Here is a 55,536-nt window from a genome sequence, read left to right on the forward strand (position 1 = left end):
GGCCAGCGTTTTGCCTCGGGCTTCCTCCGGACGTCCGGTCACCCGAAACGCCCTTGCCTCTGGCTAACCCTTCCCCTTGCCGGGTGGGTAGAGGAGTTGCACCTCCTAGCAGGTGCGCCCTGCCGGGCGCACCCAAAAAAAGCCCGGCTTTCGCCGGGCTTGTCGTTCGAACGCCAGGGCTGGCGCACGGCGGGACTTAGAAGTCCATGCCGCCCATGCCACCCATGCCGCCCGGACCACCGTGGCCGTGGCCATCGTCCTTCTTCGGCAGCTCGGTCACGGCCGCTTCGGTCGTGATGATCGAGCCCGCGACCGAGGCCGCGAACTGCAGCGCCGAACGGGTCACCTTGGTCGGGTCCAGGATACCGAAGGCGATCATGTCGCCGAACTCGCCGTTGGCGGCGTTGTAGCCGAAGTTGCCCTTGCCTTCCTTCACCTTGTTGAGGACGACCGACGGCTCTTCACCGGCGTTCGCCACGATGGCGCGCAACGGGGCTTCCAGGGCGCGACGGGTGATGGCGATACCGAGGTCCTGGTCCGGATTCTTGCCCTTCAGGCCGTCGAGGGCCGTGAGTGAACGGATCAGGGCGACGCCGCCGCCCGGGACCACGCCTTCCTCGACCGCCGCACGGGTGGCGTGCAGGGCGTCTTCGACGCGGGCCTTCTTTTCCTTCATCTCGACTTCCGTCGCGGCGCCGACCTTGATGACGGCCACGCCGCCGGCCAGCTTCGCCACGCGCTCCTGCAGCTTCTCGCGGTCATAGTCCGAGGAGGTCTCCTCGATCTGCGCCTTGATCTGGCCGATGCGCGACTGGATGCGCTCGGCTTCGCCGGCACCGTCGATGATCGTGGTGTTTTCCTTGGTGATCACGACACGCTTGGCACGGCCCAGGTCGGTGATCGTGGCCTTGTCGAGCTGCAGGCCCACTTCCTCGGAGATGACCACGCCGTTCGTGAGGATGGCGATGTCTTCCAGGATGGCCTTGCGGCGATCGCCGAAGCCCGGCGCCTTCACGGCGGCGACCTTCACGATGCCACGGATGGTGTTGACGACGAGGGTCGCCAGGGCTTCGCCCTCGACTTCCTCGGCGACGATCAGCAGCGGCTTGGCGGCCTTCGCGACGGCCTCGAGCACCGGCAGGAGCTCACGCACGTTCGAGATCTTCTTGTCGTGGATCAGGATGAACGGGTCATCCAGTTCGACCTGCTGCGACTGCTGGTTGTTGATGAAGTACGGCGACAGGTAGCCGCGGTCAAACTGCATGCCTTCGACCACGTCGAGTTCGTTCTCGAGGCCCGAGCCTTCCTCGACCGTGATGACGCCTTCCTTGCCCACCTTCTTCATCGCGTTGGCGATGATGTCGCCGATGTCGGCGTCGGAGTTGGCCGAGATGGTGCCGACCTGGGCGATCGCCTTGTCGTCAGCCGTCGGGTTGGACAGCTTCTTCAGCTCGCCCACGGCGGCGCTGACGGCCTGGTCGATACCGCGCTTGAGGTCCATCGGGTTGATGCCGGCGGCGACGGCCTTCAGGCCTTCCTGGATGAACGCCTGGGCGAGGACGGTCGCGGTGGTCGTACCGTCACCGGCGACGTCGGAGGTCTTCGAGGCGGCTTCCTTGACGATCTGCGCGCCGATGTTCTCGTACTTGTCGGAAAGCTCGATTTCCTTCGCGACCGAGACGCCGTCCTTGGTGACGGTCGGGACGCCGAAGCTCTTCTCGATCACGACGTTGCGGCCCTTCGGGCCCAGGGTGACCTTGACGGCGTTGGCGAGGGTGTTGACACCCTTCAGCATGCGCGCGCGAACGTCTTCGCCGAAGCGGACTTCTTTAGCTGCCATAAAATGTGTGCCTCAAAAATTTTGAATTAGGTAACGGATTCTTGATCTTGCGGCCCGCCAGGCGCGGCTATCGCGCCAAGGGCGAGCCTTTTGCAAGATCAGCCTTCGATGACAGCCACGATGTCGTCTTCCTTCAGGAAGACCAGCTCTTCGCCTTCGACCTTGATTTCCTGGCCGGCATACTTGCCGAACAGGACCACGTCGCCTTCCTTCACGCCCATGGCGCGGATGGTGCCGTTCGCCAGGGTGAGGCCGTTACCGGCTGCGATGACCTTGCCGCGGGTCGGCTTTTCGGTCGCGCTGTCGGGGATGACGATGCCACCGGCCGAAACACGCTCTTCTTCGAGGCGCTTGACGATGACGCGATCGTGCAGCGGGCGCAGTTTGCTCATGACTTCTCCAACCATGTGATTGACGGACAAAGGAATTGCTCCACCCTGTTAGCACTTGGCCAGGGTGAGTGCCAGAATTTTAGCCAAAGCCAACCCCTGATCGGAAGGCCCTGGGTCATCGACAGATGGCGCCGCGGCGTACCCGTTCAAGGGCCCCGGCCCAAAAAGCGTGATTTCAGGAGGCACAATGCTCCCCATGTCCGAGCCGATCGCCGGGATCGGTGCAAGCCAATCCGGAAACACCCGGTCATAATGATGGACGTTCATCGCGGTCCGTCGCCGCACCGATCCACGGAGTCGACATGAAGTCTGTTGTCCGCCACGCGCTGGCCCTTCTCGCCAGCCTTGGCCTGTTCGCCGCCACCCTTCCTGCCTTCGCCCAGGACGATGAGGAACTGCTGCCCGTCACCCAGGCCTTCCACCTGACGACGGACGCCAGCCAGCCCGGAACGGTGAAACTCCATTGGCACATCGCGCCGGACTATTACCTCTATCGCGGACGGATCAAGATCACGGCGGCCGACCCCTCGGCGGTGAAGCTGGGAGAGCCGAGCCTTCCCAACGGCCTGAAGGAGCACGACGAGTACCTGGGCGACGTGGAGATCTACCACGGCGACATCCAGGCAAGCGTGCCGTACACCCTGGCCGACGCGGCGACGAAGACACTGGCGCTGAACGTGCAGTACCAGGGCTGCCACGAGGTAGAGCCGAAGATCTGCTATCCGCCGAACACCGAGCACCTGAAGCTCACCATCGGTGGTCCGTCCACGATCCCTGCCGCGCAACCGGCCATGCCGGCCACCAACGCCGCGGCCCTTCTCGGCGCGCCGGCCACGGCCAGGCAAGGTACCGACGCCCAGCCCCTGCCCGCGGAACAGGCCTTCCGTTTCGAGGCGCTGGTCAAGGACCGCGGCAACCTGCTGCTGCGCTGGACGATGCCAAAGGACTATTACCTCTACCGGGACAAGACGCAGGTCACCGTGGCCTCGCCGGCCGGCGTCAGCGTGGGTGAGCCGGAATGGCCCAGCGGCACTGCCCACCACGACGAGCACTTCGGCGACACCATCGTCTACTTCGACCAGGTGGAACTGCCCGTGCCGCTGGAAGGCGCAGCGAACACGACGTCCGTGGCGCTCGAGGTGGCCTACCAGGGGTGCCTGGAGAACGGCATCTGCTACCCGGTGATGAAGCGCCGTGTCAGCATCGACCTCGCCGCGGGCACCGCTTCCGTCGGTGCTGCCGCAGAAGAATCGCAGCAAGCAGCTGCCCCCGCCGACGTGGCCCCCACACCGCCGCCCCCGGGCATGAAGCCGGGTGGCGACGCCCCGGTCGGTTTCATCGCGGCCATCGGCCTGGCCTTGCTCGGCGGCCTGGTCCTGAACCTCATGCCTTGCGTGCTCCCGGTGCTGTCGCTAAAAGCGATCACCGTGCTCGAGAGTGGCGAGAGCCAGGCGGCCGCACGCCGTCACGCGCTCTGGTACACGGCCGGCGTGATCGTCGCCTTCGCCGTGCTCGGCCTCGTCATCGTGGGTATTCGCGCGGCAGGGCACGGCATCCAGTGGGGCGCTCAGTTCCAGCAGCCACTGGCGATCGGCCTGCTCGTGTACGTCATGCTTGCCGTCGGCCTGTCCATGTCCGGCGTCTTCGAGATCGGCGGTTCGCTGGGCAATGTCGGTAGTGGACTCGCTGCGCGCTCGGGTCCGTCCGGCGACTTCTTCACCGGCGTGCTCGCCGTGGTCGTCGCCAGCCCCTGCACGGCACCCTTCATGGGCTCGGCCATCGCCTTCGCCTTCGCCGCGCCGCTCGTCGTCGCCTTCCTGATCTTCCTCGCGCTTGGTCTCGGCCTCGCCCTGCCTTTCCTCGTGATCGGCTTCGTGCCGGCGGTCGCCCGGATGCTGCCCCGTCCCGGCCGCTGGATGGAAACGCTGAAGCAGGCGCTCGCCTTCCCGATGTACCTCACGGCCGTCTGGCTGCTCTGGGTGCTGACGAAGCAGCGCGGCGCGGATGCCACGGCCCTTGTGCTGGCCGGCGGCGTGCTGCTGACGATGGCGCTGTGGTGGTACGGTCGCAGCCGCGGTGGCCGTGCGCTGTCCTGGGCATTCACCGTCGTGCTGGCCATGGGGGCCGCCGCGGCACTGTGGACGGTGCACGGCCTGCCCGCGCCGCAGACCGTGAGTGTGGCCGCCGACGACTCAGTGCCTTATTCGCCCGCGAAGCTTGCTGAACTGCGCGGTGCGGGCACGCCGGTATTGGTCGACATGACGGCCGACTGGTGCATCACGTGCAAGGCGAATGAACGCGCCGTGCTCGACACGGCGGCGTTCCGCGCGCTGCTCAAGCGCACCGGCACCGTCTACATGAAGGGCGACTGGACCGACGTGAACGCGACCATCGCCACCTTCCTGGAGCAGTACCACTCCGTGGGCGTGCCGCTTTACGTGGTGTACCCGAAGGGCGGCGGCGAAGGCACGAAGCTCTCCACCGTGCTCACCTACGACCGCGTCGAGAAGGCGCTTGAGGCCGCTGCGCACCCATGATCCGCGGCCCGACGTTCTGGATCGTCACGCTTGCGATCGCCGCCGCGGCGACGGGGTTCTACCTGGAGCACCGTCGCCTCCATCCGCCGCCACCGCAAGGCATCACCGTGGCCGATGTGGGCGATCTACCGCCCGAAGCAACCTTCCTCACCGTCGACGGCAAGCCGCGCCAGCTCTCCGACTGGCGCGGCAAGCGGCTGCTCATCAACTTCTGGGCCACGTGGTGCGGGCCCTGCCGCCGCGAGATGCCCCTGCTCAGCGAGAATGCGGCACGCTACCGCGCTCGCAACGTGGCCATCGTCGGCGTGGCAGAGGACACGGCGAACGCGGTACGCACTTACCTCGCCGAGCGCCCGGTGGAGTACCCGGTGCTGCTCGCGGACACCAACGCACCCGGCGGTTCGCTTTCCTTCGGCAATACGCGCCGCGTGCTGCCCTACAGCGTCCTGATCGGCGAGGACGGGCGTATCCTGCGGCAAAAGCCCGGCACGTTCAGCCAGGCCGACCTCGACGAATGGCTCGCCCCCGAACGATGAACGACGTGCCCATGGATGCCCTGCCTTCGTCCGGCGAAGCGATCGAAGCCACCCGCCTCTGGCTCGAGCGCGCCGTCATCGGCCTTAATCTGTGTCCCTTCGCCAAGGCAGTGCAACGCAAGGGACAGGTTCGTTATGTGGTCAGCGAGGCGACCCAGCCGCTACCCTTGCACGCCGACCTCGTCCGCGAACTGGAACTGTTGCGCGATACCGATCCGGACGCGGTCGACACCACGCTGCTGATCCATCCCGGCGTGCTCGGCGATTTCATGGATTTCAACGAATTCCTCGAAGTGGCGGACGCGGCGGTCGCCGACCTCCACCTGGAAGGCGATATCCAGGTGGCCAGCTTCCACCCTGATTTCCAGTTCGAAGGCACGGCCGTCGACGACATCACCAATTACACCAACCGCTCGCCCTATCCCACCCTGCATCTGCTGCGCGAGGCCAGCATCGACCGGGCCGTGGCGGCCTTTCCCGATGCCTCGGCGATTTTCGCGACCAATATGGAGACGTTGGAGAAGCTGGGGCATGCGGGGTGGCGGAAGCTTTTCGAAGCATCCGGCCCGTAGGAGCGCGCCCTGCGCGCGACAGCTCTTCGCGAAATGCAACAGGTCCTGCTGCTCAACGCGAAAAACTGGCGCGCGCAGGGCGCGCTCCTGCAACCATACGGCACCGTCTGGAAAGTCACGATCTCCAGCGAACTGCGTCGAACTCCACCGAACTGGACAACTCCGGGCGACAGGCGCACACTGCGCGGCGTGCCGGGGGTGCCGGACCCAGTAATCAGGTGAACAGTGGCCAGGATACTTGTCCTGCACGGACCCAACCTCAATCTTCTCGGTGTGCGCGAACCCTCCGTCTACGGCCATGAAACCCTGGCCGATATCAATGCGTCGCTCCATGCCCGGGCCCAGGCGGCCGGTCACGAACTGGGTTGGTTCCAGTCGAACGCCGAGCACGAGCTGATCGGCCGGATCCATCAGGCGCGCGACGAAGGCACGGCCTGGATACTGATCAATCCCGCGGCCTTTACGCACACCTCGATCGCATTGCGCGACGCGCTCGCCGGCGTGGCTATCCCGTTCATCGAGATCCACCTGTCGAATCCGCACGCCCGCGAGCCGTTCCGCCACCACTCCTACGTATCGGACATCGCGACCGGCACGATCTGCGGTTTCGGCGGCGACAGCTACCGCCTGGCACTGGAAGCCGCGCTGCTCCGCCTTTTCGTACCGGCGGCCTGATTCCCTTCGCGGCGCGCCTGGCGCGCCCGCTCAACCACCAGAAGGTTTGTCCCATGGACCTGCGCAAGATCAAGAAGCTCATCGACCTGCTAGAGGAATCGAACCTCGCCGAGCTGGAAATCAAGGAAGGCGAAGAAGTGGTCCGTCTTTCACGCGTGCCGAAGGGCAGCGCCGTCGCCGCGCAGCAGATGATTGCCGCCCCCATGGCCACCGCGCCCGTCGCCGCACCTGTGGCGGTAGCGGCCGCGCCCGCCGCCGAGCCGGGCCTGCCGCCCGGCCACGTCGTGAAGGCGCCGATGGTCGGCACGTTCTATGCCGCCTCGACCCCGGGCGCGCCGGCTTTCGCCGCTATCGGCCAGCAGGTCAAGGCTGGCGAGACGCTGGGCATCATCGAGGCCATGAAGATGTTCAACCAGATCGAGGCCGACGTTGCCGGCACTGTGGTCGCCGTCCTGGTCGAAAACGGCCAGCCGGTGGAATTCGACGAACCGATGTTCGTCATCGCCTGAGGCCACGACATATGCTCGAGAAGGTCGTCATAGCCAATCGCGGCGAGATCGCGCTGCGGATACTGCGCGCGTGCCACGCGCTCGGCATCAAGACGGTCGCGGTGCACTCCACCGTCGATCGCAACCTCAAGCACGTCGGCCTGGCCGATGAATCGATTTGCATCGGTCCGGGGCCGTCGGCCCAAAGCTATCTCAACATTCCCGCGATCATCGCCGCCGCCGAAATCACCGACGCCGGCGCCATCCATCCGGGATACGGCTTCCTGTCGGAGAACGCCGACTTCGCCGAACAAGTGGAAAAGTCCGGCTTCGTCTTCATTGGACCCACCGCGGACGTGATCCGCCTGATGGGTGACAAGGTCGAGGCCATCCGCACCATGAAGGGCTCCGGTGTGCCGTGCGTGCCGGGCTCGGGCGGTCCGCTCGGCGACGATGTGGACGAGAACATCCGCGTCGCGCGCGAGATCGGCTACCCGGTCATCATCAAGGCTGCCGGCGGCGGCGGCGGTCGCGGCATGCGCGTCGTGCGCACCGAGGCGCACCTTGCCAATTCCATCGTGATGACCAAGCAGGAGGCCAAGGCGGCTTTCAGCAACGATCAGGTCTACATGGAGAAGTTCCTGGAGAATCCGCGCCACGTGGAGATCCAGGTACTCGCCGATGGCCAGGGCAACGCCATCCATCTGGGTGAACGCGACTGCTCCATGCAGCGCCGCCACCAGAAGGTCGTGGAGGAAGCACCGGCACCGGGTATCACTCCGGAATTGCGCGAACAGATCGGCAAGGTCTGCGTCGATGCGTGCATCCGCATCGGTTATCGCGGCGCGGGCACGTTCGAGTTCCTGTTCGAGAACGGCCGCTTCTACTTCATCGAGATGAACACCCGTATCCAGGTGGAGCATCCGGTGACCGAACTGGTGACCGGCATCGACCTCGTTCGCGAGCAGCTGCTGATCGCCAGCGGCCACAAGCTGTCGATCCGCCAGGAAGACATCGTGCTCAACGGTCACGCCATCGAGTGCCGCGTGAATGCCGAGGATCCGGACACCTTCATGCCGAGCCCTGGCACGGTGAAGCGTTTCGAAGCCCCGGGCGGTCCCGGCGTGCGCGTGGACACCCACCTGTACGACGGCTATCGCATCCCGCCGAACTACGACTCGATGATCGGCAAGATCATCGTGCACGGCCCGGATCGCGCCACGGCGATTGCGCGCATGCGCATGGCCTTGACCGAGACGGTGATCGAAGGCGTGAAGTGCAACATCGCGCTGCAGCAGCGGATCATGGCCGACGTGGGCTTCCAGCAGGGTGGGCAGAACATCCACTACCTGGAAAAGCGCATGGCCGAGCAGAAAGAAACGCCGCCGCCGGTCTGAACGAAGAATCCCGCCGAGAGGCGGGATTTTTTTAGTACCTCACGCATTTCCGGGGCTTCTGCGGCTCGGCTTCGCCATCGCATCGGCGCTCGTGCGTGGCGGGTGGGCCAGTGAGGCGTCGTGTAGAAAGAGCTTCGGCGCTGCCGCATGTGTGGGGGCCGCGTCAGCGGCGATAAACCTCGCAACAGAGCCGCTTCTTTGCTTGGTGGGAGCCGACCCTGTCGGCGACGCCGTTTGCGAGCACCCATCGCCGCTGAAGTGGCTCCCCGAAAGTGTGCGGACCAACTAGCTGGCGGCGAGCGCGCTGTGGCTGCATGCAACTGCTCCCTCACCATTGGCGTGTGCGCCGGCATGGCGCGAGCCCGCGACGCACGCCGCATGCAGGCGAAAACGCTCCTTCGGATCGTGCCGGTGGTCGCGAAAGGCGTCGCCGACAGGGTCGGCTCCTACCCAAAGCACGCAACGCATCGGCGTGCGACACGTCCAGGCTCATCCTGCACGACACCTCACCGTTGGAGGCCAGCAGCCGTCGCCCTCGCCGCGATGTCTGGAGTCGAGGGCGTTCGGGCGGACAAGGCCCGTCAGGGGGCCGGCCTGGACGGCCGGCCGTCTTCGTCGAGCCATGGATGGCGAGTCGAAGACCCCCGCCCGAATGTCCGGGTCCGCCGGGGCGCAAGCCATCAGACACTGCCGCGAAGCGGCCTCCTTTCCCAAGGAACGACGTAAGCCTTCGCGGCGAGGGCGACGGCTGCTGGCCCACCCGCCACGCACGAGCGCCGATACGATGGCGAAGCCGAGCCGCAGAAGCCCCCGGAAATGCGTGAAGAACTTTTTTAGGGCATTTTCGAAGGAGCCTCCGCAGGCTCGGCTTCCGCCCATCGCAGGGACTCGCAAAAACCTTTCAGCTCGACCTGCGATATCCGCTGATGCGCACCCAATCTTCCAGCGTGCGCACTTCCAAACCCTCGAACCACTCTGCGTAACGCACGAGCAGTTCCTCGTGCTGGCCAGAGAGGATGCCCGATAGCGCGAACGGTGCGCCGGGCTTGACCGCGGCGGCGAAGGTCGGCGCGAGTTCCGCGAGCGGGCCGGCAAGGATGTTCGCGACAAGCACGTCGGCGAGGGCCGCTGGCGCTTCGACCGGCAGATAGACGTCCAGATCGTCGTGCACGCCGTTGCGTTCCGCGTTGTCGCGCGAGGCGAGCAATGCCTGGGGATCGTTGTCGATGCCCACGGCGTTGGCTGCGCCCAGCTTCAGCGCCGCGATGGCGAGGATGCCCGAGCCGCAGCCGTAGTCGAGCACGTGCTTGCCCGCCAGTTGCTGGCCGTCGAGCCACTCGAGACACATGGCGGTGGTCGGATGGGTGCCGGTACCGAAAGCGAGGCCGGGATCGAGCCGGACCACGACGATGTCGCCATCCACCGGTGGCTCGATGTTCCACGGATACACCCATAGCCGGCGCCCGAACGGCATCGGCTTGAACTGATCCATCCACGCGCGCTCCCAGTCCTGGTCGTCCACCACACGCCATTCGATCTGCGCCGGCTCGATGAAAGGCAGGTCGTCGGCGATGGCCTCGGTGAGTCCGCGCTTGTCGGCATCGGCGTCGAACAGCGCGTTCAGCACGATCTGGTTCCACAGTGGAACCTCGCCCACCCCCGGCTCGAAGATGGCCTCCTCGTCTGGCGTCTCGGCATCGGCGTCCTGCAGGGTGATCGACAGGGCGCCAAGGTCCTCCAGGGCAGCTTCGACACGCGGCTGCTCGGCGGCGCGGATCGTGAGGGAAAGTTCGAGCCAGGGCATCGTGGGACCAGTGCGGGGACGGGTCCACGATTCTACCGGGCGCGCAGGGACGCGGCGCGGCCGTTATGATTCAACGATGTATACGCAGTGCCCCGGGTGCCTCACGGTCTACAAGCTGGAAGCGGAACTGCTGGTTCCCGCTTGCGGTTGCCTCCGCTGCGGCCACTGCGACGGCGTATTCAATGCCCTGGGCACCCTGGCGACACACCTGCCTCCGGAGCCCTTCACCCGGCTGGCGGGCCATGCGCTGGACCAGGAGCCGCCGCTGGCCGACGTGGCCGTATTCCGGCCGCGCCCGGTATTCGACGACCTGATGACGGAGCCCGCCGCCGAGCCTGCCGAGGAGTCCATCCACGGCCCCCTTGCCGCGGAGGAACCCAGCGAAGACTTCTCGCAGCTCACCTTCACCCCGCGCTTCGCCAAGCCACGGCGACGGTCATGGCGCACGGCGGCGTGGGCCACGGTGTGCACGGTGCTCGTGCTTGGCCTCGGTGCGCAGCTGGGCTGGGCGAAGCGAGATGTCCTCATCGCCGATCCGACGGTCGGGCCGCTGATCGAGACGGGCTGCGCGGCGATCGGTTGTCGTCTTCCATTGGTGTCCGCGCCTGCGCGCCTTCGCCTGCTCGCTCGCGATGTCGAGCAACATCCATCGGCCAGCGATGGCCTGCTCATCACCGCCAGCGTGCGCAACGATGCGGCATTCGCGCAGCCTTATCCGATCGTGACGATCGTGCTTTCCGATGCGAACGGCCAGCGCCTCGCGATGCGTCGCTTCCAGCCGGAAGATTACGTGGGCGATGCCGCCACGCGCACACGCGGTCTTGCCGGTGGCGCAACGACGGCGATGGTCTTCGAGGTGCAAGACCCGGGCCAGCGAGCGGTCGCCTTTGCATTCAGCTTCGACTGAACTGTTCGAAAAAATTTCTTTTTGCAAGCCTGCACTTCATCGCCCGGGGCGAGTACACTCGGTTCCCTTCGCGACTGTCGACCACCCCGGCGAGGTGTGTCCAGGCCGCAACCCAAGCGACGATACGACAAGAACCGACCGGGGCTTCGCGCGCCGGCCTGCAGAGGGGAATGCCTTGAACGCTGTGAGACTGACTGCCGAGGCCGCCGCCAACGAAACCTCCATGCAGAGCGCCCTCAGCGAATGCGTCAGCCGAACGGTACGTCGTTACCTGGCCGACATCGGTGACACGGAATGCGTCGAAGGCCTGCACGCCCTCGTCATCCGCGAGGTCGAAGGCCCCCTGCTCCGCGAAGTGCTCGCCTTCCACGAAGGCAACCAGAGCCGTGCCGCCGCCGCGCTCGGCATCAATCGCGCCACCCTGCGCAAGAAGCTGGCCGCCCACGGCATCTCCTGAGGCTCCGGCCAGCGGCCAGACGGCTATAATGGCGCGCTTTCGTACCCGGAAGTGCCCATGACCACGCCCGATCTCGTCCCCGTCCGCCGCGCGCTCGTCAGCGTTTCCGACAAGCAGGGCCTGACCGAACTCGCCCGGCGCCTCGTCGCCGCGAACGTCGATATCCTCTCCACCGGTGGCTCGGCCAAGGCGCTGCGTGACGCTGGCATTCCCGTGCGCGACGTGGGCGACCTCACCGGCTTCCCCGAGATCATGGACGGACGCGTGAAGACGCTGCACCCGCGCGTGCATGGTGGCCTCCTCGGTCGCCGCGGTACTGACGACGCAGTAATGGCCGAGCACGGTATCGTCCCGATCGACCTGCTCGTGCTGAACCTCTATCCGTTCGAGCGCACCGTGGCCGATCCGGCGTGCACGCTCGAAGACGCCATCGAGAACATCGACATCGGCGGCCCCGCGATGCTCCGCGCCGCGGCGAAGAACTGGAACGACGTGGGCGTGCTTACCGATCCAGCGCAGTACGACGACGCGCTCGCCGAGATCGAGACCAGGGGCGGCCTGTCGCGTGCGACGCGCTTTCGTCTCTCGGTCGCAGCGTTCAACCGCGTCTCGGATTACGACGGTGCCATCAGCGATTACCTCTCGGGCCTCAGCCTCGACGAGACGCATACGGCCGTGGCCGGGCGTGCGGAATTCCCGGCCCAGTCCAACGGCCGTTTCGTGAAGGTGATGGACCTGCGCTACGGCGAGAATCCGCACCAGGCCGGCGCGTTCTATCGCGACCTGTACCCAGCCGCCGGCACGCTCGCCACCTTCCGCCAGTTGCAGGGGAAGGAACTCTCGTTCAACAACATCGCCGACGCCGATGCGGCATGGGAATGCGTGCGCCAGTTCGATGCGCCGGCCTGCGTGATCGTGAAGCACGCCAACCCCTGCGGCGTGGCCGTGGCGACCGATCCCCTGGCCGCTTACGAACTCGCCTACGCCACCGACCCCACGTCGGCCTTCGGCGGCATCATCGCCTTCAACCGTCCGCTCGATGCGGAAACGGCGAAGACGATCCTGAAGCGCCAGTTCGTCGAGGTGCTGATCGCGCCGCAGGTCAACGCGGACGCTGTGGCGGAGGCCGCGAAGAAGGCCAACGTGCGCATCCTTGAAATACCCATGGGTGATGGCCGCAACACGCACGATGTGAAGCGCGTGGGTTCAGGCCTTCTCGTACAGACCGCCGACCACCGCCAGGTGCAGCGCGATGAACTCAAGGTCGTCAGCAAGCGCCAGCCGACGCCGGCCGAACTCGACGACCTGCTGTTCGCCTGGCGCGTGGCGAAGGTGGTCAAGTCCAACGCCATCGTCTATGCGAAGGACAACCGTACGATCGGCATCGGTGCCGGCCAGATGAGCCGCGTGGTCAGCGCGAAGATCGCCGGCCTCAAGGCCGAGGAAGCTGGCCTGGCCGTGCCCGGCAGCGCCATGGCCTCGGATGCCTTCTTCCCGTTCCGCGATGGCATCGACGCCGCCGCCGCGGCAGGCATCCGCGCGGTGATCCAGCCCGGCGGGTCGATGCGCGATGGCGAAGTGATCGCCGCGGCCGACGAGCACGACATGGCGATGGTGTTCACAGGCGTCCGCCACTTCCGCCATTAACATCCGCCCTTTCCAGCATTAAATGTAGGAGCGCGCCCTGCGCGCGACATGTGTTGAGGCCGTGACCCGGAGCTGGCGCGCCAGCCTGGGGACTGGCCCGAAAAGCTGTCGCGCGCAAGGCGCGCTCCTACCGTGCGCGCGCCCCGTACCGCCGCGCCAGCACCGCGCACACCATGAGCTGGATCTGGTGGAACAGCATGATCGGCAGCACGATCATGCCAAGCGGATGCCCCGCGAACAGCACCTTCGCCATGGGCACGCCCGAAGCGAGGCTTTTCTTCGAGCCGCAGAAGACGATGGTGATCTCGTCTTCCCGCGAAAAGCCGAGCGCACGCGAGCCATAGCGCGTGATCAGCAGCGCGCACGCGAGCAGGATCGCATTCACCGCGACGAGACCGGCGAGCACCGGAGGCGGCAAGCGGTGCCAGAGGCCTTGCAACACGGCGGCGCTGAAGGCGGTGTAGACCACCAGCAGGATGGACCCCCGATCGACGAAGCCGAGCAGCCTGGCATTCCGATGCACCCAGCGGCCGATCCAGCGCTGCGCTATCTGCCCGGCCGCGAAGGGAATGAACAACTGCACGACGATCGCACCGATCGAATGCCACGACAGCTCGCCATGGCCCGTTCCTGCGATCAGGATGCCCACCAGCAAGGGCGTGATGAAGATGCCCAGCAGACTGGACGCCGACGCCGCGACGACCGCCGCGGGTACGTTCCCGCGCGCGATGGACGTGAAGGCAATGGACGACTGTACCGTGGACGGCAAGGTACAGAGGAACAGGATGCCGAGGTATAGGCCAGGCGTGACCAGCGGCGCGAGCACCGGCCGCAGCAGCAGGCCGAGCAGCGGAAACAGCACGAAGGTGCTGGCCAGCACGGTCACATGCAGGCGCCAGTTCTTCGTACCCGCCACCACGGCCTCGCGCGGCAGCTTGGCACCGTGCAGGAAGAACAGCAGCGCGATGGCGAGGTCGGTGATCACCTCGAACACATCGGCGGCCATGCCGCGGCAAGGAAGCAGGCTTGCCAGCACGACGGTCAGTACGAGGGAAAGGGTGAAGCTGTCAGGCAGGAAACGGCGCATGCGACAAGGGACCACGGTACGGCGACTATTGCAACGCCCACGAAGCCGAACGATGTGTGACCCCCCGTCCCCGTCCAAGCGAGCGCACCTGTGGCCGAAGAGGCTTCTCACGGCGGGTTGATTGCCTCGATGGTACGGTTCCTGGCTTTACGGCAAGAAAAAGCGATGAGCTACCGGCTGTACTACTGGACCGGCATTCAGGGCCGCGGCGAATTCGTCCGGCTATGCGTCGAGGACGCCGGCGCCGTCTACACCGACGTGGCGCGCGTCGAGGGCGACGACGTCATGGATGCCTTCATCGCGGGCGAACATGCGGGCGCCCTTCCCTTCGCACCGCCGTTCCTCGCCTCGGGACGTCTCGTGATCGCGCAGGTGGCGAACATCCTGCACTACCTGGGTCCGCGCCACGCCCTCGTGCCCGAGAGCGAATCCGCGCGCCTTTACGCCCACCAGCTGGAACTGACGATCGCCGATCTCGTCGCCGAGGTGCACGACGTGCACCATCCGGTGGCGAGCGGCCTGTACTACGAGGATCAGCGCAACGAAGCGACGAAGCGCGCGAAGGACTTCCGCGAGGAGAGGACTCCCAAATTCCTCGGTTACTTCGAAAAAGCCGTCGAGCGCGGCGGCGGGAAGCATCCGCTACGCGCGCACTCCTATGTCGACCTTTCGCTGCTCCAGGTCATGGCAGGGCTGCACTACGCGTTTCCCAAGGCGATGGCGAAGCAGACGCTGCCCTTGCTGCGTGATCTGGCGCGGCGCGTGGCGGACCGGCCGAACGTCGCCGCCTACCTGGCCTCGGAGCGCCGGTTGCCGTTCAACACGAACGGCATCTTCAGGCATTACCCCGAACTCGATGAATAGGCCTGTAGGAGCGCGCCTTGCGCGCGACATGTTCTGAGGCTGTGACTTGGAGCTGGCGCGCGAACGGCCCGACAGGGGCGAAAATCTGTCGCGCGCAAGGCGCGCTCCTACAGGGCTCGGCTTATCAGTCCGAACCGGCGGGCTTCGGGGCCTTGCCCCATTCGTAGACCTTGTAGAAAACGGGACTGACCGGGCCGTTCTTCGGGTCATGAATGGGGTTGCCGGACTGATCGAGCATATAGGTCTGGGGCACGCCGTTTTTCGGTGTCACCACCACCATGTACGGCTTGCCGGCCATGGTGAACTCATCGACGTGGTTGCCTTCCTTGTCATACGACCTGCTCAGCTTCGCCGGCGGGTTGCCCTGCGCGTCGACACCACCGTCGTCCTGCATGGACGGAAGGGCGACGGGCGACTGGGAAGTCCGGTTAGCGTCCGATGTGGCCGGCGTGGTCTTGCCATCCTGGGCCTGGTCGTAGGGCACGGGCCGCTCGATCGGCTTCCGCCCCGAACGATCTGGCTCGCCTGCCTTCACGCCTGGATCGTTCAGGCCCGGCGGAGGCGGGGCCGGCTTGAACGACGACGCGTCCTGCGCGGCGACGGGTAAGGCCAGGGCCAGGGCGAGCGCGGCGACGAGGGCGTGCGAGCGGTTCATGGGGAGTCCTCCTTGCGGGACGACGAGGATAGCAACTCCCGTACCTCCGGCCACGTGAACGAACGATTCGCGCGCGACCATGAGAGAATCCGGGGATGCCTACGCTCACCCTCATCGACGGGTCCTCGTACCTGTACCGCGCCTTCCATGCGCTGCCTCCCCTGACCAACACCTTCGGCGAGCCCACCGGCGCGCTGTTCGGCATCGTCAACATGCTGCGCACGACAATGAAGGCCGGCTCGGACTACGTGGCCTTCGTCTGCGACGCCCCGGGGCGGACCTTCCGCGACGACCTCTATCCCGAGTACAAGGCGAACCGCCCGTCCATGCCCGACGACTTGCGCGCGCAGGTCGATCCGATGATGAAGATCGTCGGCGCACTGGGCTTCCCCACCCTCTGTGTACCGGGCGTGGAAGCCGACGACGTGATCGGCACCCTGGCCCGCCAGGCGGCGGACCAGGGCATCGACACCATCATCTCCACGGGCGACAAGGATTTCGCGCAGCTTGTCGGCGCCCACATCGTGCTCATCAACACGATGAGCAACACCACGATGGATATCGACGGCGTCATCGAAAAGTTTGGCGTGCGCCCGGAGCAGATCGTCGACTACCTCACCCTCATGGGCGACAGCATCGACAACGTGCCCGGCGTGGAGAAATGCGGGCCGAAGACGGCCGCGAAGTGGCTAGCCGAATACGGCAACATCGACAACCTGTTCGCCAACGCCGACAAGATCGGCGGCAAGATCGGCGAGAACCTGCGCGCCGCGATCCCGCGCCTGCCGTTGTCGCGCGAGCTGGTCACGATCCGTACCGACGTGCCGCTGGACCTCGGCCCCGCCGACCTGCACATGCGCGACCGAGACGTCGAGGCACTGCGCGAACTCTACACGCGCTACGACTTCAAGGCGGCGCTGAAGGACCTTGACGCGGGCGAGACGGCCGCGCCGGCGCCCTCTCCTGTAGCGACGGCCCCGGCGATATCCGTCGTGACGCCGGGCCTCGCCGGTGAGGGCGAGTACGAACTCGTCGTCACCGAAGACCGCTTCGCGGCCTGGCTGGAAAAACTCGAGACAGCGCCGTTGATCGCCTTCGACACCGAAACCACCAGCATCGACGCGATGCAGGCGGACATCGTGGGCCTGTCGCTTGCGGTAGAACCGGGCAAGGCCGCGTATGTGCCCCTCGCGCACGATTTCCCCGGCGCTCCGACACAGTTGTCGAGGGAACACGTGCTCGGCGCGCTCAAGCCGATCTTCGAAGACCCGTCCCGGCCAAAAGTGGGCCAGCACGGCAAGTACGACGTGAACATCCTGTCGCACTACGGCATCGCGCTGCGCGGCCTCGCGCACGACACCATGCTCGAATCCTACATATTGAATGCCACGGCGACTCGCCACGACATGGATTCGCTCGCATCGCGCTACCTCGGCTACACCACCGTGAAGTACGAGGAAGTCGCGGGCAAGGGCGCGAAGCAGATCCCGTTCTCGCAGGTCGATTGCGATGCCGCGTGCCGCTACGCCGCGGAGGATGCGGACATCACGCTGCGCCTGCACCACGCGTTATGGCCACAGCTCGAGGCAGAACCCTCGCTGCGCGCCGTCTATGCGGATATCGAGATCCCGCTCGTGCCGGTCCTGGCGAAGATGGAGCGCACGGGCGTGCTCATCGACGCCCACGAACTGCGCCTGCAAAGCCAGCAGCTGGGAAAGCGCATGGTGGAACTGCAGAAGCAGGCCTATGCCTCGGCCGGTCACGACTTCAACATGGACTCGCCGAAGCAGCTGCAGAGCGTGCTGTTCGACGAACTGGGCCTCGCCGCGAAGATCAAGACACCGAAGGGCCAGCCTTCGACCAACGAGGAAGCCCTGGAAGCCATCGCCGACATGCACGAGCTGCCGCGGCTGATCCTCCAATACCGTGGACTAGCGAAGCTACGCTCGACGTACACCGACAAGCTGGCGGGCATCGTGAATCCGCGCACCGGCCGCGTACATACCAGCTACCACCAGGGCGCCGTCGCCACGGGCCGCATCAGCTCATCGGACCCGAACCTGCAGAACATCCCGGTCCGGACTGAGGAAGGCCGCCGTATCCGCCAGGCGTTCATCGCCCCCGAGGGCTGGTGCATCCTCGCAGCCGACTATTCGCAGATCGAGCTGCGCATCATGGCCCACCTGTCGAAGGACGAGGGCCTGGTGCGCGCCTTCCAGGAAGGGGGCGACGTGCATCGGGCCACCGCGGCCGAGGTATTCGGCGTGCCGCCGGCCGAGGTCACCGCCAACCAGCGGCGCGCCGCCAAGGCGATCAACTTCGGCCTGATGTACGGCATGAGCTCCTTCGGCCTCGCCCGCCAGCTCGGCGTGGACCGGGGCGAAGCGTCCGATTACATGGGCCGCTATTTCTCGCGCTATCCCGGCGTGCGCGCTTTCATGGACGCCACGCGCGAGCAGGCCCACCGCGACGGCTACGTCCAGACCCTCTTCGGCCGGCGCCTGTACCTGGAAAACCTGAAGTCGCGGAACCAGGCGTTCCGGGCGGGCGCCGAGCGCGCGGCCATCAATGCCCCGATGCAGGGCACCGCGGCCGACATCATCAAACGGGCCATGATCGCCGTGGCGACCTGGATCGAGCCCCGGGACGACGTGCGCCTGTTGATGCAGGTGCACGACGAACTGGTGTTCGAAGTCCGCGCGGACGCCGTGGACGCCGTGCGAGCCGGCATCGAGGAGCGCATGTCCGGCGCGGCAACCCTCAGCGTGCCGCTCCAGGTGGACATCGGCGTCGGCGCCAACTGGGACGAAGCCCACTGATTGGACGTCCAAACGTAATTTTTCCGTTAGCCAAATCCAGTCGTGAACGAAAGCTGACTTTTTTTGTGCCAACTTTGCAACTTTCGGCACGGCTGGACGTCAATACAAGTGGACGCACGCAACGGCGTCCCATCGGTGGAATCCACCTCCCTGGAGTCACCCTGCGGATCGGCCGGATCTTCCCCTGGATCCGGCCTTCCACCGGGCCCCGAGAGCTCCCCTGGCTCTCGGGGCTTTTTTTTTGGTTGCTGGATCATGTCCACAAACCCTGCACATTCGTGACGCCATCCTCTCCGCCACATCGAACCGGGAGGAAATCCACATGCGTGCAGGTCTCATCGTCGTCGGCGTCATCCTGATCGGGCTTGGCCTCTGGGTGACCCTGGGCAACGGCAGTTACAGCAAGACCGATACGGTCGCCTCCATCGGCTCGGCAAAGATCGAGGCCACGCATGACAAGGCCATTCCGCAGTGGGTCGGCATTGCCGGCATCGTGATCGGCGGCATCGTGGCCGTGGCGGGAATCTCCCGAAAGAGTTGAGCCGTTACAATGGGCGGATGGATGTTTCCCACCTGCTCGACTCCCTCAACGACGCCCAGCGCGAGGCGGTCAGTGCCCCGCCCGGCCACTACCTGATCCTGGCCGGGGCCGGCTCCGGCAAGACCCGCGTGCTGACCAACCGCATCGGCTGGCTGACGCAAGTGGAGCGGGTGCCGCCGTGGGCGATCCTCGCCGTCACCTTCACCAACAAGGCGGCTGGCGAAATGCGCTCCCGCCTGGACGGAATCATCCCGGGCGGGACGCAGGGCCTGACCGTCGGTACCTTCCACGGCATCGCCCACCGTCTGCTACGCCGGCACTGGCGCGAAGCCGGGCTAGTCGAGGGCTTCCAGATCCTCGACTCCGACGACCAGCAGCGCCTCATCAAGCGCGTCGTCGCCGGGATGGGCCTGGACGAGGCGCACTTCCCGCCGCGCCAGGCTTCCTGGCAGATCAACAACTGGAAGGACGAGGGCAAGCGGCCCGATGCCATCGAGCATCGCGACCATCCGGTCACCCGAACCTTCGTCGAGATTTATAAAGCCTACGAGCAACAGTGCCAGCGCGCTGGCCTGGTGGATTTCGCTGAATTGCTTCTGCGCGCGCACGAACTCTGGCTGAAGGATCCGCTGGTCCTGAAGCATTACCAGGAACGCTGGCGCTACCTGCTGATCGACGAGTTCCAGGACACCAACACGCTGCAGTACGCCTGGATCCGCGTGCTGGCCGGCAGTACCGGCCAGGCCTTTGTGGTCGGCGACGACGACCAGGCCATCTACGGCTGGCGCGGCGCCAAGGTGGAGAACGTGCAGCAATTCCTGCGCGATTTCCCGGGGGCGAAGACGATCCGGCTCGAGCAGAACTATCGCTCCACCTCCACCATCCTCAATGCCGCGAACGCGGTGATCGCGCGCAACGGCGGCCGCCTCGGCAAGCAGCTGTGGACCGACGGCGACGAGGGCGAACGCATCGCGCTGTACGCGGCATACAACGAGCAGGACGAGGCTCGCTTCGTCATCGAGCGCATCCGCGAGTACATCGCCGAGCACGGCAACGCACGCGACTGCGCCATCCTCTACCGCTCGAACGCGCAATCGCGCAACTTCGAAGAACAGTTGATCCAGCGTGACCTGCCCTACCGCGTGTATGGTGGCTTGCGCTTCTTCGAGCGCGCGGAAATCAAGGACGCCTTGGCCTACCTGCGCCTCGCCGCCAACCGCCACGACGACGCCGCGTACGAACGCGCCGTCAACACGCCGCCGCGCGGCATCGGCGACCGCACGCTCGACGAACTGCGCCGCCGCGCCCGCGCGGACGGCAGCTCCATGTGGGAGGCTTCGCTCACCGAGGTGTCGATCGGGTCGATGGCCGGCCGCGCGAAGAATGCGGTGAAGGCCTTCATCGGCCTCATCGACAATCTCGCGCGCACCTTCGCAGGGCACGGCAGGGACGAAGCCGGCGACGCCCCCTCCGCGCTCGACCTCGCGGAACAGATCGAGCACGCCATCATCCATACGAGCCTGCGCGACTTCTACGAGAACGACAAGCGCGGCAACGGCGAGGCCCGGGTGGAGAACCTGGACGAGCTGGTCAACGTCGCCAGCCGTTTCGAGATGACACCCGAGGATCTCGACGCCGGGCTCAACGAACTTTCGGCCTTCCTCTCGCATGCCGCGCTGGAAGCGGGCGAAGGCCAGGGCGAGGCCTGGGACGACTGCGTCCAGTTGATGACCCTGCATTCGGCCAAGGGCCTGGAATTCCCCGTCGTCTTCCTCGTCGGCATGGAGGAAGGCCTGTTCCCGAGCCAGCGTTCCACCGAGGAGGAGAACCGGCTCGAAGAGGAACGGCGGCTGGCTTACGTCGGCATCACCCGTGCTCGCGAGCGGCTCTACCTCTCGCACGCGGAATCCCGCCGCATGCACGGCACGGAAATGCTGGCCCGGCCCTCGCGATTCCTGGGCGAGATTCCGCCTGAGCTGGTCGACGAGCTGCGCCCCCGCGTGCAGGTCTCCCGTCCCGCGTACGCCGACCGTTTCGCCGCCGCGCCGGCCTTCGAGGAAGCTTCGCCGATCCGCCTGGGCCAGCGGGTCACCCATCCCAAGTTCGGCGAGGGCACTATCGTGAGCGCCGAGGGCGCCGGGGCCCATATGCGAGTGCAGGTGAACTTCGAGGATGCCGGGAGCAAGTGGTTGGTTTACGCTTACGCGAATCTGACCGCGTTGTAACGCCTTGTGGAAGCCGGCCGTGTCGGCGATCCCGCGGCAGCGGGCCAGTGTGTCGCGGTAGACAAGGAAAGGGGACATGATCGTAGGCATCGACCTCGGCACGACCAACAGCCTCGTCGCCGTGTGGCTGGACGGTGGACCGCGCCTCATTCCGAATGTATTGGGCAGCACACTCACGCCATCCTGCGTCGGGATAGACGAGGATGGCAGCGTACTGGTGGGCCAGGCCGCTCGCGAGCGCCTGCAGACGCATCCGGAACGCACCGCCTCACTGTTCAAGCGCTACATGGGCAGGGCGCGCAGCGTGCGGATGGGCGATCGCGATTACCGGCCGGAGGAACTATCCGCCCTTGTGCTGCGCGCGTTGAAGGCAGACGCGGAAGCGTTCCTGGGTCGTCCCGTCACGGAAGCGATCGTGACCGTCCCTGCCTATTTCTCCGATGCACAGCGCAAGGCCACGCGCGTCGCCGGCGAACTGGCGGGGCTGAAAGTCGAGCGCCTGCTCAACGAACCGACGGCCGCGGCGCTGGCATACGGCCTGCACGAAGCCAAGGTCGAAACCCAGTTCCTGGTGTTCGACCTTGGCGGTGGGACCTTCGACGTGTCCATCCTGGAAATGTTCGAAGGCGTGATGGAGGTACGGGCCAGCGCCGGCGACAACATGCTTGGCGGCGAGGATTTCACTGACCTGATCGCCGGCCTGGCGTTCGAACAGGGCATTCCCTCCGAGGCGCGCAACGACGCGTATTTCATGCAGCGCCTCGCGGCGCGCGCGGAGCATGCCAAGCGCCAACTCTGCGCCAGCGGCTCGGCGAGTTTCGAGCTGCGTTACCAGGATGCCGTGGCCAACGTGACGATCGATGCCCAGGCATTGGAAAAACTCGCGCAGCCCCTGCTGAACCGCCTGTGGCGGCCGATCGAGCGCGCCATGCGCGATGCGCGAATCCGCGCGGCAGACCTCGACAACATCGTGCTCGCCGGCGGCGCCACGCGCATGCCGATAATCCGCGTCCTTGCCACGCGCATGTTTGGCCGCTTTCCGGCGGTGGGCCATAACCCGGACGAGGTGGTCGCATTGGGAGCCGCCGTGCAGGCTGGCCTGAAGATGAAGGACAAGGCGCTCGACGAGATGGTGATGACGGATGTCTGTCCTTACACGCTGGGCACCGAGGTCGTGCGCATGATAGACGAACGCACGCAGGTACCTGGCGTGTACGCACCCGTCATCGAGCGCAATACGGTCGTGCCGGTCAGTCGCGTGCAGCGATTCTCGCCCGTGTCGGCGCAGCAGAAGCAGATCCGCATCGGTATTTACCAGGGCGAATCGCGACTCGTGCGCGACAACGTTTCGCTCGGCGAGATCGTCGTGCCGATCATGCCGGGTTCCGGCTACGCCGACGGCGTGGACGTGCGTTTCACTTACGACGTGAATGGCTTGCTCGAAGTCGAGGTGAGCGTGGTCGCGACGGGCGCGAAGGAACGGCTGGTGATCGAGAGCAGCGGCACGCACATGACGCCGGACGATGTGGCGCGCCGGCTCGCGGCGCTCGCGGCGCTGAAGATCCACCCTCGCGACATGCTGCCGAACCGCACGTTGGTGGCACGCGCGGAGCGGCTGTACGAACAGTTGCTCGGGGATCTGCGCGATCAGGTCGGCCACGCTGTCATGCAGTTCGAACAGGTTCTCGCCTCACAGGATTCGCGCAGGATCGCGCGCGAGGCGACAGCCTTCCGCGACACGCTGGACGCGATCGAGCGCGACGACCGCTTCTCCCCGCAACCCGTGGACTGAGCATGGCCTGGCATCTCGAAGCCCTCGGGCTTCCGCCGCATGCCGATCTCGTCGCCGTGCGCCGGGCCTATGCCGCCACCTTGCGCCGGGTCGATCCCGTGGTCGATCCGGCCGCCTTCGCGCGGCTGCGCGAGGCGTATGAAGCCGCGCGCGCGTGGTGCGAGCGGGCTGGCACCGCGGAGGCTGCGGAAGCGGCCGAAGCCGCTGACGACGCAGATGCCGACGCGAAGCATGAAGATCCGACCGAGACGACGACGAAAGCGGCTGTCCCTCACGTCGATCCCACGGTCACGCTCGCCTGGCGCTTCGCTGCCGACGTCGGCGCGCGGCGGCCGGAGACGATCCCGCAACTGCTCGGCGACGCGCTCGTCGAGCTGCGCACGCAGTACATCGATGCGCCCGGGCGCTTCGAGGAATACGTGATCGACCTGCTCGGCCTGCAGCGGATCGGCCATCGCCCCGACGTGTTCGCGGCCACTGAAGAGCAGTTCCACTGGCGCGAGGTCGGCCACCTCGCCGCCCTCGGGCAGCGAGGTCAATGGATCGAGCTGGTGCTCGCGCAGCGCGAGGATTGGCTCGCGTTACCGGAGGATCGCCGCCGCGCGTGGGTCGGATTGTTCGCGCAGGCGGAGGCGGGCCTGGACAGTTCGCTGCTGGGGCGTTGGCCGGAGATGCGGATGCTCAATGAACGCTTCCCGGCGTGGGTGAGCCTGCACGTGTCCGCCGACACGCTGCAGGCGTGGCAAGCGGCGTTCAACGCCCAGCCCCCCTCCACGCAGGAGACCTACAGGCGAAGGGCGCCGCCCGCATCGGTCTACTGGCCGAAGCGCGTGGACCTCGCGCGACAGCCTTCGCGCGACCGCTGGACCACGTGGGCCGTGGCGTGCTTCTTCCTATGCCTGCTCGGCACCAGCGTGCACTATCTTCTGAACGCGGAAAGGATCGCTCCCGCCCTCGTCTCGTCGCCCACGGCGCTGTCCGTGCCGCACGAAAGCGCGGAGCAATGCGCCGCGCTCTACGTACGGATGGATCGGTCCGATGCGATCACCGGCCTCGACGACGAGGAAATCGCCACGCTGAAGACGCGCGGCGCGAACTGCGCACGCGACGGGCACTGGCATCGGCCGCGGCGCTGAGGACGCCAGACCTCTGTCAACAACCTACCCTTGCGCGCTCTCAGGGCGACAGGCGCGGCACGCCGTGCTGGTCTCGTTCTTCCACTGCGGTGACGCGTGTATCGATACGACCCGCGCGAAGTTCCTCGGGCAACGCCTCGGTGGCTTCGCCCCGCGCCAGCGCCAGCGCATTGCGATAGCAGCGCTGCGCGAGTTCGGGATGGTTCTCACCGACGTAGACATCGCCCAGTGCTTCCCAGGCCACGGCATTCGGTTCGATCGCCAGGGCGCGCTCGAGGTAAGGCCGCGCCTTGCCCCACAGGCGCACGCGCACGTACATGCGACCGACCGCTGCGAGCAACGCCGCGTCGTTGGGATGCTCGTCTACCCAGCCTTCGGCACGGCGCAGCCGCTGCTCGATGTCTTCGGCGCCCATCCCGCCGTAGGTGGCGACGAGCGCCGGCGACCATTCGCGGCGCAGCGCGGTTTCGATCTCATCCATCGCCGCCATCGTCTGGCCGTAGCGCGCGGCCTGACGCGCGTAGGCGTCGACCGCCGCAGGCAAGCGGCGCTGTCCTTTGGGCAATTGCGACCAAAGCGTGGCGAGCGTCGCGCCGTCGGTTGCGCTCATGACATACGCGGCGACGACGCGGGATTCGATGTCCGCGTAGCCGCGCGAGCCCAGCTCGCTGCTCTTCTGCAACGGGTCCAGTGCGCGCATCGCGTTGCGCGCCTCACCTGAAGCAAGCGAGGCCTCCGCGTACTCGATCCAGCCGGCTGGCGTGAGCGACCCGGCATTCGCCTCGGGCGCCAGCAGCGTGACGGCTTCGTTCGCGCGGCCGCTGCCGCGGACGTAGCGCGCACGCAGCACGCGTGCCGCGCGCGGCGTTTCCTGCGCGGCCTGGTCCAGCGTTTCCAGGGCTCGCGCGGATTCGCCATGACGTTCCGCGGCTTCGGCGGCGGCAAGCAGGGCGGGGCCGCGTACCGACGGATAACGCGCCGCGCGGTTGAGGTCGCGCTCGGCTTCGCCGTGGCGTCCTTCGATCAGGGAAACCAGGCCGTCGGCGAGACGGCGGCGGCTGAGCCGGCGATGACGCCGGGTCATCGCCCCGAAGGGCCAGCGGAGGATAGCCACGATCAATGCTATCGCCGCCCAGGCGAGCAGCAGCAGGGCGAGCGCCGTGACCACCGTCATCTGCACCTGGATACCGCGCAGGCGGATGAGTACGTAGCCCGGATCCTCGGCGACCCCATGCCACGCGAACGCCGCGACGACCGCGACGAAGATCAGGCCGACGACCCAGCGCCACGGTTTCATGGCGTGCCCTCGTGCGGCACGGCGATGCTGGCGGCATGCGCGGGTGCCGCGGCAGAACCGGCGGTGGCGGGATGCGCCACCGACGCGGCTCCTTGCAAGGCGTGTACGGAGCGCAGGTTGCGCAGTTCGGTCAGCGCGGCACCGAGCTTCGGTTCGCTGCCGCGCGCCTGGCTAGCCAGGAGCGTGGTAATGCGTGAACGCGCGGCCTGTACCGCCGGCGCATCCCCGTCGAAATACGCATTGAGCGCGGCATCGGCACGTTTCAGCGCGGCCTGGCGGCCCACGTCGTCATAGGCCAGCACGGCAGCTTCCGCGTGGGCGACGTCGAGCGAGGCCAGTTCGCGCGCGATGCGCTCGTCGGCGAGCGCCACCGGCGAACCATCGTCGTGGCTGACCCGTACGATGCTGCCCAGGGCACTGCCGGCACGCTGCCAGAAACCAGGCTGGGCATCGCCCGCCGGTTTGCCCTCGTCCCGCTTCAATGGCAGCGTGGGAAGTTGTGCCCGCAGATCGGCCAGCGTGGAAAGATCGTTGGCACGCGCGACGGGCGCGACGGCCGCCAGCGCCTCGCGCTCGGCGGCGAGATCCTGGCGCACGGCGGCGAAGGCGCTGTCGTTGACCGCGGCCAGCGTCTTGTCGGCGAGATCGTAGGCGGACAGCGCGCCGCTGGCATCGCCGAACAGCGCGAAACGTTCCTTCGCCATCCGCAGCAGCGATTCGACCTCGTCGAGAAGCATGGCGTCGTGTCCGCTCAGGCTGCGCTCGGACAGGTTCGCCACCGCATCCTCGAGGTTGCGGGTGCGCTCCGACACGCCGAGCATTTCCTCGCGCGCCGAGCGGTTCACGGCATCGGCGTCGCCAAGGCGGCGGCGCAGGTTGGCACTTTCTTCGCGCATGCCGTCGACGCCGGCCTGCAGCGTGTCGACCTGCCCGCGCAGGCCATTGGCCACGCCGAGGTCCTCGCGCATGCCCCATACCGTCCAGGCGGTATAACCCGCGACACCGAGCGCGGCGAGTGAAAACAGGATGGCGACGGCCAGGGCGCCACCGCCGCGTCGTGGCGCAGGTGGCGCTGACCGGTGCGAGGTGGCGGGCGAGGGATCGGTCGGAGTGGTCTCGTTCGTCATGGTCGCCATGCTAGCAGGCCATACGCCAACGCACGGTGCATTGGCGGCAGGCCGGATTCAGCGATGGGTGAACGACACCTCGGCGGCGGCCTTCAGCAGGTCGCCGGGCAGTGCCGACCGCGCCACAGCGATCCGGTCGAAGCCCGCCTCGGCGGCGATGTCCCTCAAGCGCTCGCTGCTGACCACGGCCACGGCCTGGACCAGCTTGCGCCAGGCGGGGGCGATCAGGGCCCGGCGCAAGTGCTCGAGGGCCTCGGCACTCGATAGCAATACGGCCGACCGGCGGCCCAGCTTGAGCAGCGGATCGATGTGGCGCCGGTCGATCCGCGGAGCCACGCGGTGGTACACGTGGATTTCCTCGAGCCGGGCGCCGCGCAAGGCAAGCTGTTCGCGAAGCAGGCCCCTGCCCCCCGGCGCGCCCACGAGGGCGACCCGCCTGCCGGCAAGGTCGGCCAGTTCGGGCATGCCGAGCACGCCCTCGCTGTCCTGGGACTTGTCGGGGAAGCAGGCATCGGGGACGTTGGCCGTCTTCAGCGCCCGCGCCGTGCCACGCCCCACCGCGATCACCGTGGCGTTCGTGGCAAGGGGAAGTACATCGGCGGCGAAGCGCACGGCGGCGGGGCTGGTGAAAACCAGCACGTCGCCATCCAGCGCGCGGCGCAGGGCCGCGTTCACGGTGGACGCATCTTCCGTGGCGCGCAGCGACAGGCCCGGCACGCTGACGGGAATGCCGCCGAGCTTGCGAACACGCCGTGCGAGGGGCCCGGCGGTACCTGCGGGACGGGTGATGACGATGGTGACGTTACGAAGGGGGAGGGAGCGACTCACTACTGAGAGTCCTGTCTGGCATCCTGCGACTGGCGGTCAGGATAGGGAAGGTGGGGACGCCGTCGCCAATGCCGAAGGTTGGGTCTTCACATACGCGTGCGAACGGTCGGCGCGGGCCCGTAGACTTCCCTGCTTATGACGACGATCCAAGCCCCTCTCCCCGAGCTCGAGCACTTCATACGCGACGGCATTCCCCTCGCCCGCGCCATGGACCTCCACATCGCCGCCTTCGACGGCGAGCGGCTCACCATGACCGCGCCACTGGCCCCGAACATCAACGACAAGGGCTGCGCCTTCGGGGGTAGCCTGGCCAGCCTCATGACCGTGGCCTGCTGGGCGCTGGTGGAAGCGCGCCTGCGCGAGCGGGGCCTGGACTGCGACGTGTTCGTGGCCGATTCCACGGTGCGCTACCTGGACCCCGTCTGGGACGACCTGCGCGTAGAAGCCACGCTCGCGCCCGGCGCCGCCTGGGAACCGTTCTTCGCCACGCTGGAGGCTCGCGGCCGCGCCCGCGCCGACTTCGCCTGCGTGGTGCCTGGCACCGGGGGGAAGCCGGCAGCCAGCCTGGACGCGCGCTTCGTGGCCAAACGCCGGGCATAATGCCGCCCGACGCCACGATGGAAGCCGCCATGCGCCCACTCGCCCTGCCCGCCCTCGCCCTTGCCCTCCTGGCCCTCGCGGGCTGCGCCACCGACAAGCGCAACCAGGCCCTGAACAAGACCCTGATGAGTTACGCATCGGCGATCCGCTGGGGCGATTTCACCGGCGCGCAGAGCTTCGTCGACAAGGACTACGCCGCCGAGCATCCCATGAGCTCCATCGAGCAGGGCCGGCTGGGTCAGCTGCGCGTGACCGGCTACGACGAGGGTTCCGGCCCGCGGCCGGACGGCGACGATGACGTGGTTCAGGTGGTCCAGATCAACGTGGTGAACATCAATACCCAGGCCGAACGCAGCCTCGTGGACCACCAGCGCTGGCATTACGACCGTGAGAAGAACAAGTGGACGCTGACGACCGGCTTGCCGGACTTCTCGCCCCACTAAGCCGATATAATCGGCCGTTTAGCCCCTCACTGGGACGCGGAAAGACCCGATGAACGACGTAATGCAGAAGCTGCCCGCCTTCGTGACCAACCACGCCCTGCTGGTGGCCGCGTTCGTGGTGATCCTCATCGCCCTCGTCGCAGGCGAGGCCGGCCGTCTGTTCCGCAAGTGGAAGTCGCTGACCCCCGCGGGCCTTACCCAGCTGATCAATCGCGACACACCGCTTATCGTGGACCTCTCCGCCAGCGCGGATTTCGAGAAGGCGCACATCCCCGGCGCGAAGAACGTGGCCATGAGCCAGTTCGATCCGGAGACGCAGAAGGATCTCTCGAAGGCGAAGGAATTGCCGGTGGTGCTGGTCGACAAGGACGGCCGCGGCGTAGGCAAGGCGGCCAACCGTCTCATCAAGGCCGGCTTCACGCGCGTCTTCGTGCTCGACGGCGGTACCTACGCCTGGCAGACCGCACAGCTGCCGGTGGCGAAGGGAAAGAAATAACGTGTAGGAGCGGACCCTGTCCGCGACGGCTTTTCGCGAAGAGCTACAGGCCCTGTTCCCCGGTGGCTAAAGACTGTCGCGGACAGGGTCCGCTCCTACAGTCCGTGGATACCCGCCCGCCCTTGCAGGATCGCGGTAAGTACATCCGGCGCCACGTCGAACGAGTCGAAGTACAGGCGATCTTCCGGCAGATCCGCATCGATGAAGAGCTGGCGCCCCGCCGCGACCATCGCCGGCGGGCCACTCATGTAGAGGTCGAAGCCGGAAAGATCCGGGTGGTCCTCGAGTAGTGCCTCGTGGATCAGGCCTTCGCGCAGGCCGCTTGCCCGGGCCGCTCCGGGATCGGACAGCACCGGCGTGAAGTGGATCGTGGGCAGTTCCCCGGTCCAGTGCCGGGCAAGGTCCAGCAGGTAGAGGTCCGCCTCGCTGCGTGCTCCCCAGTAAATGTGCATCGGCCGCCGCGTGCCCAGCGCGATGAAGTGCTCGACGAGGGCTTTCACCGGCGCGAAGCCGGTGCCGCCAGCCATGAACAGCATCGGCCGCTCCGAGTCCTCGCGCGGTACGAAGGTACCCAGCGGCACCTCGACCGTGAGCCGGTCGCCCACACGCAATGCATCGTAGACCCAGGTGGTGAAACCGCCTCCCGGTACATGACGCACGTGCAGTTCGATGAGGCCGTCTTCGCGCGGGCAACCGGCGATGGAGAACGGACGATGCTTGCCGTCATCCAGCACCACGTCCAGGTATTGCCCCGGCAGCCAGTTCACGCGGGTGCCGTCGAGCGGCTTCAGCCACACCCCGACGACATCGGGGGCCAGGGCCTGCCGCTTGACCACTTCGGTCTGGACGCGACGATGCGGAATGTCCTCCACCGAGGCGATTTCGCGGGCCTGGATGGCGATGTCGCCGCGGGGCACGGCCTGGCAGAGCAGGATCGCGTGCCGCGAGCGCGCGACGCCGGACAGCGCCACGGGCGGGTTGCGCGGATAACGGCATTCGCCGCTGACGAGCGTGGCCTTGCAGCTGCCGCACACGCCGCCGCGGCACGAATACGGGAGGGCGATTCCCGCGCGCTGGGCGGCTTCGAGCACGGTCTCGCCAGCAGCGGCGTCGAAGCGCTTGCCGGAAGCTGTCAGGGTTACGGTGGGCACTCCTACATTGTAGGACAATGACAGCTTGCCCCAAAGGAACGCGACGGCCATGGCCATCTGGAAGCATCCCATCGACCTCGCCCGGATCAACGGCTGGAGCCGCGGCACGATGATGGAAACCCTCGACATCCGCTTCACGGCGTTCGGCGACGACTGGCTGCAGGGAACGATGCCGGTCGACCGCCGCACCCAGCAGCCGTTCGGCCTCCTCCACGGCGGCGCCTCCGTCGTGCTGGCCGAGACGCTGGGCAGTTCGGCCTCGCTGCTGACCCTGGACGTCGAAAAGGAAATCGCCGTGGGCCTGGACATCAATGCCAACCACATCCGCGGGGTTCATGGCGGCACCGTTACCGGTACGGCCAAGGCGGTGCACCTCGGCCGTACCACGCAGGTGTGGGAGATCCGCATTGAAGAGGAACACGGCAGGCTTGTCTGCCTGTCGCGACTCACCATGGCGGTGATTCCATCGCCGGGTGGCGCGCCCGGAAACCTGCGCGCGTGAGCGAAGCCGCGCCATACGCCGCGCTCTCACCCGATCTCGTGCTCGCCGCCGTCGACGCGGGCGGCAGCTGGAGCGACGGCCGCCTGCTCACGCTCAACAGCTACGAGAACCGCGTGTTCCAGGTGGGACTCGAAGACGGTGGTTTCGTGGTCGCGAAGTTCTACCGCCCCGGCCGCTGGTCCGATGCCGCGATCGAGGAGGAACATGCCTTCGCGCTCGAACTCGTGGCGGCGGAGCTTCCGGTGGTGGCGCCACTGGTCGTAGACGGACACACGCTGCTGCGTCGCGACGGCTATCGCTATGCGCTTTATCCGCGCCGCGGTGGACGCGCGCCCTCGCTGGAATCCACGGACCAGCTCGAGTGGCTGGGGCGGTTGCTGGGGCGCATGCACGCCGTCGGGTCGCGCGAGCGTTTCCACGCGCGCACGACACTCGATCGCGCCACGATGATCGATACGCCGATGCGTGCGGCCCTCGGCTCGGACCTGCTTCCCGCGCACCTGTTCGACGCCTACCGGCACGCGGCGGGGCGTGTGGACGATGCGGTGGCCAACCGCTTCGAAGCCGTCGGGCCTCTGCGCCACATCCGCCTGCACGGCGATTGCCACCCGGGCAACGTGCTCTGGACCGATGCGGGCCCGCACTTCGTCGATCTGGACGATGCGCGCATGGGCCCGGCCGTGCAGGACCTGTGGATGCTGGCGGGCGACGACGCGATGATGGATGCCCTGCTGGAAGGCTACGGGCAGTTCCGCGACTTCGATCCGGTGGAACTCGCCCTTGTTCCCGCGCTGCGGGCGATGCGCCAGGTGCATTACGCCGGCTGGATCGCGGAGCGCTGGCACGATCCTGCCTTCCCGGCAGCCTTCCCGTTCGCCGGCGAGGCGCGCTGGTGGGAGCAGCACATCGCCGACCTGCACGACATCGCCGATGACCTGACCTGACTTTTTAGGAGACTCCATGCATTCGTTCCTCACCCGCGTCATCGCCGTCTTCGAGATCGCCGGCGGGCTTTTCGGGCTGGTACACCAGTTCGACCGCCTGCTGGGTGGACGCTTCGGCGGCGTGGACGCGATCGTCGCCGTCCTGGGCGTGCTGCTGTTCGCCTTCATCCTCGTGGCCGGTGTGCTCCTCGCCAGCAACGACGGGCGCGGCACCAGCATGTCGATCTGGGCGCAGTTCCTGCAGGCGCCGCTGATCGCCACCCCGGTCTTCAGCTACGCCCTTTCCAGCGGCGCGTTCGCGAACCTCTCGCTGACCTTGCAGCGCTCGCCGCGCCTCGGTTTCGACTGGGCCATCGCCGAGCACGGCTGGCTGCTAACCATCGGCGGCCCGTCGGCGGCGCACATCGGCATCAACCTCCTCGCGCTGGCCTCGTGGCTGGTCCTGCGCTTCGGACGCTGAGCACCGCTATCATTCACCGATGAACGCATCTGCCCTCCCCGTCATCCGCCTTAAGTCCGACCGTGTGCCGGGCCATCCCTGGATCTGGTCCGCCCAGATCGCGAAGCCTGCCGACCGCCTGCCGCCCGGAAGCGTGGTGGACGTGGAGGATGCCAAGGGTCGTTTCGTCGGCCGCGGCTTCTGGAATGGCCATGCCCGCGTGGCCCTGCGGCTGCTCACCATCAACCCCGACGAGGCGATCGACGACAGCTGGATCGCCGACCGGCTGGCCCGCGCCGTGGAACTGCGTCGTGAGCTGCTGCGCCTCGACGAGGTCAGCGACGCGTGGCGCGTCGTGCACAGCGAGGGCGACGGCCTGTCCGGACTGGTGGTAGACCGCTATGCGAACCATCTCGTGGTGGAGTACTTCGCCGCGGGCATGTGGCGCTTCCGCGACACCATCCACGCGGAACTGCAGCGTCACTTTCCGGGCGCATCGCTGTACTGGTTCGCCGAGCAGCACGTGCAGCGCCAGGAATCGTTCGACGTGCGCTCCAACGACGCACCGGCGGCGGTGGACGTGCAAGAACACGGCCTCGCTTTCCACGCGGCGCCGGGCCTGGGCCACAAGACCGGCTTCTTCGCCGACCAGCGCGAGAACCGCCGACGCTTCGCCACGCTTGCGCGCGGACGTCGCGTGCTCGACCTCTGCTGCAACGCCGGCGGCTTCGCCGTGCATGCGATGAAGGCAGGCGCGCTCGAAGCCACCGGCGTCGACGCGGATGCGGCGATCCTGGAGGTGGCCCGCGAGAACGCCCGCATGAACGGCGTCACCGCCCGCTTCGAACAAGGCGACGTCTTCGAATGGCTGCGCGCGGCCATCGCGCGGGGTGAAACCTGGGATGCCGTGGTGCTGGACCCGCCCAAGCTCACCCGCGACCGCAACCAGGTGATGAACGCGCTGAAGAAATACTTCGCGATGAACCGCACCGCGCTCGATGTGCTGGCACCGGGCGGCATCCTGCTCACCTGCTCCTGCACGGGGCTGGTCGGCGAGGGCGATTTCCTTGAGATGATCCGCCGCGTCGCGCTCAACGCCGGGCGCGACATCCAGGTGTTGGACGTCGCCGGCGCAGGCCCCGACCACCCGGTGGCCAGCAACGTGCCGGAGAACCGCTACCTGAAGGCGGTGTTCTGCCGGGTTGCCTGACGGCACGTTCACCCTGCCTTGATAGCGCGCCGGGACATAGTCCCGGCCATGTCCAGGAATCCCCCGCCCGACGCACTCGAACCGGCAAGCGCCGAACAGGCTCACGCGAAAGCGGCGGGCCTGGTGTACGTATGCGATACCGACCCGGGCATCACCCGGTGCAGGCGTGGCCGCTCGTTCCAGTATCTCGACGACGACGGCCAGCCGCAACCGGCGGACTCCAGCATGGTCAACGGCTGGACCGATGGCCACCTCCATCGGTGGGTTCCTGAAACCTGCCTTCGATTTCCCCGCAAATTGGAAGCAGCGACCCTGACTTTTCTGCGGCGGCGGCTTCGTGCAACGAAGCGCTCCCGCTGAGACGAATGGACGGCTATAGTGCGCGCGCGGGGTTTGGCGTTCGAATGATCTTGGGGCTGGTGACGATGTCGCGGTGGAAGGCAATCCCCGTTTTGCTGTGCCTGTGCACAGGCATGGCTACGCGTGCGCAAGAGGTCCCGGCAGGGCCTCCATTGGCGCTGTCCGGCCCGGCGGACCATCGCGGCGTGGTGGACGATACCTGGATCGTCGCACCCAAGCGGCTGGGTGACGCCACGCTGGCGGCCGTGAAGAATTATGCCGACGAAGGCGACATCGCCGCCGGCGTATCGCTGCGGTACCGGATCGACAACGCCGACTGGATCATCGCCGACGTCTTCATCTACCCGGCCGGCGAGGGCGACAACGCCACGATGCTGGGCCGGGCCATGGAGGACTTCCGGGAATCCGTGGCCTTCGCCGAGCGCCAGCAGATCTATCGCAACGTGTGGTGGGGGGATGAGAGTTCCTACACGGCGCTGCTGCCCGGCGGAAAGAAGCTGGAAGGCCGCTTCCTGCCCATCGTGTTCGACTCGCAGCAGGACATGCTCACCTCGCGCGCCTACCTTTTCTACCGCAAGCTCTATTTCGTGAAGATCCGCCTGAGCACCACGGTGGAAGCCGTGGACTCCCTGGCGGAAAACGCAGACCGCTTCATCGGCAGCCTGCTGGACGGCATCGACATCGTCAGTGTGGGCACCTGCGGACGGAAGATGGACATCGTGGTGACGCCACCGGGGCAGTCGCCTCCGGCCGGGCTGAAGGACGGTGTGAGCTCCGATGGCTATCGCATGCTGTTGAGGGCCGATCGACGCGGGACGACGGCCCACGCCACGCAGATGGCCAAGACGGCCGCGTTGGCGGCCAAGCGGCAACAGGCGAACGGCTGCACCTCGCTCGAGTATGAGCCACCGCGGGATGACGACACCCGCACGGTGCTGCACCTGTCATTCGGCCCCAACGATTGGGGTACTTCGCAGAAGCAACCCTGACAAAGAACGGCCGGGGCGCGTCCCACGCCCCGGCCGTGCCGTTCGCTGGTTGGCGAACAGGGCTCAAGTCCTTGAGCCAACCGTAGTGCCAACCTGCGGCGACCTGTCCATGATGCGTGACTTCACCGGTCCGGCCCATGGAACTATTCTGAAAAAACCCGCCAGTGTGGTTACGGCGCGAAATCCACGAGGTCCAGTATCACCTTCCGGCCGTTGGCCATGCCAAGTGCAACCTTCTGTCCCGGCTTTGCCCGGTTGAAGATGTCACGCCAGCCCCAGCCGCCAAGTTTCGCCGCAGGCACGCCGTCGACCGTGAGAATGGCGTCGCCTGACTTGAGGCCGGCTTTGGCGGCAGGGCTTCCCGGCACCACGAGCGCCACCGCGAAGCGATCCGGGCGATCTTCTTTCCTACCGACGCGCACGCCGGGATCGAGGTTCCAGGGACCGCCGGGCGTCGACGCCCGCGGCGCGAGGTACATGGCGGCCCGGCGGTAGTCCATGTGCACGAGGAACTGCGAGAGCACGTCCTGCCCGATGTTTCCGGCTTCACTCACGTTCGCCGTGGCGCCGGCGTTCGGCGGCGTCAGTTGGGCGACGTAGCCGTGGACCGTGAGGTCGCCGATACCGAGCGACTCGATATGCGAGATGCGCGACACGAAGGAACCGCCCACGCCGCCACCACCTCCCAATGCGTAACCCTTGCTGTAGCGGTCGAACAGGCCGTTGCGCTCCATCCATTGCGGAAAGACCAGCAGGTGGCCGCTGTTGCCGGTGTCGATGCCGAACACGCCGGGCCGGCCGTCCAGCGAGCCGTCGACGAGCGGCATGTCGGAGGTAAAACGCAGGGGCACGGCCGTGCCCTTGCCGGGCGACGGGGGCGTATCGGCTTCAAACGGGGCCAGCATGAGACGCTTGCCGTCGTAATCGAACGTGACGGCGAAGCGTTCGAACACTTCGAGGCCAAGAATGCCGGCGATAGGCGTGCGCTCGCCACGATCGGAGAAACTGAATCCAAACGGCATCACGAGGAAGGTCTGGTCGCGAATCTCTGCGTCGCCCAGCGCCATCGAGCCTACGCGCGCGTAGGAGATCGCCATGGAGCCCGGCCCTGAGCCCGTGCTGACGCCCTTGCCCTGGCCCTTGATGCCGAGCTTCTCCGCCGTCGCCTCGGTGAGGATGGCGTGGCCGCCGGTGTCGAGGATGAACGGCAGCGGCTTGGCGCCATTGATGGAAACGTCCACAAGCAGCGCGCCGCCTTCGAGCGTCATCGGCGTCGATGCCTCGCGCGCGCCGCCACGCATGACGACGTCGCCGGGCAGCAGCGGCGGGCGCTCCAGCGCTTTGGCCAGGGTCGCGGTGTCAGGTGAGGTGTAACGATCGATGCGGACGGTCTCGTTGCTGTCTTCCGTACCGCTGTCGGTCTTCGCCACGGTGGCGATGCGGTAAGGCATCGGTACGCCATCCGTATCGCGGTAATCCGTAAACTCACGGGTCACGGTGAAGAATGAGGAACGCCACTGCGCACGCAGCACACGCCCCGTCGGGCGATCCATCCACAACGTGACGGTGCGACCGTCGTGCGGCGTGGCCTCGACGCGCAGCAGGCCGCCGTCGACCTTCGCCGCCGAATACACCGTGTCGTCGCTATCCAACCAGCCCATCCGCAGCAGCCAGCCTTCGGTCACGGCGACCGGGCGCGCTTCTCTGGAATCGAGCGGATGCACGCCGCCGGACACATCCTGGTGCCAGCGGCCCTTGGCATCCGCACCGTCGGCATAGGAGCGTGCCGGGTTGGCTATGGACACTCGCCAGGCGTCGGCGTGACGGTCCACCGCCTCACGCCAGGTGCTGTCGAGGCCTTCACTTTCCTGCTTGCCTTCGGCGACGAACGCAGAGTGAGCCTTCAGCCCAGTGGCGGCCGCGATACGTGCGGCCTGCAACGGAGGCGGAGCTTCAGCGACAGCGACGGCCGGAACGGCGAGCGTAATCAGTAGAAGCAGGGACAGGCGCATCGTTCACCTCTGTCTTGCGCGGGGTCATTGCATCCTAGGCAAACGCCCCCGCCGCTCGCAGGTGCCAGACGTCAGGAGCCGTCCGTGCTCAAGCAGGGGCGGAGGCCACCTGGTGCCGCCAAGCCTTCAATCCCATCGCCGCGAGCACAATCAAGCCCACGTACAACACCGCCGTAACCGGCAGCGACTTGTAAACGTACTCGCCCACGTAGAACACATCCACCGCGATCCACAGCCACCACGCCGCCGCATGGCGTCGCGCCTGCCACCACTGTGCGACGAGGCTGAAAGCAGTGAGGGCCGCGTCCAGCCAGGGCAGCGATGCGTCGGTGTAGCGATGCATGGCGTAACCCAGGGCCAGCGCCGCGGCGCTGCCGATGGCGAGGTGCTGCGCCGCCTCTCGCGGCGACAGCGATGTCACGCGTACATGGCCGCTCTCGTCGAGGTTGCTCATCCAGCGACGCCATCCGTACAGGATAAGTACGGCGAAGATTGCCTGCAGCAGCATGTCCGAATAGAGCTTCGCGTCGACGAAGATCCACGCATAGGCGATCACCGACACCAGCCCCACCGGCCAGCACCATGGGCTGCGTCGCGCGGTCAGCCACACGCCGGCCGCACTCACGAGAGCGGCAGAAACCTCGAAGGGAGACAGTTCAAAGCTCATAGGTCATCGACAGGCGCGCCAGGCGCGGCATGCCCGGGAACAGGTAGCTGTCGCCACCCGAACTGCCGGTGTCGCGCCAATAGAAGTGGTTGAAGACGTTGTCGACATTCAACCGGAAAGTCAACGCATGGCCATCGACATGCGTCGCGTAACGCAGGCCTGCGTCGAACACATGGTACGCCGGCACCCGCAGGCTGCCATCGGGTGTCGCGACATTGGCGCTCGCATAACGCCAGCCGCCGAGGACGGCCAGACCCGGTGCGAAGGGCAGGCTGTAGTCGGCATACAGCGCCGTGCGCCAGCGCGGCACGTTGACCACCTGGTGGTCCTCGTACGAAGGCGCACCGGTATCCTCGGCGCGCGCACGAATGACGTTCGCACTGGCGGTGAGTCGCAGGTTGTCGGTGACGCGGCCCGCGAGGTTCAACTCGATGCCCGTGTGCACTTCCTGACCCTGCTGCACGAAGGTAAAGGCTTCCGGCGTGTCGTCCGGTCGCGCGAACTGGTACGACTGGCGGATGCGGTAGAGGGCTGCCTGGAGGTCGAGTGCATCGTTCACCGCATACTTCACGCCCGCTTCCACCTGGCGCGAATGCAGAGGCGCCAGCGTCGTGCCGCCGTTGGATGTCCAGTACGGTGCTTCGCGCCCGAGCGACAGGCCCTCGCCGTAGCTGACATACGTGGTAAGGGGCTCGCTGGGCTGCCAGAGCACGGCCGCCTGCGGCAGCGTCTTGTCCATGCGCGTATGCCGGTCGGGCGCGCCGGCATCGTCGTACGAGCGCTCGTCGAGGCGCACGTAACGCGCACCCGCCAGTACCTGCCAGGCCTCGCCCAGATGCACCCGGTCGATGGCGAACAGTGTGCGCTGCCAGCTTGTCAGGCGCCGCACGGACGGCCCAGGCTGGTTCGGCGACGGGTCGAACACCGGCACGACCCGGTCGTCTATGTTCGCGGTGCCCACGTAGTCGTACACATAGGGACGTTGGTCGACCGTACGCCGGAACGACGTGGCGCCAAGGTTGAGTTCGTGGTCCACCGATCCTGTGGCGAAGCTTCCCGTGACCACGCCGCGCAGCTCGTCGTTCTGCCGCGTATCGTCCGGACTGCGGAAATCGTAGACGTCGTAGTCGCCGTTAGGCGCAAAGAAATAGCCGGGCGTGGCGCCCGACGCGCAGGATGCCGCGTAGAAACAGCCGTAGGCGAAGGCGACGTTGTCGTCGATCACCGTGTGGCTGTGGCCCGCCGAAAGCTGGGCGTTCCAGTTATCGCTGAAGCGGTAGTTGAAGCGCAGCGAGCTATTGCTCGCATGAATGCCCACCGGCCGCTGCCATGGCTGGTAGCCGAGCAGCCGCGTGCGGCTCGGATGTTGCGGAATATCCGTGCCGCCGAGCAACTGGTAGCCCGACGCCGAGCGCTGCCCGCTGGTCTGGTAATCGGTATCGAGCAGTAAGGTCGCCTTGTCGCTGATCTTCCAGTCCGCCGCGACGGAGACGAAGCTGCGCCGGCCATCGGCGTGCTCGACGTACGAATGCGTCTTTTCGTTCGCTGCGTTAACGCGCACGCCGAAGGTCGGAGTGAACCAGGCGCCGAGGTCCAGGGCCTCGTAGCTCGATCCATGCGAGTCGGTGCCGACAGTCACCGTGTGCACGTCCGCCGTGCGCTTGCTCACGTAGTTCACGAGGCCACCCGGCTCGACGACGCCTGCTTCGAGCCCGCCGAGCCCCTTGAGGACCTCCACGCGCTCCTTGCCTTCGAGCGCCAGCAGTTGCTCCGCCGACATGATCATGCCGTTGAAGCGGAAGCCCGTGGCAAGGTCGAGGGGGAAGCCGCGAATCGATACGTCCTGGTAGTAGCCGGCCGGCGCGTAGTTGTCGTTGATCGCCGCATCGCCGCGCACCAGTTCGCTCAGGGTCCGTGGTTGTCGGTCGTCGATCTGCGCGCGGGTGATCACGGTGATTGCCGCGGGCGTGTCGTGCAGCGGGGCACTGCCGAAGCTGCCGAAGGTGTCGAGTTGGGAATCGGTGGCGCGGTAGCTGTTGGCCGTCGTTGCGTGGACGTCCACGGTCGGCAGGGTGCGCGCCTGTTGCGGCGTCGACGCTTCGTCGGCGGCGTGGGCGGTCGTGATAAAGAGCAGGGCCAGGGCGAGCGGGGTACGGGAGAGGGTCATCGTCGTCTTCAGGTTCACGGACGAAGCGACGGCGAACCACGGGCGCTACCAGCCTCCGTGGTTCTGCAAGCTCCCTACGCCGGTACTAACCGGGTCAGGTTCCAAGGGACTCTCTCAGCCCGGCATTCGCCGGGCACCCCCGCTTCTAGAGCGCCTATTGAACCACGAATCGTCAGACCGCGCTGCGTATGGCCTCGAGCAGGGCTCGGCCATAAGGGCCGGTGAACCAGGCGGCATGGCCACGGAGGAAGGCGTGGTAGGCCACGTCGGCATGGTCGCGGCGACCGGTGATGCCCTCGAAGTACTCCACCTCCGAGAGCGCGAAATCCAGGTGCACGATGGGAAGCAGCCTGGCCAGGACGTCCAGCGCGTCGGCATCCAGGGGCCGCACCAGCCGGTAGCCCGCGATGATCGCCAGGGCCAGATCAGGCCTTGCGATGTCTGCGCGATCGATCTCCAGCCACGCGATGGCGTTGCGTTCGATGGTGGTGGCGAGGTCGAACAGGGCGAACGTGGCCGCGCTGAGACCGAAGTCGAGGACATCGGTAATGACCGCGCCGTCTTCCGGGCCGCTCCAGCACAGATTGGAGACGTGCCAGTCGCCATGCGTCCACAGGCGCGACTGGGTGGCGAGCGCTTCGGCCGCATGTTCATGCCATGGCGCGATGGCGTCGCCGATCTCGCCGCGCCAGTCCCGGTCATTCAGATAGCGCGCCAGGGCGGGACGCGCGAGGAGCTGGGTGGCGATGGTCGCCAGCGGATCGTTCGATGCGAGGATGTCGGAGCGAGCAACGAGGATATGCGTGTGGCGTTGTGGCGCGTCGTATGCCTCGGCGGCCACATGCATCCGTGCGAGCATGCTTCCAGCAGCGATCGCATGGCCTTGGGCACCCATGGGCGACCACGAAAATGCGTCGCGATAGATGTCGACGCCACGTGCGGGTTCGTGCAGTTCGTATATCCAATCCCGCGATCCGAACGCGGTCATGCCGTCGGCGTCGCGAAGGATGCGCGGCACGGGTATGCCGGCCTCGCGGAGAAACGTGGCGAAGCGATGCTCCTCCGCCAGTGAGGTTTCGTCGCGCACGCTCCGGTGATGACGTTTGATGAAAACGCTTCCCGCCGTGGTCGTGACGAGCGCGGCGGCGGAGAGCGGCCTCGGACTGTGCCAGTCGACGGAGCGCAGTTCGCCCAGCGACGGAACGCGCGCGATGACCTTTGCCGTCTCTTCCGCCGTCAACGCCGGCCAGTCGGGTTCCAGTTGATCGCCGGCCAGTCCGTGCGAAAAATGCGCCTCATCGATCATCGACGCAAGCCGCGAATCATCCCTTCGGCCGTCCACGCGCCCAGGCAGCCGCCGGCGATGCGGGCGGTCTGCTCCCCGTCGTGCGTGCGGCCCAGGGCAGCGCAGATTTCGCCGAAGCTGGCGCCGGCCAGGGCAAGGTCGAGACAAGTGGCCTCATCGGCGGTCATGCTGGCGAAGCGCGGCGACAGGCCCTGCCGCCACACCCGCGCACCCACCCCGGCATCCACGATGACCACCGGTGGCGGAGGCGTTTCATCGGCCAGTGCACGCCAGATCGCCACCGCATTGCTGAGCATGGGGCGAAAGCGCAGCGTCGGTACGAAGTCGATTTCCACATTCTCCCAGTCATCGGCGACCAGGTCGTGAACTTCCATGGGCTGCGCGTCGGGGCCTGAGAACGCGCGCCGCAGGTGCCAGTCCAGCCAGGCCAGTTCGCCTACTTCGGCATCCGCGGGGTAGGCATTCTCCAGCCATTGGACGAAGTATTCGCCATACGCGTCCATGGTCCACGACGAGGGCTTATGACGGTCGATGTAGCGCGACGCATTGGCATCGAAAGCATCGTCGCCAAGCCACAGAACCGTCTTCCCGTAAGCCTCGCGGAGGCAGGCGCGAAGCTGCGCGCGATAGTTGTTCGCATACACGGCCATGCCGTGCGCATCGACGCCCTCGGGAACCGCACCCATGCCGAGCGCGACGGCAAAGGCGTGCTGTCGTTCCCTGAGGTTCATGCGGCGCGTGACCGTGCATCGCCGGCGAGCGAGCGGGCATGCGCCAACTCGGCCAGCAGGTCCGCCAGCGGTGGAATATGGTCGTCGCGCTCGATCATCACCGCGACGTCACCCAGACGTTCGGCGAAGCGTGCATAGAGCGCCCACACCGGATCGCATACGGGGGAATCGTGCGTGTCGATGAGCATGTCGCGCCCCTGGCTGTGCCCGGCCAGGTGAATCTGCAGCACGCGGTCGAGCGGAAGGCGCCGCAGCCAGTCGTCGGGATCGAAGCCATGGTTCGTCGCGCTGACATAGATGTTGTTCACATCGAGCAGGAGGTAGCAGCCGGTGCGCGCGCAGAGTTCGGTGAGGAAGGAGGCCTCACTCATGCCTGCCTCGGGAAACGCAAGGTAAGTGGACGGATTTTCCACCACGAGGGGCCGCCCGAGTGCATCCTGCACGGCGTGCACGTTGGATGCAACGAGGTCGAGTGCTTCCTCCGTATACGGCAACGGAAGCAGGTCGTGCGAATTGAAACCTTCCACGCCTGTCCAGCAGAGATGGTCGGACACCCATAAGGGTTGGAAGCGGTCCGCAAGACGGCGTAAACGGGCAAGGTAGTCCAAGTCGACACCATCGCTGGAGCCGATGTTCATCGAAACGCCGTGCAGGGCAACCGGATATCGCTCGCGAATGCCGGCGAGCACGTCGAGCGGCTTGCCGCCCTCGACCATGAAGTTTTCGGAGATGACTTCGAGGAAATCCACCGGCTGAGCCGTTTCGAGGAAATCGTCGTAATGCGGGATGCGCAGGCCTAGCCCGAAGCCGGACAATGGTGTCGGTGAAGGGTGGGACATGCGACGCTCCAGGCAGACGACCCGGCTACCCGTGGGTAACCGGGCCACGGTACTTACTGAGCAGTCTCGCTACCGCCCTGAGCCTTGCATTCCTTCACCGAGATTTGCTTGAAGCCCTGGCCCTTGCAGCTGTTCATGCCCTTGCACTCGTTATGGGCAGTCTTGCAGTCAGACGTGCCCTTGCAAGTGTTGACGCCGTAGCAATGCACGGTCTTGCCGGCGGCGTGTTCCGCGGCCTGGGCCGGGGCAGAGATCGCGGCGACCGAGACGGCGAAAATGGCGGCGGCGGCGGCGATGCTGTGGGTGGCGGTATGCATGGTCTTTCTCCGTGACAGGATAGTTTGCCGGGATGGCGTTGACAGTTCGCTGCGCCGGCCCATTCGGTTACACCAGAATGCCTTTTCCCGACCGGCGCCTTGAGAATTATTCGATCAGCCGCTTTTTAGCGGATGCCTGAGAACCTGTCCAGCGAGAGGCGGCCACCGCCGCGCCCGATGAGGTAAAGCAGGATGGCGGCCCAGGAGAGATGGGTCGGCCATGCGTCGGGATATACGAAGATCTCGATGATCGTGGTCATGCCCAGCAGCACAAACGCCGAGAAACGCGTGAACAGGCCCAGCACCAGTAACACGGGGACGAAGGTTTCCACACCGGCCGAGAGGTGGGCCGCCATTTCCGGCGGAACGAGCGGCAGACGGTACTCACTACGGAATAACTCATAGGTTCCCTCGGTGACGGTGAGGAAACCCTCTACCTTCGTGCGGCCGGACTGGAAGAAGATGGCGGCGATGGACAGGCGCCCTGCAAGCGCAAGCAGGTCGTGCCCGATCCATCGTGCGAGGCCTTCGGCGAGAGCATTCCAGCGGCTGCGAAAAGTGGGACGAGCGGACGTGACAACGGTGGATGACATGGGATTCCTTCAGGACTTGGCGAATGCGCCGGACTGCAGGAGCCCGGAAAGAATGAGGTCGATACGCGCCTCGGAATGCGCCTCGGCCACCGCCAGGGTCGCTTCGCCGAGCGTCGCTCCCGCTTCGCAGGCTTCGAGCAACGCGACATCTACGACCCCTGCCCGGAGGACGCGGACATCGTGCGCCACGCGAACCACGACGGCATATTCAGGATCCCAGGCAAGGGTGTCGTCCACCGGCTTACCCTGGCGACTGGCCTGCCAGATCGTGCGTGCCGGCAACGCCGACGCGAACCAGCGTGTTGCCGGATGAAGGCGCAGGCGCATGCCGGCCAGCGCCTGGGGGGCGAGCGCCGCCAGGTGTTGCGTGCCGAGTGGTGTCGCGTCCGCGGCATGGAGGCTTTCCGACCACAGGCGATCGAGACGCGCGACATCGGCCAGGTAGGGCAGACCGGATGCCGGCTCGAAGCCGGCGAGGAAACGGGGGAACGCTTCGCCGTACGTGGAGAGGCGTGCATCGCGAGGTGGATCCTCCGCGACGTGTATCGCGGCGGCGGCGCGGAACCAGTCGCGGCCGACCAGGCATACCACGGCCGGAAAATTCCCTTCCAGCGCGTCCAGGGACGCACGCATCACGGTATTGCGGTACACCGCGAAGGCGGGATGCCCCGCCGGGGCGAATGCGGACGCCTCGTCGAAGAGGGCGCCGGCAAAATTACGCTGGAACGATGCCAGTCCGCTCATGCGGCCATCCGGTGTTCGGCGAGCAATACATTCGCACGGACGCATTCCTCGTGCAGCTCGTCGAACGACGGAATGTTGCCGTCTCGCTCGATCAGTGTCGGTCGCGCGCCCACCAGCGCCAGGACGTGGCGATAAAGCTCCCACACCGGTTCGGCGACAGGCGCATCGTGCGAATCCACCAGCAAGCCGCCAGCGGAACCGTCGTCGACACCATGGCCGGCGAGATGGATCTCGGTCACGGAGCGCAGCGGAAACCGGTCGAGATACGCGCGCGCATCGGTACCGAGGTTATGCGCACTCACATAGACGTTGTTGATGTCGAGGAGCAAGCCGCAGCCACTGCGGCGTACCAGTTCCGCGAGGAAGTCGGTTTCACTCCAGTCGTGCCCTTCGAGCGCCAGGTAATGCGACGGGTTTTCCAGCGAGAGCTTCCGTCCAAGCGCATCCTGGCTGCGCTGCACGTTCTCTACCACACGAGCGAGCGCTTCGTGGCTGCGCGGGAACGGCAGCAGGTCCGGGACGTAGGCTCCACCCCAGGTCGACCATGCCAGGTGTTCGGATACCAGGACCGGCTTCACGCGATCGACAAGGCGACGAAGCCGGTGCAAATGCCGTGGATCCGGCGGCGCGGCCGCCGCCAGGGAAAGGGATACGCCATGGAGCGACACGGGATGGCGTTCCGCCAACGCGTCGAGCATGGCCGGATGCGGACCGCCCTCGGCCAGGTAGTTTTCGGGATGAACCTCGAACCATAGTCCCGGCGACGCGCGATGCAATGCGTCCTCGATATGCTGTGGCTTGAAGCCCATGCCGGCGGCGAGCGGTCCGCGCATGGTGTCAGCCCACTTTCATGAGCGAGCCGTTGCCGTTCGGCGTCTTGATCGAGGTACAGGTGCCGGCCGGCACGAGCTTCCACGCGTTCTTCTGGTAATCGGCCTTGGCCGTGCCCGCACAGGTGGTGCCTGGGCCGGCGGCGCAGTCGTTCTGCCCGGCCTTGGAGACGCCCCAGCACTTCTCCATGGCGGGCTTCGCGCCCTGCTTGTCGTCGGCGTGGGCGACACCGGTCACCAGCGCGGCGAGGGTGAGGGCGAGCGTGGCGGCGTGACGATTCATGCGTTGAATCCTTTGGATAGCGGACAACATGTCCGGGGTCGTGGTGGAGTTCGCTGACGGGGTCGCGCTGGTTACAGCATGGAAAAAACGTCGAAAAGCGAAAATGTGGGAGAAATATCCAAGAACCCTGTAACCGCACAGCCCGCCCGGACGAACTGGCGCATATGAACACCCGTGCGTCGCAATGGCTTTTCGCATTCCCGGCACCGCGGCATGCACCTATACGTCCAGGCTATTGCGATGTCCGACGCAGCAAGGCTAAATCCCCGTCGATGAAAAACCGACAGGTCAGCGCTGAGGTCGTAGAAAGACATCAGGCAGGCAGGTCGCCGGCCGAGTTGGAGCTGCGCGTATATTTTATCGACGGACTTGCCGGTGACACGGCGTGCTACCGTCGTTTTCTCGACGGCCTGTCGGGCCATCTCAGGGCGTACCTCCGCCGCCGCTTGCCGCGGGCGCAGGCGGACGTGGAAGATATCCTGCAGGAAACCCTGCTGGCCATACACAACGCGCGACACACCTATCGAACGGAGCAGCCACTCACCGCCTGGGTCCATGCGATCGCCCGCTACAAGCTGATGGACTTCTTTCGAGCCCATTCGCGCCGTGAGGCGCTGCACGAGCCGTTCGAGGACGACGGTGGCTTGTTCGTCGCCTCCGACGTGGAGCCGACCGACGCACGGCGCGATGTCGGCGTCCTGCTCAAAGGGCTGCCCGACCGCCACCGGGTACCGATCCAGCTGGTGAAGCTGGAAGGCCTGTCCGTCGCCGAGGCTGCGCAACGCTGCGGTATGTCCGAGTCCGCCGTGAAGGTCGGCGTGCATCGCGGCCTGAAGGCCCTGGCGGCGCGCATCCGGGTGCAGTCGTGAAAACCGACGACCTGATCGCCCTGCTCGCGACGCAGGCGCCGCCGGTGGACCGTCACGCTCCCGCGCGCCGCTTTGCGTTGGCCTGGGTCGCCGGCTTCGTGGCTGCGTTGCTGTTGATGGTGGTGTTGCTGGGGGTCCGGCCGGACCTCGAAGAGGCCATAGCCCTGCCGAACTTCTGGTTCCGGCTGTGCTATGCCAGCGCCATCGCCGCCGCGGCCCTCTGGGTCACGGGCCGCCTGGCCCGGCCCGGCGTGCGTGTCGGCGGGGCCTGGGCCGTACTGGCCACGCCGGTGGCGCTGGGCTGGGTGGCCATGGGCTGGGTACTGGCCCATGCGGCCCCCGGTACCCACCTGCCGCTGATCCTGGGCCATACCTGGCGCGTTTGCCCCATCCTCATCGCCACGCTGGCCATGCCGGCCTTCGTCGCCATGCTCTGGGCCGTCCGCGGGATGGCGCCGGTGCGACCTCGCCTGGCCGGCGCGGCGGTCGGCTTGCTGGCGGGGGCTACCGGTACGGTGGCCTATTGCTTGCACTGCCCGGAACTTGCGCCGCCGTTCTGGTCCACATGGTACCTGCTGGGTATGCTCATCCCCGCCGCCCTCGGCACGCTGGTGGGTCCGCGCGCGCTGCGTTGGTGACCCCCGGGAAAATTCGGGCGCTTATTCGGCAAATCGTTCAAAACGCCATACAGTCGATGGCGAACAGGCCGCTATACCTTCAAACTAGGTACGCGGTCGGGATATCCCTGGGTGCCGCCAGGGCCTCGGACCATTCAGCGGCCGGTGGATGAAGTGCCTTGTCATCGCTGGCCAACCATGTCGGGACGACGGACAGAGGGGCCAAACACGTGGGCAGAGTGAACAGGGATCCGTTGGTCTGGGGGCGCTACCTTGCCGTGGCGGGAGCCTATGCGGCCTGCTATGAGCTGACCCGCTATTTTTCGTTCTCGCACTGGATGCTGCCCGCGGGGCTCAGGCTGGCCTGTCTTCTCCTGGTCCCACGGCGATTCTGGCCGGCGTTGGCCGTGGGCGAAGCCCTTCCCGTGGCCGAGATGGCCTTCCTGCATGCGTCCGTCTTCGGTGTGGCCTGGGCATTGGCTGCCTCTGTGCCGCCTATCCTGTTCTGCATGCCCGTCGTGGCATGGATGCGCAATCGTGCGCCGCTGGTACGCGGCGACGGGCAGATCAACATGAGCCTGATCGTCTCCGTCACCCTCCTGTGCGCCGCGGTCACCGCCATCGAGGACTCCCTGGTACTGACGACGATGGTGATGAGCGATGGTTCGCCCGGCCCCGCCATGACGGCGCCCATCTTCCTTGTGTGGTTCCTCGGAGCCTATCTCGGCGCACTGGCAGTCGTTCCCACGATCCTCGGGCTCCGCGAGCGCCTGGCAGCCGAACCGCACGGCATCGTCACGTGGCAGGCCGTCAGGCACAGTGCGCTGTTCCGCGACATGCTGCTCTTCGCCCTGCCGGTGCTGGCGCTGCTCACGGTTCTCACGTCGTTCGCCAGCGATGGCGCGCTGCAATGTGCGCGCATCGCCATGGGGTTGCCGGTGATCGCGATGGCACTGCGGCATGGGTGGCACGGCGCCTCCATCAGTTCCCTGTTCGCGAGCATCGCCATCGCTTCGACGGCTTTCGAGCTGCAGGATCCCGCGATGATCCAGACCCAGGCCATCCTGGCCTTCATCATCACCACGTCGCTTCTGTTCGGAGTTCGCATCGCCCGGCGCCAGGCAGCCCTGCATGTTCTCGCAACCCGGGAACTGCCCGCTCACGGACCCCGTCGTTGAGGAGGCTGCCCCCTCCTCAACGAACGGTGTCCTTGCGACGTTACCGGCCCGTGCACTCCACGGGGTTGTTCTTGCAGTCGGCGGGAACCAGCATCAGCCGTGCGGTGCCATCGGACTGCGGCGCGACGAACAGCTGCACCGTCCCATCGTCGTAGACCGACTCGACGGCCGTGCTGGCCGGAGCAGGCAGCGGTTCGTCAGGCGTGGCTAGCGTGTCCGTACCGATGGGCAGGCCCGTGAGTTTGTACGGCGTGCGAGCGAAGGCGCCGCGCACGGTGCCACTGGCATCGTTGACCTGGATGTATCGCGTGCCGCCGCGCTCGAACACGTAGACATGGTAGTTCGGGCTGGAGCTCACGTCAGTGGCATTGGGCCACGACTGTCCCAAGCCGGACAGGGCTGTTTGCGAATGCGCCGCGCCAATGCCGAAAGTGAGCAAGACAAGGGAAGCGAGCAAGGTACGGGTGTGATTGAACATGGTGGTGGTCCTCTGGTTGGTGAATGCAGTCTGCGCTCGTGCGGCGCCAGATCGTGCGACCCGGCCGTGGTGAATCCACGACCGGGCGAGGCCACTTTCCCGCATGAATCCTGCCAATGTGCAGGTGCCTGCCGAATTCGCACATAGATTGCCGGTTCGCGGAGGACAAACCCCGCCACCGCCCCTTTGCATGAACGCGGCCGTCCCACGCGATGGCTGATTCTGCGAGTACTAAACCTTGTTGAGTGGAATCTTCAGGTAGCTCACGCCGTTGTCCTCCGCCGGCGGCATCTTGCCCGCGCGCATGTTCACCTGCACGGCGGGCAGCAGGAGCTTCGGCACGGGGAGCGTGGCGTCCCGGGCGGTTCGCATGGCGGCGAATGCGTCCTCGCCATCGCGCAGGTGCACATTGCCGTGGCGCTCTTCCGCCACAGTGGTTTCGTGGGCGAACTCATCGCGCCCCGGTGCCTTGTAATCGTGACAGAGGAAGATGCGCGTCTCGTCCGCCAGCGCGAAGATTTTCTGGATCGACCGGTAAAGCGCCCTTGCATCGCCACCCGGAAAATCGCAACGTGCCGTGCCATAGTCGGGCATGAACAGCGTATCGCCCACGAAAGCGGCATCGCCGATGACATGGGTCATGCAGGCTGGTGTGTGCCCCGGTGTATGCAGGGCCACTGCCTCGATGTCGCCGAGCCTGTATCGCTCACCATCCTTGAACAGGTGGTCGAACTGGCTTCCGTCTCGCCGAAAGTCGTCGCCTGAATTAAGCAAATCCCCGAAGACTTCCTGCACGGCGACAATGTTTTCGCCGATACCCACCATGCCGCCGAGCACCGATCGCACGTACTGGGCCGCCGACAGGTGGTCGGCATGCACATGGGTGTCGATCACCCACTGCAGCGCAAGCGAATGAGTCCTGACGAAATCGATGATCGCATCGGCCGACTCGTGCTTCGTCCGCCCGGCGGCAGGGTCGTAATCAAGGACGCTGTCGATCACAGCGGCCATGCGCGTCGCCGGGTCCCAGACCACATAGCTGAACGTGTTGCTCGCTCCATCGAAGAATGCTTTGACGTCGGGTTTAGCCGTGGGTGCCATGTCGGGAAAATCCGGGAGAGTGAGAGGCCTGCTCGGCCCTCACTCTAATGGCGGCCCACGCCCGAGTCGATCTCAGGGACGAGCCTCCAGCACGATATTGAACGGCGTTTCCGCGGCGCGCCGGAAGCGGCGGAAGCCGCCGGCATCGACGATCACCTTGCGCAACCGGGCCTCGCCTGCCTGGGCTCCGAGGGCGGGGCCATGGCGAGCCAGCGACACCGGCACGCAGATCATCGACGACGCGGCGTAGTACACGCGTCCGACGGGATTGAGGTTGTCCGCCGCACTGTCACCTGCTTGGGGCTCCACGACCATGCAGGTGCCATCGTCTTTCAAGGCGCTCCTTGCGTGGCGGGCGGCACCGTCGGGATCGGCCATGTCATGCAGGCAGTCGAAGAAGGCGATGAGGTCGAAATCGCGGCCCTTGTACCCGGAGGCGTCCGCCTGCTCGAACGTGGCGTTGGTTACCCCAGCCGTCTTCGCGCGTTCGCGTGCCACGTCGATCGAGGGGACATGATAGTCGTAGCCGACGAACTGCGATGCAGGAAACGCTTTCGCCATGAGCACCGTACTGGCACCGTGGCCGCATCCGATATCCGCGACCTTGCCGCCGCGGCCGAGCTTGTCGACGACACCATCGAGCGCCGGCAGCCATGCACCCAGAAGATGGGCGTTGTATCCGGCGCGGAAGAAGCGCTCGGTGCCATGGAACAGGCAGGGATGGTGCTCGCCCCACTCCATGCCGGCACCGCTTCGGAAGTTGTCGCGCACGCGCGGATACGTATGGAATAACGCCAGCGCAATTTCATACGCGCCCGACAGGTCGACCGGGCCAGCAGGGTCCGCGAGGCAGGCCGCCTGCTCTTCGTTGAGCCGGAACTTGCCCGACGCGGCGTCGTAATCGACATAGCCGCCGGCCGCCTGGTTGCCCAGCCATTCACGCATGTAGCGCTCGTTGGTGCCAGTACGCGATGCCAGTTCGGCGGATGTGAGGGATTCCTTCGCCAGCGCCTTGTACAGGCCAAGTTCGTCGCCGAGCAGGACCAACACCGCGCTGAAAGCGGCGCCGAGGTCACCAACCGCCTTTCCTAGAAATGCGTTGAGTTTCTCTTCATCGATGGGCATGAGTACGCGCTCCGAAGCCTGGGGGCTCGATGCGGCTAATCGCCAGCGGTTCCGGCCAGCCGCGAGGCATGGAACCGGAGACACCGTCCTGCCAACGGATGATCTCTGCTTCTGTCCGCAAGCTGCATGCGGCCGATGGAGTATAACGCCGGAAAATCGACCTCCATGTCGAGGACATAATGGCTGCTCACAAAGGCAACAGGTCGCTGTGCTTCACCGCCTGGCCTGGATCGATCAGGGATAAGGATTCGCCCGGTCCTCGTTCTCCAGCCAGGCCTTCCAGTTCCAGCCGTCGGCACCGTTCCTGCGGGCGTCTTGCAGAGCCGCCTTACCGTCGCCGAGCTTGCAGCGGAAGTAGCGCCGGGCCGAACCATCCGTGTTGTCGCCCTCGCCTTCGTTGCGATGCGCGAAGACCCGAAGTTCGAGACCCTTCTGATAACCCCACGCCTCGATCCCGGGAGGCACGGTAAACACGCATCCATCATCGTCGCCGTCGCACGGCATCAGCGAGCAATCAATCTCGATGCGCGCAAGGCGCTCGTTGTTTCCTAGCCCGAGTTCACCAGGCCTGGTGATTCCAAGTTCCCAGTACTTTCTGTCGGGATGATTCTTGGCAAGCTTTATGTTGCCGTCGGCAGGGTTCTGCTCTTTCCTCAGGAGGATCGCCCTACCGGTATTCGTAATCGCGTGCGCGACGTACCGGACGCTGCCCTTTTGCCAAAAATCGCTGGTGATTCCGTAGAGATCGGCCTGCTTCGGACGCTTGTACATGGCGTTAGCCTCATATCGCTGGTGGGTAATGCCAACATATGCACTGCGTACAAGGAGCCATATCGGACAAAGGCTGATTTTCAACGTGAAAGGGCCAGGCGCGCGACTAAAGTGGCGAGCGCCGCGCGCACGCAAAAAAAAAGGACTCCGGAAACCGGAGCCCTTTTCAATTTGGCTGGGAGACTAGGAGCCTACGTCATCAGCCACATCCCGCGCCCTGGCTTGGTCTGCGGATGGGCTAACCGGTGGGGATGTGTCCCAGTGAGTTGACCCAGCGCGACGTTATCACGGCCGGCGTCACCACGGACGGGGCTTTGGTCCAGATGCGCGCAACTTCCTTTGGACGATGTTGTATTCCTCCGCCCACCGTTGTCCGATGTCTAAGCGCTCTTTTAAGGCTCTGGTTAAGGGCTCCGTCACCAGTCCCCCGACGTCCACTGCCGCGGCGTCAAGTAATTGTGGAGCTGTCTTAGGTGCGACGTCGACCAACGGAATTTTACGGGCAAGATTCTTGGTGGCTATTTTGGCCTCACTGTCGTTAAGCAAGAGCCAACCTTGTTCTGATCTTGAGCGTTCCTGATGCGCTCCAGCCGTCAGCAAAAACCCTAACTCGATGGCATCGAGTTGGGCCAGAAGCATCGACGGAGCTTTCTCGTCGTCGCCATCTGCACGGGCCTTATAGATAAGCCGAATATCATCTAACTGGTCGAGAGAATACGTGGGCAGCCCGGCCCTGGTATAGGACAGATAGTGCATCCAGTAAAAGCGCGACATGTCGTCGGCATTCCCTGGGCGTCCTATCAGCTGTAAGATTTCCTGGCCGTATCGCCTGAGACGTTCGAACTGGGGCTCCGGCCCGAAGTCGTCCACGGCTGGGGATAATCGACCGACATTCAGAACCTTGGGCGTTATGGAGTCCGGTCGTTTGGCCTGAAACACTGCCATCCGATTGTCGTCCAAACCATGCCGCACGAGAAGCGCGAAATCAGCCCCTGTCCTGGTTTCGGAGTCGAACGCGCCGGGTGTCTTCCGGTATCGTATCCAGCTAAAGCCATCCGTAGCCTCTGTAACGAGTCGGTTGCTCCACGCGGCATTCGCCGCGAATGCCCCGAGAAGCGCCCCAGTCATGGTCTCCTCGTCCACATGAGCAACCATCGGTCCAGCCATCAGGTCCAAGCATGAACGCTGGAAAACGCGTTGGACAATAGAGTGAGCGCCTGTCGGGTTGAAATATGCCAGGTCATCGTCGAGCGAATCCTTGTCAGACATCGATGCCGCTCCGAATGCAAAGTGCACATCATAAAGTCCGAGGGGCATTCGGGCTATGTCCCTGTGCTCGGAGCACTTTCTCAACAAAATAGATTAAATTCGAGCGAAAGCCTATGTCGACGCCCGGTTCCACTGCTTTGATAAATTGAGCCCGCCAATGCTGAGGCAAGTGCCATGTTTCATGGAACTGAGACTGCATTTGGTCGAGAAATCGAGGATACGTTCCCACCTTATGGACAACGAAAGCTCGGAGATGATTCCGCTGCGCTTCTGAAAGCTCGTTGGAAGGGTTAGTCGCAAGACGAGCAACCTCTTTCTGAATTAAGACGTGGGTGGCAACGCCCCGCCAGTGTTGCCACAGCTGGGTCAGCGAGTCGTAGTAATGCTCCTCATACCAACGCGTCCCACTTCCCACTTTCCAATGCGTAGAGCCGCCGGATTCCAGGCGCTCCAGCCTTAGGCCTAACGATTTAAAGAAACGGGCGCGAGCGGCAGCGTTCATAGTGGATCCGAGTTCGAAGAGACCCGATCCATACCGTACCCCTGGCGCTTGGCAAGGCCCTAAGGCTCGGCCGTCCGAGAACCGGCAATCGTAGCCTCCACGGCGGCCCCAAATGAAGCCAGGTCGTGCCCGCACACTTGGGACCAGTCGCGAAGTTGCAGACCATCGAGCCGCTTCTGTCCAGTCTCGGCTTGACTCACGTAGTTCTGAGACCGCCCCAGCTTGGCCGCGAGGTCCACCTGGGTCAGCTCTGCCTCGACCCGGAAGGCACGCAGCGTTTGACCGATGGCCGCATATTCCGGCCGGGCGTGGGATTTCTTCGCTGTTGTTTTGGGCGGCTTGGGTGGTGGGCGCTGCATGTAAATACCCGCTATGGCGGGTTAACAAGCTATACACCGTCTGGCGATACACCCACTAGGTTTATCGCTTGTTCAAATATCGCTAGTAGGTTTACGTTAGCGTTCGCGTCAGGCAACGCCGGCTGCCCTCCTAAGTGTCGGCAAAGGACAGGGACCTCTATATGAACGTTTGTAGCCGACGGTTCGCCATGGTGGCGATGCTGGTTGTGACCGGCACGGCCGTCGCCAGCCAAGCCGACGTCTGTTACTCACCCGCTGCGTCGAGCAGCCAAGTCGACAAGCTCACCAGCTCGACCGCCTTGGATTGCCCTATCGCTGGTCACCATACCTTGGGTCAGCTGGCTCAGACGGGTTGGTCAGTGGCTTCGGTTCAACCCGTAACTGTCGACTACGCCGTGGATGCAGCGACACAGAGCCCTCACAGCGCAAGCGCGTGGATGCTCGTAATTCAAAAGGAGAGCAAGTGATGCGCCCTCGCTCTCCCCTGCTTTGCGTCGGCTTGGGCCTGTTGGCAGCCTGCTCGCAGGCTGCGCCAGACAGTTCACCACCCGCTACGGAGTCTGCCGCCCCGACTTCGGCACCGGTTGCTGCCGCGCCGGCAACGCCACCCACGGTGACGGCAAGCGAAAAATCCTTCAGCGAGTATCAGGCTCCCGAAGATGACGCCCTTAGCTGGTTAGGGCTCTACTACGCCGCGGCCGGCACCCCGGTGGACTACCCCGCCATCGCCGCGCGACTCGACCCCGCGTTTCAGCGCACCACCGATGCATTCGCTCAGCGCGACGCAGTTGCCGCCGTGAAGGTCAAGCTCGACAAGGCCATCGCTGCCGCCAAAGCAAACCCGTATGTGAAGTTGTCCCCGGTGGTTGCTCGCATGCCCGCCTACGACCTCACGCGAAATCTTTACGATTTGGGCGCTTTCATCGGGCCGGACCTTCGCATTGGTATCGGAGCCGGGGTTGCGAGCGTGTCGTTCACGCCCAATCCGTCCCTGGCCACATTTGCTCCAGCCAATGAGGCAGAGGCGAGAGGCCTTGAGCACACCATCAGCTCTAACCCCCTTGGGCGCCAGGTGCAGTTCACCGTCTATGGCAAAGTTGTGGCCGCCACCCTTCGAGGCGGGGAGCCGCAATTGACCGTCGTGCCTAGCCGCGTTGTGGTTGAAAACTACTTGGTGAGCGGCGCGACGCAACCCCTCTTTACCGCCACCGTCCCCTGACACCTTGGGGCGCCACTGCGGCGCCCTCTTCTTATATGCGGAGCTTCTATGCTGACCATCCTTGCGCTGGTTGTGGGCGTCGTCGTGCTCATCGCTGCACTCAGACGCCGGAATCGCAGACCTGCGGAACACGCTGGTGCGCCCCTCGTCGTTGGCGCAGCCGCGCCCGGAACCGATTGGCGGGTCTCGCGCGACGAAAGCCCGACGATGCGCCAAGCCATAGCTGTCATGTCAGGGCACGCCGACGTGCTCCAGCAACTGGGTGATGGCTGGCTTGTCTCGGCCAATTTGAAAGTGCGTGAGCCTGCGACCTTTCGCGCGAATGTTCTGCACGCTCAAAGTTTGAAGGTGCTCATCAACGACGAATGTGCTGCCCTCGTCACCGAGCTTCGGGACCTAGAGCATAAGCGCGATTCTGCTGCGTTGTTCGACGTGCGCCGAGAACAAGCGCATGCCCTAGCAGATTGGGCTGGTGTGCTGAATCGCGCGCTTCGAGACCGCCTTCAGGCGCTGGCCACCGAAAGGGGGTTGGACATGAGTGCGCTATTGGATGCTGCGGCCAAACAAGGTGGAAGGCTCGACGGGGGCACCGTGGACGCTTGGTTGCCTCGTTTCTCTCCAGGCGACTTCACCATCAGGGAGGTGCTGCCATGAGTGGCTTCGACTTCGCTCGCTACACGCCCCAGCAGATTGAAGCGCACTGCCAGAACAATGCGCGGTCCCTGTCGCTCAATCCCAACGGCTATCAGGCTCAGCAGCGCGATGCATTAGGGCGTGCTGAGCGACTGGAAGCGCAGGCGCA

At 65.8% G+C, this 55,536-nt stretch carries 56 protein-coding genes and 1 riboswitch (1 of these 57 only partly in view); of the genes, 30 read left to right on the forward strand and 26 right to left on the reverse strand.

The annotated features are described in order from the left end of the window. Positions 1-196: 196 nt before the first annotated feature. Together groL and VGM71_RS11805 are read right to left on the reverse strand one after the other, a co-directional pair. The gene (gene groL / locus VGM71_RS11800) at positions 197-1,840 is read right to left on the reverse strand and encodes a chaperonin GroEL (protein ID WP_331545316.1); all 1,644 of its coding nucleotides are present in this window, start codon (positions 1,838-1,840) and stop codon (positions 197-199) included. Positions 1,841-1,938: 98 nt separating this feature from the next. Then, on the reverse strand, positions 1,939-2,232 hold the full coding sequence (locus VGM71_RS11805; protein ID WP_331545318.1) for a co-chaperone GroES: 294 nt from the start codon (positions 2,230-2,232) through the stop codon (positions 1,939-1,941). A 302-nt stretch (positions 2,233-2,534) separates the two neighbouring features. Here VGM71_RS11805 and VGM71_RS11810 point away from each other — a divergent pair, with 302 nt between their 5' ends. From VGM71_RS11810 to accC, 6 genes are all read left to right on the forward strand, one after another. Further along, positions 2,535-4,769: a protein-disulfide reductase DsbD gene (locus tag VGM71_RS11810; protein WP_331545320.1), complete on the forward strand. Its 2,235-nt coding sequence runs from the start codon at positions 2,535-2,537 to the stop codon at positions 4,767-4,769. After that, the gene (locus VGM71_RS11815) at positions 4,766-5,305 is read left to right on the forward strand and encodes a TlpA disulfide reductase family protein (protein WP_331545322.1); all 540 of its coding nucleotides are present in this window, start codon (positions 4,766-4,768) and stop codon (positions 5,303-5,305) included. The genes VGM71_RS11810 and VGM71_RS11815 overlap by 4 nt, the downstream gene beginning before the upstream one ends. After that, positions 5,302-5,877 (forward strand): DUF1415 domain-containing protein, encoded by a 576-nt coding sequence (locus VGM71_RS11820; RefSeq protein ID WP_414675123.1) that lies wholly within the window; start codon positions 5,302-5,304, stop codon positions 5,875-5,877. The genes VGM71_RS11815 and VGM71_RS11820 overlap by 4 nt, the downstream gene beginning before the upstream one ends. Positions 5,878-6,102: 225 nt before the next feature. Beyond that, positions 6,103-6,552, forward strand: a complete 450-nt coding sequence (gene aroQ / locus VGM71_RS11825) for a type II 3-dehydroquinate dehydratase (RefSeq protein WP_331545324.1) — start codon at positions 6,103-6,105, stop codon at positions 6,550-6,552. Positions 6,553-6,605: 53 nt separating this feature from the next. Next, on the forward strand, positions 6,606-7,061 hold the full coding sequence (gene accB / locus VGM71_RS11830; protein ID WP_331545326.1) for an acetyl-CoA carboxylase biotin carboxyl carrier protein: 456 nt from the start codon (positions 6,606-6,608) through the stop codon (positions 7,059-7,061). Positions 7,062-7,072: 11 nt separating this feature from the next. Then, positions 7,073-8,437 carry an acetyl-CoA carboxylase biotin carboxylase subunit gene (gene accC / locus VGM71_RS11835; protein ID WP_331545328.1) on the forward strand — a complete coding sequence of 455 codons (1,365 nt, stop codon included), beginning with the start codon at positions 7,073-7,075 and terminating at the stop codon, positions 8,435-8,437. Positions 8,438-9,338: 901 nt separating this feature from the next. Here the strand turns inward: accC and prmA are convergent. Further along, positions 9,339-10,241, reverse strand: coding sequence for a 50S ribosomal protein L11 methyltransferase (prmA, locus tag VGM71_RS11840; protein WP_331545330.1), 903 nt, complete (start codon positions 10,239-10,241; stop codon positions 9,339-9,341). A 76-nt stretch (positions 10,242-10,317) separates the two neighbouring features. On the opposite strand from prmA, the gene VGM71_RS11845 reads away from it, so the two are divergent. The 3 genes from VGM71_RS11845 (at position 10,318) to purH (ending at position 13,252) form a co-directional block, all read left to right on the forward strand. Further along, the gene (locus VGM71_RS11845; RefSeq protein WP_331545332.1) at positions 10,318-11,148 is read left to right on the forward strand and encodes a zinc-ribbon and DUF3426 domain-containing protein; all 831 of its coding nucleotides are present in this window, start codon (positions 10,318-10,320) and stop codon (positions 11,146-11,148) included. Positions 11,149-11,371: 223 nt separating this feature from the next. Then, the gene (locus VGM71_RS11850) at positions 11,372-11,605 is read left to right on the forward strand and encodes a helix-turn-helix domain-containing protein (protein WP_331545654.1); all 234 of its coding nucleotides are present in this window, start codon (positions 11,372-11,374) and stop codon (positions 11,603-11,605) included. Between the two features lie 57 nt (positions 11,606-11,662). Further along, a complete protein-coding gene (gene purH / locus VGM71_RS11855) occupies positions 11,663-13,252 on the forward strand; it encodes a bifunctional phosphoribosylaminoimidazolecarboxamide formyltransferase/IMP cyclohydrolase (protein WP_331545334.1) in 1,590 nt (529 codons plus the stop codon). 127 nt (positions 13,253-13,379) lie between these two features. Here the strand turns inward: purH and VGM71_RS11860 are convergent, their stop codons facing one another. Continuing rightward, complete coding sequence (locus VGM71_RS11860; RefSeq protein WP_331545336.1) at positions 13,380-14,339, reverse strand: bile acid:sodium symporter family protein; 960 nt, start codon at positions 14,337-14,339, stop codon at positions 13,380-13,382. Between the two features lie 165 nt (positions 14,340-14,504). On the opposite strand from VGM71_RS11860, the gene VGM71_RS11865 reads away from it, so the two are divergent. Beyond that, positions 14,505-15,203: a glutathione S-transferase gene (locus VGM71_RS11865; protein ID WP_331545338.1), complete on the forward strand. Its 699-nt coding sequence runs from the start codon at positions 14,505-14,507 to the stop codon at positions 15,201-15,203. 124 nt (positions 15,204-15,327) lie between these two features. Here VGM71_RS11865 and VGM71_RS11870 read toward each other — a convergent pair whose 3' ends face one another. Then, the gene (locus VGM71_RS11870; protein ID WP_331545340.1) at positions 15,328-15,858 is read right to left on the reverse strand and encodes a DUF2782 domain-containing protein; all 531 of its coding nucleotides are present in this window, start codon (positions 15,856-15,858) and stop codon (positions 15,328-15,330) included. Positions 15,859-15,953: 95 nt separating this feature from the next. Here VGM71_RS11870 and polA point away from each other — a divergent pair, with 95 nt between their 5' ends. The 5 genes from polA (at position 15,954) to VGM71_RS11895 (ending at position 24,371) form a co-directional block, all read left to right on the forward strand. Next, positions 15,954-18,677 carry a DNA polymerase I gene (gene polA, locus VGM71_RS11875; protein WP_331545342.1) on the forward strand — a complete coding sequence of 908 codons (2,724 nt, stop codon included), beginning with the start codon at positions 15,954-15,956 and terminating at the stop codon, positions 18,675-18,677. Positions 18,678-18,999: 322 nt separating this feature from the next. Continuing rightward, complete coding sequence (locus VGM71_RS11880; protein WP_331545344.1) at positions 19,000-19,218, forward strand: hypothetical protein; 219 nt, start codon at positions 19,000-19,002, stop codon at positions 19,216-19,218. Between the two features lie 17 nt (positions 19,219-19,235). Next, a complete protein-coding gene (uvrD, locus tag VGM71_RS11885; RefSeq protein WP_331545346.1) occupies positions 19,236-21,443 on the forward strand; it encodes a DNA helicase II in 2,208 nt (735 codons plus the stop codon). A 76-nt stretch (positions 21,444-21,519) separates the two neighbouring features. After that, entirely contained in the window at positions 21,520-23,235 is a 1,716-nt protein-coding gene (locus tag VGM71_RS11890; protein WP_331545348.1) for a molecular chaperone HscC, read from the forward strand. 2 nt (positions 23,236-23,237) lie between these two features. Continuing rightward, positions 23,238-24,371 (forward strand): hypothetical protein, encoded by a 1,134-nt coding sequence (locus VGM71_RS11895; protein WP_331545350.1) that lies wholly within the window; start codon positions 23,238-23,240, stop codon positions 24,369-24,371. A 40-nt stretch (positions 24,372-24,411) separates the two neighbouring features. Here the strand turns inward: VGM71_RS11895 and VGM71_RS11900 are convergent, their stop codons facing one another. Genes VGM71_RS11900 through VGM71_RS11910 form a run of 3 tightly spaced genes read right to left on the reverse strand, consistent with a single transcriptional unit; the run spans position 24,412 to position 27,623 of the window. After that, positions 24,412-25,668 (reverse strand): heme biosynthesis protein HemY, encoded by a 1,257-nt coding sequence (locus VGM71_RS11900; protein ID WP_331545352.1) that lies wholly within the window; start codon positions 25,666-25,668, stop codon positions 24,412-24,414. Beyond that, on the reverse strand, positions 25,665-26,795 hold the full coding sequence (locus tag VGM71_RS11905; protein WP_331545354.1) for a uroporphyrinogen-III C-methyltransferase: 1,131 nt from the start codon (positions 26,793-26,795) through the stop codon (positions 25,665-25,667). Before VGM71_RS11905 ends, VGM71_RS11900 begins: the two co-directional genes overlap by 4 nt. 57 nt (positions 26,796-26,852) lie before the next feature. Beyond that, the gene (locus tag VGM71_RS11910) at positions 26,853-27,623 is read right to left on the reverse strand and encodes a uroporphyrinogen-III synthase (RefSeq protein ID WP_331545356.1); all 771 of its coding nucleotides are present in this window, start codon (positions 27,621-27,623) and stop codon (positions 26,853-26,855) included. 135 nt (positions 27,624-27,758) lie between these two features. Between VGM71_RS11910 and VGM71_RS11915 the strand changes: the two genes are divergently transcribed. Genes VGM71_RS11915 through VGM71_RS11925 form a run of 3 tightly spaced genes read left to right on the forward strand, consistent with a single transcriptional unit; the run spans position 27,759 to position 29,162 of the window. After that, complete coding sequence (locus VGM71_RS11915) at positions 27,759-28,223, forward strand: YiiD C-terminal domain-containing protein (RefSeq protein ID WP_331545358.1); 465 nt, start codon at positions 27,759-27,761, stop codon at positions 28,221-28,223. A 29-nt stretch (positions 28,224-28,252) separates the two neighbouring features. Continuing rightward, a complete protein-coding gene (locus VGM71_RS11920) occupies positions 28,253-28,666 on the forward strand; it encodes a hypothetical protein (RefSeq protein WP_331545360.1) in 414 nt (137 codons plus the stop codon). A gap of 49 nt (positions 28,667-28,715) precedes the next feature. Further along, positions 28,716-29,162: a rhodanese-like domain-containing protein gene (locus VGM71_RS11925; protein ID WP_331545362.1), complete on the forward strand. Its 447-nt coding sequence runs from the start codon at positions 28,716-28,718 to the stop codon at positions 29,160-29,162. 95 nt (positions 29,163-29,257) lie between these two features. Here VGM71_RS11925 and VGM71_RS11930 read toward each other — a convergent pair whose 3' ends face one another. After that, positions 29,258-30,313, reverse strand: coding sequence for a 2Fe-2S iron-sulfur cluster-binding protein (locus VGM71_RS11930; RefSeq protein WP_331545364.1), 1,056 nt, complete (start codon positions 30,311-30,313; stop codon positions 29,258-29,260). Between the two features lie 49 nt (positions 30,314-30,362). Here VGM71_RS11930 and VGM71_RS11935 point away from each other — a divergent pair, with 49 nt between their 5' ends. The 6 genes from VGM71_RS11935 to VGM71_RS11960 all read left to right on the forward strand — a co-directional run bounded on the left by VGM71_RS11935 (position 30,363) and on the right by VGM71_RS11960 (position 34,757). Then, the gene (locus VGM71_RS11935; RefSeq protein ID WP_331545366.1) at positions 30,363-30,815 is read left to right on the forward strand and encodes a hotdog fold thioesterase; all 453 of its coding nucleotides are present in this window, start codon (positions 30,363-30,365) and stop codon (positions 30,813-30,815) included. Then, entirely contained in the window at positions 30,812-31,759 is a 948-nt protein-coding gene (locus VGM71_RS11940; protein ID WP_331545368.1) for a serine/threonine protein kinase, read from the forward strand. The genes VGM71_RS11935 and VGM71_RS11940 overlap by 4 nt, the downstream gene beginning before the upstream one ends. Before the next feature lie 16 nt (positions 31,760-31,775). Next, a complete protein-coding gene (locus VGM71_RS11945) occupies positions 31,776-32,219 on the forward strand; it encodes a hypothetical protein (RefSeq protein ID WP_331545370.1) in 444 nt (147 codons plus the stop codon). A 19-nt stretch (positions 32,220-32,238) separates the two neighbouring features. After that, the gene (locus VGM71_RS11950) at positions 32,239-33,408 is read left to right on the forward strand and encodes a class I SAM-dependent rRNA methyltransferase (RefSeq protein ID WP_331545372.1); all 1,170 of its coding nucleotides are present in this window, start codon (positions 32,239-32,241) and stop codon (positions 33,406-33,408) included. Positions 33,409-33,456: 48 nt separating this feature from the next. Then, positions 33,457-33,768, forward strand: a complete 312-nt coding sequence (locus tag VGM71_RS11955; protein ID WP_331545374.1) for a hypothetical protein — start codon at positions 33,457-33,459, stop codon at positions 33,766-33,768. A gap of 113 nt (positions 33,769-33,881) precedes the next feature. After that, the gene (locus tag VGM71_RS11960) at positions 33,882-34,757 is read left to right on the forward strand and encodes a hypothetical protein (protein WP_331545376.1); all 876 of its coding nucleotides are present in this window, start codon (positions 33,882-33,884) and stop codon (positions 34,755-34,757) included. A 170-nt stretch (positions 34,758-34,927) separates the two neighbouring features. On the opposite strand, the gene VGM71_RS11965 is transcribed toward VGM71_RS11960, so the two are convergent. From VGM71_RS11965 to VGM71_RS12015, 11 genes are all read right to left on the reverse strand, one after another. After that, on the reverse strand, positions 34,928-36,769 hold the full coding sequence (locus VGM71_RS11965; protein ID WP_331545378.1) for an aspartyl protease family protein: 1,842 nt from the start codon (positions 36,767-36,769) through the stop codon (positions 34,928-34,930). 88 nt (positions 36,770-36,857) lie between these two features. Continuing rightward, positions 36,858-37,424 carry a nicotinamide riboside transporter PnuC gene (gene pnuC, locus VGM71_RS11970; protein ID WP_331545656.1) on the reverse strand — a complete coding sequence of 189 codons (567 nt, stop codon included), beginning with the start codon at positions 37,422-37,424 and terminating at the stop codon, positions 36,858-36,860. 1 nt (position 37,425) lies between these two features. Then, on the reverse strand, positions 37,426-39,603 hold the full coding sequence (locus tag VGM71_RS11975) for a TonB-dependent siderophore receptor (RefSeq protein WP_331545380.1): 2,178 nt from the start codon (positions 39,601-39,603) through the stop codon (positions 37,426-37,428). 54 nt (positions 39,604-39,657) lie between these two features. Next, positions 39,658-39,754, reverse strand: a riboswitch (TPP riboswitch). Positions 39,755-39,775: 21 nt separating this feature from the next. Next, complete coding sequence (locus tag VGM71_RS11980; protein ID WP_331545382.1) at positions 39,776-40,909, reverse strand: phosphotransferase enzyme family protein; 1,134 nt, start codon at positions 40,907-40,909, stop codon at positions 39,776-39,778. Further along, on the reverse strand, positions 40,906-41,640 hold the full coding sequence (locus tag VGM71_RS11985) for a DNA-binding domain-containing protein (RefSeq protein WP_331545384.1): 735 nt from the start codon (positions 41,638-41,640) through the stop codon (positions 40,906-40,908). The genes VGM71_RS11980 and VGM71_RS11985 overlap by 4 nt, the downstream gene beginning before the upstream one ends. After that, on the reverse strand, positions 41,637-42,479 hold the full coding sequence (locus VGM71_RS11990) for a DUF692 domain-containing protein (RefSeq protein WP_331545386.1): 843 nt from the start codon (positions 42,477-42,479) through the stop codon (positions 41,637-41,639). The genes VGM71_RS11985 and VGM71_RS11990 overlap by 4 nt, the downstream gene beginning before the upstream one ends. 53 nt (positions 42,480-42,532) lie before the next feature. Next, entirely contained in the window at positions 42,533-42,796 is a 264-nt protein-coding gene (locus VGM71_RS11995; protein ID WP_331545388.1) for a hypothetical protein, read from the reverse strand. 125 nt (positions 42,797-42,921) lie between these two features. Continuing rightward, positions 42,922-43,389 (reverse strand): DoxX family protein, encoded by a 468-nt coding sequence (locus VGM71_RS12000; protein WP_331545390.1) that lies wholly within the window; start codon positions 43,387-43,389, stop codon positions 42,922-42,924. 9 nt (positions 43,390-43,398) lie between these two features. Next, positions 43,399-44,133 (reverse strand): DNA-binding domain-containing protein, encoded by a 735-nt coding sequence (locus VGM71_RS12005; RefSeq protein ID WP_331545392.1) that lies wholly within the window; start codon positions 44,131-44,133, stop codon positions 43,399-43,401. Continuing rightward, on the reverse strand, positions 44,130-44,966 hold the full coding sequence (locus VGM71_RS12010) for a DUF692 domain-containing protein (RefSeq protein ID WP_331545394.1): 837 nt from the start codon (positions 44,964-44,966) through the stop codon (positions 44,130-44,132). Before VGM71_RS12010 ends, VGM71_RS12005 begins: the two co-directional genes overlap by 4 nt. Before the next feature lie 4 nt (positions 44,967-44,970). Beyond that, on the reverse strand, positions 44,971-45,246 hold the full coding sequence (locus tag VGM71_RS12015; protein ID WP_331545396.1) for a DUF2282 domain-containing protein: 276 nt from the start codon (positions 45,244-45,246) through the stop codon (positions 44,971-44,973). A 272-nt stretch (positions 45,247-45,518) separates the two neighbouring features. On the opposite strand from VGM71_RS12015, the gene VGM71_RS12020 reads away from it, so the two are divergent. From VGM71_RS12020 to VGM71_RS12030, 3 genes are all read left to right on the forward strand, one after another. Continuing rightward, complete coding sequence (locus tag VGM71_RS12020; protein ID WP_331545398.1) at positions 45,519-46,115, forward strand: sigma-70 family RNA polymerase sigma factor; 597 nt, start codon at positions 45,519-45,521, stop codon at positions 46,113-46,115. Then, complete coding sequence (locus VGM71_RS12025; protein ID WP_331545400.1) at positions 46,112-46,753, forward strand: DUF1109 domain-containing protein; 642 nt, start codon at positions 46,112-46,114, stop codon at positions 46,751-46,753. The genes VGM71_RS12020 and VGM71_RS12025 overlap by 4 nt, the downstream gene beginning before the upstream one ends. Positions 46,754-46,962: 209 nt before the next feature. After that, positions 46,963-47,910 (forward strand): MASE1 domain-containing protein, encoded by a 948-nt coding sequence (locus VGM71_RS12030; protein ID WP_331545402.1) that lies wholly within the window; start codon positions 46,963-46,965, stop codon positions 47,908-47,910. A gap of 40 nt (positions 47,911-47,950) precedes the next feature. On the opposite strand, the gene VGM71_RS12035 is transcribed toward VGM71_RS12030, so the two are convergent. From VGM71_RS12035 to VGM71_RS12060, 6 genes are all read right to left on the reverse strand, one after another. Beyond that, on the reverse strand, positions 47,951-48,388 hold the full coding sequence (locus tag VGM71_RS12035; protein ID WP_331545404.1) for a hypothetical protein: 438 nt from the start codon (positions 48,386-48,388) through the stop codon (positions 47,951-47,953). A gap of 231 nt (positions 48,389-48,619) precedes the next feature. Next, on the reverse strand, positions 48,620-49,489 hold the full coding sequence (locus VGM71_RS12040; protein WP_331545406.1) for an MBL fold metallo-hydrolase: 870 nt from the start codon (positions 49,487-49,489) through the stop codon (positions 48,620-48,622). A 72-nt stretch (positions 49,490-49,561) separates the two neighbouring features. After that, positions 49,562-50,614 carry a class I SAM-dependent methyltransferase gene (locus VGM71_RS12045; RefSeq protein ID WP_331545408.1) on the reverse strand — a complete coding sequence of 351 codons (1,053 nt, stop codon included), beginning with the start codon at positions 50,612-50,614 and terminating at the stop codon, positions 49,562-49,564. 234 nt (positions 50,615-50,848) lie between these two features. Next, positions 50,849-51,385 (reverse strand): hypothetical protein, encoded by a 537-nt coding sequence (locus VGM71_RS12050; RefSeq protein WP_331545410.1) that lies wholly within the window; start codon positions 51,383-51,385, stop codon positions 50,849-50,851. 297 nt (positions 51,386-51,682) lie between these two features. Then, positions 51,683-52,654 carry a hypothetical protein gene (locus VGM71_RS12055; protein WP_331545412.1) on the reverse strand — a complete coding sequence of 324 codons (972 nt, stop codon included), beginning with the start codon at positions 52,652-52,654 and terminating at the stop codon, positions 51,683-51,685. 561 nt (positions 52,655-53,215) lie between these two features. Continuing rightward, the gene (locus VGM71_RS12060; RefSeq protein WP_331545414.1) at positions 53,216-53,515 is read right to left on the reverse strand and encodes a helix-turn-helix transcriptional regulator; all 300 of its coding nucleotides are present in this window, start codon (positions 53,513-53,515) and stop codon (positions 53,216-53,218) included. A gap of 613 nt (positions 53,516-54,128) precedes the next feature. On the opposite strand from VGM71_RS12060, the gene VGM71_RS12065 reads away from it, so the two are divergent. The 3 genes in view from VGM71_RS12065 to VGM71_RS12075 are tightly spaced (at most 48 nt apart) and all read left to right on the forward strand, a layout consistent with a single transcriptional unit that may run on beyond the window. Next, on the forward strand, positions 54,129-54,734 hold the full coding sequence (locus VGM71_RS12065) for a hypothetical protein (RefSeq protein ID WP_331545416.1): 606 nt from the start codon (positions 54,129-54,131) through the stop codon (positions 54,732-54,734). Between the two features lie 48 nt (positions 54,735-54,782). After that, entirely contained in the window at positions 54,783-55,388 is a 606-nt protein-coding gene (locus VGM71_RS12070) for a hypothetical protein (protein WP_331545418.1), read from the forward strand. Further along, positions 55,385-55,536 carry the 5' portion of a hypothetical protein gene (locus tag VGM71_RS12075; protein WP_331545420.1) on the forward strand. The gene runs 202 nt beyond the window's last position, so 152 of the gene's 354 nt are visible here — the first part of the coding sequence; its start codon is at positions 55,385-55,387; the stop codon falls past the right edge of the window. The genes VGM71_RS12070 and VGM71_RS12075 overlap by 4 nt, the downstream gene beginning before the upstream one ends.

Origin of the sequence: Luteibacter sp. (genome assembly GCF_036499525.1) — a bacterium.
In the GTDB taxonomy this organism is placed as follows: domain Bacteria; phylum Pseudomonadota; class Gammaproteobacteria; order Xanthomonadales; family Rhodanobacteraceae; genus Luteibacter.

Excerpts from the sequence above, each read along its gene's own strand:
- prmA (WP_331545330.1), bottom strand. The coding sequence starts at position 10,241 with ATGCCCTGGCTCGAACTTTCCCTCACGATCCGCGCCGCCGAGCAGCCG.
- VGM71_RS12010 (WP_331545394.1), bottom strand. The coding sequence starts at position 44,966 with ATGCGCGGACCGCTCGCCGCCGGCATGGGCTTCAAGCCACAGCATATC.
- groL (WP_331545316.1), bottom strand. The coding sequence starts at position 1,840 with ATGGCAGCTAAAGAAGTCCGCTTCGGCGAAGACGTTCGCGCGCGCATG.
- VGM71_RS12040 (WP_331545406.1), bottom strand. The coding sequence starts at position 49,489 with ATGGCACCCACGGCTAAACCCGACGTCAAAGCATTCTTCGATGGAGCG.
- VGM71_RS11975 (WP_331545380.1), bottom strand. The coding sequence starts at position 39,603 with ATGACCCTCTCCCGTACCCCGCTCGCCCTGGCCCTGCTCTTTATCACG.
- VGM71_RS12060 (WP_331545414.1), bottom strand. The coding sequence starts at position 53,515 with ATGCAGCGCCCACCACCCAAGCCGCCCAAAACAACAGCGAAGAAATCC.
- VGM71_RS11915 (WP_331545358.1), top strand. The coding sequence starts at position 27,759 with ATGACGACGATCCAAGCCCCTCTCCCCGAGCTCGAGCACTTCATACGC.
- VGM71_RS11810 (WP_331545320.1), top strand. The coding sequence starts at position 2,535 with ATGAAGTCTGTTGTCCGCCACGCGCTGGCCCTTCTCGCCAGCCTTGGC.
- VGM71_RS11900 (WP_331545352.1), bottom strand. The coding sequence starts at position 25,668 with ATGAAACCGTGGCGCTGGGTCGTCGGCCTGATCTTCGTCGCGGTCGTC.
- VGM71_RS11980 (WP_331545382.1), bottom strand. The coding sequence starts at position 40,909 with ATGATCGATGAGGCGCATTTTTCGCACGGACTGGCCGGCGATCAACTG.
- polA (WP_331545342.1), top strand. The coding sequence starts at position 15,954 with ATGCCTACGCTCACCCTCATCGACGGGTCCTCGTACCTGTACCGCGCC.
- VGM71_RS12000 (WP_331545390.1), bottom strand. The coding sequence starts at position 43,389 with ATGTCATCCACCGTTGTCACGTCCGCTCGTCCCACTTTTCGCAGCCGC.
- VGM71_RS11990 (WP_331545386.1), bottom strand. The coding sequence starts at position 42,479 with ATGTCCCACCCTTCACCGACACCATTGTCCGGCTTCGGGCTAGGCCTG.
- VGM71_RS11860 (WP_331545336.1), bottom strand. The coding sequence starts at position 14,339 with ATGCGCCGTTTCCTGCCTGACAGCTTCACCCTTTCCCTCGTACTGACC.
- VGM71_RS12005 (WP_331545392.1), bottom strand. The coding sequence starts at position 44,133 with ATGAGCGGACTGGCATCGTTCCAGCGTAATTTTGCCGGCGCCCTCTTC.
- VGM71_RS11995 (WP_331545388.1), bottom strand. The coding sequence starts at position 42,796 with ATGCATACCGCCACCCACAGCATCGCCGCCGCCGCCGCCATTTTCGCC.
- VGM71_RS12070 (WP_331545418.1), top strand. The coding sequence starts at position 54,783 with ATGCTGACCATCCTTGCGCTGGTTGTGGGCGTCGTCGTGCTCATCGCT.
- VGM71_RS11960 (WP_331545376.1), top strand. The coding sequence starts at position 33,882 with ATGGCTACGCGTGCGCAAGAGGTCCCGGCAGGGCCTCCATTGGCGCTG.
- VGM71_RS11865 (WP_331545338.1), top strand. The coding sequence starts at position 14,505 with ATGAGCTACCGGCTGTACTACTGGACCGGCATTCAGGGCCGCGGCGAA.
- VGM71_RS11935 (WP_331545366.1), top strand. The coding sequence starts at position 30,363 with ATGGCCATCTGGAAGCATCCCATCGACCTCGCCCGGATCAACGGCTGG.
- VGM71_RS11965 (WP_331545378.1), bottom strand. The coding sequence starts at position 36,769 with ATGCGCCTGTCCCTGCTTCTACTGATTACGCTCGCCGTTCCGGCCGTC.
- purH (WP_331545334.1), top strand. The coding sequence starts at position 11,663 with ATGACCACGCCCGATCTCGTCCCCGTCCGCCGCGCGCTCGTCAGCGTT.
- VGM71_RS11945 (WP_331545370.1), top strand. The coding sequence starts at position 31,776 with ATGCATTCGTTCCTCACCCGCGTCATCGCCGTCTTCGAGATCGCCGGC.
- accC (WP_331545328.1), top strand. The coding sequence starts at position 7,073 with ATGCTCGAGAAGGTCGTCATAGCCAATCGCGGCGAGATCGCGCTGCGG.
- VGM71_RS11845 (WP_331545332.1), top strand. The coding sequence starts at position 10,318 with ATGTATACGCAGTGCCCCGGGTGCCTCACGGTCTACAAGCTGGAAGCG.
- VGM71_RS11925 (WP_331545362.1), top strand. The coding sequence starts at position 28,716 with ATGAACGACGTAATGCAGAAGCTGCCCGCCTTCGTGACCAACCACGCC.
- VGM71_RS11905 (WP_331545354.1), bottom strand. The coding sequence starts at position 26,795 with ATGACGAACGAGACCACTCCGACCGATCCCTCGCCCGCCACCTCGCAC.
- VGM71_RS11985 (WP_331545384.1), bottom strand. The coding sequence starts at position 41,640 with ATGAACCTCAGGGAACGACAGCACGCCTTTGCCGTCGCGCTCGGCATG.
- VGM71_RS12020 (WP_331545398.1), top strand. The coding sequence starts at position 45,519 with ATGAAAAACCGACAGGTCAGCGCTGAGGTCGTAGAAAGACATCAGGCA.
- VGM71_RS11890 (WP_331545348.1), top strand. The coding sequence starts at position 21,520 with ATGATCGTAGGCATCGACCTCGGCACGACCAACAGCCTCGTCGCCGTG.
- VGM71_RS11805 (WP_331545318.1), bottom strand. The coding sequence starts at position 2,232 with ATGAGCAAACTGCGCCCGCTGCACGATCGCGTCATCGTCAAGCGCCTC.
- VGM71_RS11815 (WP_331545322.1), top strand. The coding sequence starts at position 4,766 with ATGATCCGCGGCCCGACGTTCTGGATCGTCACGCTTGCGATCGCCGCC.
- accB (WP_331545326.1), top strand. The coding sequence starts at position 6,606 with ATGGACCTGCGCAAGATCAAGAAGCTCATCGACCTGCTAGAGGAATCG.
- VGM71_RS11920 (WP_331545360.1), top strand. The coding sequence starts at position 28,253 with ATGCGCCCACTCGCCCTGCCCGCCCTCGCCCTTGCCCTCCTGGCCCTC.
- VGM71_RS11880 (WP_331545344.1), top strand. The coding sequence starts at position 19,000 with ATGCGTGCAGGTCTCATCGTCGTCGGCGTCATCCTGATCGGGCTTGGC.
- uvrD (WP_331545346.1), top strand. The coding sequence starts at position 19,236 with ATGGATGTTTCCCACCTGCTCGACTCCCTCAACGACGCCCAGCGCGAG.
- VGM71_RS12015 (WP_331545396.1), bottom strand. The coding sequence starts at position 45,246 with ATGAATCGTCACGCCGCCACGCTCGCCCTCACCCTCGCCGCGCTGGTG.
- VGM71_RS11950 (WP_331545372.1), top strand. The coding sequence starts at position 32,239 with ATGAACGCATCTGCCCTCCCCGTCATCCGCCTTAAGTCCGACCGTGTG.
- VGM71_RS11955 (WP_331545374.1), top strand. The coding sequence starts at position 33,457 with ATGTCCAGGAATCCCCCGCCCGACGCACTCGAACCGGCAAGCGCCGAA.
- VGM71_RS12035 (WP_331545404.1), bottom strand. The coding sequence starts at position 48,388 with ATGTTCAATCACACCCGTACCTTGCTCGCTTCCCTTGTCTTGCTCACT.
- VGM71_RS11895 (WP_331545350.1), top strand. The coding sequence starts at position 23,238 with ATGGCCTGGCATCTCGAAGCCCTCGGGCTTCCGCCGCATGCCGATCTC.
- VGM71_RS12050 (WP_331545410.1), bottom strand. The coding sequence starts at position 51,385 with ATGTACAAGCGTCCGAAGCAGGCCGATCTCTACGGAATCACCAGCGAT.
- VGM71_RS11850 (WP_331545654.1), top strand. The coding sequence starts at position 11,372 with ATGCAGAGCGCCCTCAGCGAATGCGTCAGCCGAACGGTACGTCGTTAC.
- VGM71_RS12055 (WP_331545412.1), bottom strand. The coding sequence starts at position 52,654 with ATGTCTGACAAGGATTCGCTCGACGATGACCTGGCATATTTCAACCCG.
- VGM71_RS11820 (WP_414675123.1), top strand. The coding sequence starts at position 5,302 with ATGAACGACGTGCCCATGGATGCCCTGCCTTCGTCCGGCGAAGCGATC.
- VGM71_RS11870 (WP_331545340.1), bottom strand. The coding sequence starts at position 15,858 with ATGAACCGCTCGCACGCCCTCGTCGCCGCGCTCGCCCTGGCCCTGGCC.
- VGM71_RS12045 (WP_331545408.1), bottom strand. The coding sequence starts at position 50,614 with ATGCCCATCGATGAAGAGAAACTCAACGCATTTCTAGGAAAGGCGGTT.